General features: G+C 58.6%; 58 protein-coding genes (1 of these 58 cut by a window edge). 24 read left to right on the top strand and 34 right to left on the bottom strand.

Translation table 11 applies throughout. From position 1 onward, the window contains the following. Positions 1-234 precede the first annotated feature (234 nt). Both J5286_RS28830 and J5286_RS28835 read left to right on the top strand, forming a co-directional pair. On the top strand, positions 235-405 hold the full coding sequence (locus J5286_RS28830) for a hypothetical protein (RefSeq protein WP_209193413.1): 171 nt from the start codon (positions 235-237) through the stop codon (positions 403-405). Positions 406-699: 294 nt separating this feature from the next. After that, the gene (locus tag J5286_RS28835; protein ID WP_209193414.1) at positions 700-873 is read left to right on the top strand and encodes a hypothetical protein; all 174 of its coding nucleotides are present in this window, start codon (positions 700-702) and stop codon (positions 871-873) included. Positions 874-905: 32 nt separating this feature from the next. Here J5286_RS28835 and J5286_RS28840 read toward each other — a convergent pair whose 3' ends face one another. From J5286_RS28840 to traC, 7 genes are all read right to left on the bottom strand, one after another. Further along, on the bottom strand, positions 906-1,346 hold the full coding sequence (locus tag J5286_RS28840) for a thermonuclease family protein (RefSeq protein ID WP_209193415.1): 441 nt from the start codon (positions 1,344-1,346) through the stop codon (positions 906-908). Beyond that, positions 1,343-1,651 (bottom strand): WGR domain-containing protein, encoded by a 309-nt coding sequence (locus J5286_RS28845; protein ID WP_209193416.1) that lies wholly within the window; start codon positions 1,649-1,651, stop codon positions 1,343-1,345. The genes J5286_RS28840 and J5286_RS28845 overlap by 4 nt, the downstream gene beginning before the upstream one ends. A 284-nt stretch (positions 1,652-1,935) precedes the next feature. Beyond that, positions 1,936-2,352: a hypothetical protein gene (locus tag J5286_RS28850; protein WP_209193417.1), complete on the bottom strand. Its 417-nt coding sequence runs from the start codon at positions 2,350-2,352 to the stop codon at positions 1,936-1,938. Positions 2,353-2,486: 134 nt separating this feature from the next. Then, positions 2,487-2,684 (bottom strand): hypothetical protein, encoded by a 198-nt coding sequence (locus tag J5286_RS28855; protein WP_209193418.1) that lies wholly within the window; start codon positions 2,682-2,684, stop codon positions 2,487-2,489. 18 nt (positions 2,685-2,702) lie between these two features. Beyond that, entirely contained in the window at positions 2,703-4,655 is a 1,953-nt protein-coding gene (gene traG, locus J5286_RS28860; protein ID WP_209193419.1) for a Ti-type conjugative transfer system protein TraG, read from the bottom strand. Beyond that, positions 4,645-4,857 (bottom strand): conjugal transfer protein TraD, encoded by a 213-nt coding sequence (gene traD, locus J5286_RS28865; RefSeq protein WP_209193420.1) that lies wholly within the window; start codon positions 4,855-4,857, stop codon positions 4,645-4,647. Before traD ends, traG begins: the two co-directional genes overlap by 11 nt. Positions 4,858-4,861: 4 nt before the next feature. Next, positions 4,862-5,134, bottom strand: coding sequence for a conjugal transfer protein TraC (gene traC / locus J5286_RS28870; RefSeq protein WP_209193421.1), 273 nt, complete (start codon positions 5,132-5,134; stop codon positions 4,862-4,864). Between the two features lie 254 nt (positions 5,135-5,388). Here traC and traA point away from each other — a divergent pair, with 254 nt between their 5' ends. From traA to J5286_RS28890, 4 genes are read left to right on the top strand one after another with little or no spacing between them, the layout of a single operon-like run. Next, positions 5,389-8,970 carry a Ti-type conjugative transfer relaxase TraA gene (gene traA / locus J5286_RS28875; RefSeq protein ID WP_209193422.1) on the top strand — a complete coding sequence of 1,194 codons (3,582 nt, stop codon included), beginning with the start codon at positions 5,389-5,391 and terminating at the stop codon, positions 8,968-8,970. Further along, on the top strand, positions 8,967-9,533 hold the full coding sequence (gene traF, locus J5286_RS28880; protein ID WP_209193423.1) for a conjugative transfer signal peptidase TraF: 567 nt from the start codon (positions 8,967-8,969) through the stop codon (positions 9,531-9,533). The genes traA and traF overlap by 4 nt, the downstream gene beginning before the upstream one ends. Further along, positions 9,523-10,689 (top strand): conjugal transfer protein TraB, encoded by a 1,167-nt coding sequence (locus J5286_RS28885; protein ID WP_209193424.1) that lies wholly within the window; start codon positions 9,523-9,525, stop codon positions 10,687-10,689. Before traF ends, J5286_RS28885 begins: the two co-directional genes overlap by 11 nt. Before the next feature lie 13 nt (positions 10,690-10,702). Continuing rightward, the gene (locus J5286_RS28890) at positions 10,703-11,317 is read left to right on the top strand and encodes a TraH family protein (protein WP_209193477.1); all 615 of its coding nucleotides are present in this window, start codon (positions 10,703-10,705) and stop codon (positions 11,315-11,317) included. A gap of 23 nt (positions 11,318-11,340) precedes the next feature. Here J5286_RS28890 and J5286_RS28895 read toward each other — a convergent pair whose 3' ends face one another. The 4 genes from J5286_RS28895 to J5286_RS28910 form a co-directional block, all read right to left on the bottom strand. Next, positions 11,341-11,898: a hypothetical protein gene (locus J5286_RS28895; protein WP_245206642.1), complete on the bottom strand. Its 558-nt coding sequence runs from the start codon at positions 11,896-11,898 to the stop codon at positions 11,341-11,343. Between the two features lie 56 nt (positions 11,899-11,954). Continuing rightward, positions 11,955-12,134 carry a hypothetical protein gene (locus J5286_RS28900; protein WP_209193426.1) on the bottom strand — a complete coding sequence of 60 codons (180 nt, stop codon included), beginning with the start codon at positions 12,132-12,134 and terminating at the stop codon, positions 11,955-11,957. 145 nt (positions 12,135-12,279) lie between these two features. Continuing rightward, entirely contained in the window at positions 12,280-13,275 is a 996-nt protein-coding gene (locus J5286_RS28905; RefSeq protein WP_209193427.1) for an alpha/beta fold hydrolase, read from the bottom strand. Beyond that, the gene (locus J5286_RS28910; protein WP_209215399.1) at positions 13,265-14,878 is read right to left on the bottom strand and encodes an RcgA family putative transporter; all 1,614 of its coding nucleotides are present in this window, start codon (positions 14,876-14,878) and stop codon (positions 13,265-13,267) included. Before J5286_RS28910 ends, J5286_RS28905 begins: the two co-directional genes overlap by 11 nt. Positions 14,879-15,150: 272 nt before the next feature. Between J5286_RS28910 and J5286_RS28915 the strand changes: the two genes are divergently transcribed. After that, on the top strand, positions 15,151-15,852 hold the full coding sequence (locus J5286_RS28915) for an autoinducer binding domain-containing protein (protein WP_209193429.1): 702 nt from the start codon (positions 15,151-15,153) through the stop codon (positions 15,850-15,852). Here J5286_RS28915 and J5286_RS28920 read toward each other — a convergent pair whose 3' ends face one another. Then, a complete protein-coding gene (locus J5286_RS28920) occupies positions 15,853-16,152 on the bottom strand; it encodes a transcriptional repressor TraM (protein ID WP_209193430.1) in 300 nt (99 codons plus the stop codon). It abuts the gene before it with no gap. A gap of 216 nt (positions 16,153-16,368) precedes the next feature. Next, entirely contained in the window at positions 16,369-16,569 is a 201-nt protein-coding gene (locus J5286_RS28925; RefSeq protein WP_209193431.1) for a hypothetical protein, read from the bottom strand. A gap of 121 nt (positions 16,570-16,690) precedes the next feature. On the opposite strand from J5286_RS28925, the gene J5286_RS28930 reads away from it, so the two are divergent. After that, positions 16,691-16,972, top strand: coding sequence for a hypothetical protein (locus J5286_RS28930; protein WP_209193432.1), 282 nt, complete (start codon positions 16,691-16,693; stop codon positions 16,970-16,972). Here J5286_RS28930 and J5286_RS28935 read toward each other — a convergent pair. Genes J5286_RS28935 through trbB form a run of 12 tightly spaced genes read right to left on the bottom strand, consistent with a single transcriptional unit; the run spans position 16,969 to position 26,790 of the window. Next, complete coding sequence (locus J5286_RS28935; RefSeq protein ID WP_209193433.1) at positions 16,969-17,232, bottom strand: hypothetical protein; 264 nt, start codon at positions 17,230-17,232, stop codon at positions 16,969-16,971. The genes J5286_RS28930 and J5286_RS28935 overlap by 4 nt on opposite strands. Continuing rightward, complete coding sequence (gene trbI / locus J5286_RS28940) at positions 17,232-18,530, bottom strand: IncP-type conjugal transfer protein TrbI (RefSeq protein ID WP_209193434.1); 1,299 nt, start codon at positions 18,528-18,530, stop codon at positions 17,232-17,234. The genes J5286_RS28935 and trbI overlap by 1 nt, the downstream gene beginning before the upstream one ends. A gap of 15 nt (positions 18,531-18,545) precedes the next feature. Beyond that, complete coding sequence (trbH, locus tag J5286_RS28945) at positions 18,546-18,992, bottom strand: conjugal transfer protein TrbH (RefSeq protein ID WP_209193435.1); 447 nt, start codon at positions 18,990-18,992, stop codon at positions 18,546-18,548. 3 nt (positions 18,993-18,995) lie between these two features. Then, positions 18,996-19,826 carry a P-type conjugative transfer protein TrbG gene (gene trbG, locus J5286_RS28950; RefSeq protein WP_209193436.1) on the bottom strand — a complete coding sequence of 277 codons (831 nt, stop codon included), beginning with the start codon at positions 19,824-19,826 and terminating at the stop codon, positions 18,996-18,998. A gap of 14 nt (positions 19,827-19,840) precedes the next feature. Continuing rightward, entirely contained in the window at positions 19,841-20,503 is a 663-nt protein-coding gene (locus tag J5286_RS28955; RefSeq protein ID WP_112949656.1) for a conjugal transfer protein TrbF, read from the bottom strand. Positions 20,504-20,524: 21 nt separating this feature from the next. Next, positions 20,525-21,706: a P-type conjugative transfer protein TrbL gene (gene trbL / locus J5286_RS28960; RefSeq protein ID WP_209193437.1), complete on the bottom strand. Its 1,182-nt coding sequence runs from the start codon at positions 21,704-21,706 to the stop codon at positions 20,525-20,527. Continuing rightward, on the bottom strand, positions 21,700-21,903 hold the full coding sequence (trbK, locus tag J5286_RS28965; protein ID WP_209193438.1) for an entry exclusion protein TrbK: 204 nt from the start codon (positions 21,901-21,903) through the stop codon (positions 21,700-21,702). Before trbK ends, trbL begins: the two co-directional genes overlap by 7 nt. Continuing rightward, positions 21,900-22,709 carry a P-type conjugative transfer protein TrbJ gene (gene trbJ, locus J5286_RS28970; protein ID WP_209193439.1) on the bottom strand — a complete coding sequence of 270 codons (810 nt, stop codon included), beginning with the start codon at positions 22,707-22,709 and terminating at the stop codon, positions 21,900-21,902. Before trbJ ends, trbK begins: the two co-directional genes overlap by 4 nt. Further along, positions 22,702-25,137 carry a conjugal transfer protein TrbE gene (locus tag J5286_RS28975; RefSeq protein WP_209193440.1) on the bottom strand — a complete coding sequence of 812 codons (2,436 nt, stop codon included), beginning with the start codon at positions 25,135-25,137 and terminating at the stop codon, positions 22,702-22,704. Before J5286_RS28975 ends, trbJ begins: the two co-directional genes overlap by 8 nt. Before the next feature lie 10 nt (positions 25,138-25,147). Continuing rightward, positions 25,148-25,447, bottom strand: a complete 300-nt coding sequence (locus tag J5286_RS28980; RefSeq protein ID WP_209193441.1) for a conjugal transfer protein TrbD — start codon at positions 25,445-25,447, stop codon at positions 25,148-25,150. Next, entirely contained in the window at positions 25,440-25,835 is a 396-nt protein-coding gene (locus J5286_RS28985; protein ID WP_209193442.1) for a TrbC/VirB2 family protein, read from the bottom strand. The genes J5286_RS28980 and J5286_RS28985 overlap by 8 nt, the downstream gene beginning before the upstream one ends. Continuing rightward, positions 25,825-26,790: a P-type conjugative transfer ATPase TrbB gene (gene trbB, locus J5286_RS28990; RefSeq protein WP_209193443.1), complete on the bottom strand. Its 966-nt coding sequence runs from the start codon at positions 26,788-26,790 to the stop codon at positions 25,825-25,827. The genes J5286_RS28985 and trbB overlap by 11 nt, the downstream gene beginning before the upstream one ends. Positions 26,791-27,158: 368 nt before the next feature. On the opposite strand from trbB, the gene repA reads away from it, so the two are divergent. The 6 genes from repA to J5286_RS29020 all read left to right on the top strand — a co-directional run bounded on the left by repA (position 27,159) and on the right by J5286_RS29020 (position 32,994). Next, a complete protein-coding gene (gene repA / locus J5286_RS28995) occupies positions 27,159-28,355 on the top strand; it encodes a plasmid partitioning protein RepA (RefSeq protein WP_209193444.1) in 1,197 nt (398 codons plus the stop codon). Between the two features lie 120 nt (positions 28,356-28,475). Beyond that, the gene (gene repB / locus J5286_RS29000; protein WP_209193445.1) at positions 28,476-29,435 is read left to right on the top strand and encodes a plasmid partitioning protein RepB; all 960 of its coding nucleotides are present in this window, start codon (positions 28,476-28,478) and stop codon (positions 29,433-29,435) included. A gap of 174 nt (positions 29,436-29,609) precedes the next feature. Then, a complete protein-coding gene (repC, locus tag J5286_RS29005; RefSeq protein WP_209193446.1) occupies positions 29,610-30,827 on the top strand; it encodes a plasmid replication protein RepC in 1,218 nt (405 codons plus the stop codon). Between the two features lie 255 nt (positions 30,828-31,082). Beyond that, complete coding sequence (locus J5286_RS29010) at positions 31,083-31,589, top strand: hypothetical protein (RefSeq protein ID WP_209193447.1); 507 nt, start codon at positions 31,083-31,085, stop codon at positions 31,587-31,589. Then, on the top strand, positions 31,564-32,376 hold the full coding sequence (locus J5286_RS29015; RefSeq protein ID WP_209193448.1) for a hypothetical protein: 813 nt from the start codon (positions 31,564-31,566) through the stop codon (positions 32,374-32,376). Before J5286_RS29010 ends, J5286_RS29015 begins: the two co-directional genes overlap by 26 nt. An 81-nt stretch (positions 32,377-32,457) precedes the next feature. Further along, complete coding sequence (locus J5286_RS29020) at positions 32,458-32,994, top strand: hypothetical protein (protein WP_209193449.1); 537 nt, start codon at positions 32,458-32,460, stop codon at positions 32,992-32,994. Between the two features lie 21 nt (positions 32,995-33,015). Here the strand turns inward: J5286_RS29020 and J5286_RS29025 are convergent, their stop codons facing one another. The 3 genes from J5286_RS29025 to J5286_RS29035 all read right to left on the bottom strand — a co-directional run bounded on the left by J5286_RS29025 (position 33,016) and on the right by J5286_RS29035 (position 35,280). Next, a complete protein-coding gene (locus J5286_RS29025) occupies positions 33,016-34,170 on the bottom strand; it encodes a site-specific integrase (RefSeq protein WP_209193450.1) in 1,155 nt (384 codons plus the stop codon). Further along, the gene (locus tag J5286_RS29030) at positions 34,170-34,457 is read right to left on the bottom strand and encodes a DUF7673 family protein (protein WP_209193451.1); all 288 of its coding nucleotides are present in this window, start codon (positions 34,455-34,457) and stop codon (positions 34,170-34,172) included. The genes J5286_RS29025 and J5286_RS29030 overlap by 1 nt, the downstream gene beginning before the upstream one ends. A 208-nt stretch (positions 34,458-34,665) precedes the next feature. Next, a complete protein-coding gene (locus J5286_RS29035) occupies positions 34,666-35,280 on the bottom strand; it encodes a hypothetical protein (RefSeq protein ID WP_209193452.1) in 615 nt (204 codons plus the stop codon). Positions 35,281-35,489: 209 nt separating this feature from the next. Here J5286_RS29035 and J5286_RS29040 point away from each other — a divergent pair, with 209 nt between their 5' ends. Together J5286_RS29040 and J5286_RS29045 are read left to right on the top strand one after the other, a co-directional pair. Continuing rightward, entirely contained in the window at positions 35,490-36,413 is a 924-nt protein-coding gene (locus J5286_RS29040; RefSeq protein WP_247749731.1) for an aminotransferase, read from the top strand. Beyond that, positions 36,413-40,117, top strand: a complete 3,705-nt coding sequence (locus J5286_RS29045; RefSeq protein ID WP_209193454.1) for a DEAD/DEAH box helicase — start codon at positions 36,413-36,415, stop codon at positions 40,115-40,117. Before J5286_RS29040 ends, J5286_RS29045 begins: the two co-directional genes overlap by 1 nt. A 12-nt stretch (positions 40,118-40,129) precedes the next feature. On the opposite strand, the gene J5286_RS29050 is transcribed toward J5286_RS29045, so the two are convergent. From J5286_RS29050 to J5286_RS29060, 3 genes are all read right to left on the bottom strand, one after another. Further along, positions 40,130-41,014, bottom strand: a complete 885-nt coding sequence (locus tag J5286_RS29050; RefSeq protein ID WP_209193455.1) for a hypothetical protein — start codon at positions 41,012-41,014, stop codon at positions 40,130-40,132. 9 nt (positions 41,015-41,023) lie between these two features. Continuing rightward, a complete protein-coding gene (locus tag J5286_RS29055; RefSeq protein WP_209193456.1) occupies positions 41,024-41,920 on the bottom strand; it encodes a restriction endonuclease in 897 nt (298 codons plus the stop codon). Positions 41,921-42,033: 113 nt separating this feature from the next. Continuing rightward, complete coding sequence (locus tag J5286_RS29060) at positions 42,034-42,633, bottom strand: poly-gamma-glutamate hydrolase family protein (RefSeq protein ID WP_209193457.1); 600 nt, start codon at positions 42,631-42,633, stop codon at positions 42,034-42,036. Between the two features lie 96 nt (positions 42,634-42,729). Between J5286_RS29060 and J5286_RS29065 the strand changes: the two genes are divergently transcribed. From J5286_RS29065 to J5286_RS29080, 4 genes are read left to right on the top strand one after another with little or no spacing between them, the layout of a single operon-like run. After that, positions 42,730-43,308 (top strand): hypothetical protein, encoded by a 579-nt coding sequence (locus J5286_RS29065; protein WP_209193458.1) that lies wholly within the window; start codon positions 42,730-42,732, stop codon positions 43,306-43,308. Then, a complete protein-coding gene (locus J5286_RS29070) occupies positions 43,305-44,684 on the top strand; it encodes a 7-cyano-7-deazaguanine synthase (RefSeq protein ID WP_209193459.1) in 1,380 nt (459 codons plus the stop codon). Before J5286_RS29065 ends, J5286_RS29070 begins: the two co-directional genes overlap by 4 nt. 5 nt (positions 44,685-44,689) lie before the next feature. Next, entirely contained in the window at positions 44,690-45,874 is a 1,185-nt protein-coding gene (locus J5286_RS29075; RefSeq protein WP_209193460.1) for an ImmA/IrrE family metallo-endopeptidase, read from the top strand. Continuing rightward, complete coding sequence (locus J5286_RS29080; protein WP_209193461.1) at positions 45,849-46,472, top strand: PIN domain-containing protein; 624 nt, start codon at positions 45,849-45,851, stop codon at positions 46,470-46,472. Before J5286_RS29075 ends, J5286_RS29080 begins: the two co-directional genes overlap by 26 nt. A gap of 93 nt (positions 46,473-46,565) precedes the next feature. Here J5286_RS29080 and dinB read toward each other — a convergent pair whose 3' ends face one another. Next, a complete protein-coding gene (gene dinB / locus J5286_RS29085; RefSeq protein WP_209193462.1) occupies positions 46,566-47,660 on the bottom strand; it encodes a DNA polymerase IV in 1,095 nt (364 codons plus the stop codon). Between the two features lie 289 nt (positions 47,661-47,949). Between dinB and J5286_RS29090 the strand changes: the two genes are divergently transcribed. Then, positions 47,950-48,615, top strand: a complete 666-nt coding sequence (locus J5286_RS29090) for a hypothetical protein (RefSeq protein WP_245206645.1) — start codon at positions 47,950-47,952, stop codon at positions 48,613-48,615. Positions 48,616-48,650: 35 nt separating this feature from the next. On the opposite strand, the gene J5286_RS29095 is transcribed toward J5286_RS29090, so the two are convergent. Next, positions 48,651-49,409 carry an SOS response-associated peptidase gene (locus J5286_RS29095; RefSeq protein WP_209193463.1) on the bottom strand — a complete coding sequence of 253 codons (759 nt, stop codon included), beginning with the start codon at positions 49,407-49,409 and terminating at the stop codon, positions 48,651-48,653. 57 nt (positions 49,410-49,466) lie between these two features. Then, entirely contained in the window at positions 49,467-50,522 is a 1,056-nt protein-coding gene (gene ligD / locus J5286_RS29100) for a non-homologous end-joining DNA ligase (protein WP_209193464.1), read from the bottom strand. Between the two features lie 292 nt (positions 50,523-50,814). Between ligD and J5286_RS29105 the strand changes: the two genes are divergently transcribed. The 3 genes in view from J5286_RS29105 to J5286_RS29115 are tightly spaced (each overlapping or abutting the next) and all read left to right on the top strand, a layout consistent with a single transcriptional unit that may run on beyond the window. Further along, a complete protein-coding gene (locus J5286_RS29105) occupies positions 50,815-51,591 on the top strand; it encodes an ImuA family protein (RefSeq protein ID WP_209193465.1) in 777 nt (258 codons plus the stop codon). Continuing rightward, positions 51,512-53,023: a Y-family DNA polymerase gene (locus J5286_RS29110; protein WP_209193466.1), complete on the top strand. Its 1,512-nt coding sequence runs from the start codon at positions 51,512-51,514 to the stop codon at positions 53,021-53,023. The genes J5286_RS29105 and J5286_RS29110 overlap by 80 nt, the downstream gene beginning before the upstream one ends. After that, positions 53,020-55,930 carry the 5' portion of an error-prone DNA polymerase gene (locus J5286_RS29115; protein ID WP_209193467.1) on the top strand. It continues 347 nt past the right edge of the window, so only the first 2,911 of its 3,258 coding nucleotides appear in the window; its start codon is at positions 53,020-53,022; the stop codon falls past the right edge of the window. The genes J5286_RS29110 and J5286_RS29115 overlap by 4 nt, the downstream gene beginning before the upstream one ends.

A 55,930-nucleotide genomic window follows, 5' to 3' on the forward strand; every position in this document is an offset into this window, starting at 1 on the left:
TCTTCTCGAAAGTCATGACACGGTTCCTTCTCTGAGTTGCGCAGAATGATCTTAGCATCTCGCGCGACGGGTTCGGAGGGCCGTCCACATCATCAATTTTCTCCAGCCGCCTGCGGCGCCTTCCGAAAATCGGCTCCCCCACTCCCCGGCCCTGCCGGTCGCTGGCGCGATCCCTGACCCCGCCATCCGCTCCCGGCTGGTGGCGTCGTCTTTCACACACAAGGAGATCAGACGATGACCTACGACATTGAGATCCAGATCGAGGAACTGCGGGCCGAGCTCCGCAACGCATGCGACGCCGAAGAGCGTCGCCAGATCCAGACCGAGCTGGAGTTCGCCCAGGCAGAGCGTGCGGCGGCCGTCCACCTGCAGGTCGAGACCGTCGATCGGGAGCCTCCGTACTGAGGGACGACCGACACCGCCGTTCCATTTCCGGCTATCGCAGTTCTCCTGCGATCTCATTTCATCGACATCAGGGATGGTGCGGATCGATCGTCCTGCAGCAACCTGATGCCACCAGAATTTTCCCCGCCTGCGGCTTCCTCGCGAGTCAAAATTCGGTCGCCCTCAGGTCCTTCGCTGCGCTGCGGCCGTTCGCGCCTTCCCATTGCGCAAGCGCAATGGGGTCCCACGGTGCAGCACTCCTTCCCGATCCGCAATCTCATCCCCGCGATGAAACGCAATCACAGGAGATCCATCATGCAACAGCTCGCCAAGTTCCTCACTGCCACCGGCCGCCGTCTTCGCACTCTCGGCAAGATCGTTTGTCACTTCTTCCGCAAGGGAAAACTCGGCCTGAAGGTCGCGATCAAGATCCCCTTCTTCGTCGACATCGAAGTGAACTTCGAGACCGACTGGAACCGGCGCCCGTAAGGCGCCACCGGCCCGCTCAGGCGGGCCGATTTTTAGCACCAGGGCTCTCGCCGTCCCGACCAGGTGCGGGCCAGGCCTTCCGAGACAAGGCGGTCGCCGAGGCTCCTTCCGTCTCGGACCAGCACCCGCAGCTTGCGGCCGTAGCGATCCGTATCGCGTCCCGGCCACGCCTGAAGCTGGAATGGTCCCTCATTGACGAGCTCGATCAGGCGGCGTGTGGCGCGGTTTCCGAGCGCGAGTTCGGAGGAGCATTTCGGGGTGCTGATCTCAGGGGTGTCGATATCGGCAACCCTCACCTTTTCGCCATTGATCCAAAGAGTGTCACCGTCCACGACACAGTTTTTTCGGACGCCGTAGGAGCACTTTGCGAATGTCGTGGTGATGGTGAGCTGTGCTGCTTGGACCGGCGAAACAAGCGATATTGCATTGAGAATGATTGCGACAGAGGTCACGCCGCTCAGGGTTCGTTTCAACGGATTGTCTCAAGTTCGATTTTGGTTGAATGAGCCCTGCTATCAGATTCGTGGGCAGCTGATGATAGGGTTCGATAGCCGCGAGCGCGCTTCTGCCGGGTCAGTTCAAGGAAGAGAGAAACCGCGTCTTTCTCCCGTTCAAAGTGGTGGATCAATGTCTGCCCCTTGCTGCCAATCCGTCCCCATCGACGGGTAAGGCAGAGTTCACCGAACAGATTGGCATCGATCGACATCGCATAGTAGCGGGCCATGTTCTTGGCGCGGTCCGTGCGTTCGACATAGAGTTGGTAGGGTTGAGCGATCATGACTGAGAATCGCGCGTGCTGAGTCCTCGGTCCAACGACAAATGTGAATCGGTTCGGTGTGATCGATTCAATCTGGTGAAGCGTCCGAAACGTTGGGCCTTGGGCGATCCGCCTTCGGCGTACGGCTCTATTCGCCACGGCGAACGAAGCCCGCAAGCGGTCTCCGCCCATTCGGGCCACGATCCTCTCGCGGGCGCAATCGAACCGGAACTTCGACCGGGCGATAACGAACTAATCGATCTTGAACTCCTCGGTGCTAGCGCCTGCAACTCGCTAAGATCGAGCTAATTCGAACCCGTGGACACGGGTGACGTTTGGTTCGCTTTCACCTTGGACGTTCGTCGATCTACCGCCTTCCACTTCTTGCCGGTTGTCGATCGGATGCGATCAAGGACAGGAGGTAAAAACGGCGTGACCTCCCACGAAACTTCATTTTCGAAGAGCTCGTCGGAGTTTCGATTGCGCCAGTCTATTTCCTTCTTTGCGACGTAGGGCGGCGCAATGTCGAACAGGCCTGCCAGTGGGGCAAGGACGATTGTCATTGCGTAACATACCGACTGAACTGCAACCTGGACAACGTTGGGCAAAACGTCTGCATTGACGATGATAAGCATCACGAAGAAGGGCGTGAAAATGATGAAGATCACCCAAATCCAGATCGGCCCCATGATGGAGTACCAGTCTTTTCTCCAGTTCGTCATATTCCGACTCCTGTTGGGAATGCGATCAAAGGTGATGTGACCGGGATTTGCAAGTCGGGCATATCGACGGGTGGCGGCCAACTAAAACCCTCGTTCGCCAAGGTGCGATCTTTTGAACCAGGCAAAACCATGGCTTAGTAGCCGAGATAACCGAGGATATCCGCGCCATAGTATTCTCCCTCCTCGTCTGCATGAGCAATGATCTCTCCGGTGCCTACATCGACCAATGCCCTGTCATCGTCGCGGACCGCAGCCACCACATCGTGGATGCGGCACTCCTCGATCGCGTCTTCAGCCGGAACTTGCGCCTCACAGGCTTCCCAATATCGCATTGCCGGATCCTCTTGCGGTCAGATTGCTTCAGGCGAAACCGGAACATCCGCGCTCGTCTCTCGCTGCTGAAACCTGTTCTCTCTGACGCACTCCTTCATGTCCGATCGGCGGAACCAGATCGCGCGACCGCATCGCAAAGGCGCATTCCCCGCGGTAAACACGATCTGCTCGTCAGCACGCATGCGCAGCACTTCGTGCGGCTGGATCAACTGCCTGGAGGCAAGCTGCTTCGAGCGAGTTCGTGACGACCCGCGCGATTGAAAACTGCGACTGACCTGGTCGATCTCGACCGTGGTCGTTCCGCATCGGCGCGAGATATAGTCGGCGGTTTCCGGGTCGTTGATCGCGGCGAACGAGATCCAGCTGGCGCTCTCGAACCACTTGCTGGACGCGTCGCGCCCGCCATAGGTCTCCCGCAATTGTCCGATCGACTGGTAGATCATCGTTAGCGTGATGCCGTACTTCCGACCAGCATCGCGCGCCGTCTCCAGCACCCGCATGTAACCGAGCCTTGCGACTTCATCGAGGAGAAAGAGCGCGCGGCCTTTGATCGCTCCATCCCGATTGTAGATCGCGTTGAGGAAGGAGCCGATGATGACGCGCGCGAGGCCGGAATGGGTCTCCAACGTCTTGAGGTCGATATTGATGAAGACGTCGGTCTCGCCATCGGCCAGCGCCTCGGTGGAGAAGCTCGAGCCCGACACCAGCGCGCCGTAGTTCGCATAGCTCAGCCAGTGCGTTTCCTTGATCGCGTTGGCGTAGACACCGGAGAAGGTCTCCGGCGTCATGTTGACGAAGGCGGCGACATTCTCCTTGACGAAAGCCGACGCTGAATTGTCGTAGATCTCCTGCAGGCGTGCGCGAAGCTTTGGCTCTGGCTCCGACAGATTGGTACGAACCTGCCGCAATGTCTGGTGCTCCACATTCGTATGTCCGGACAGGCAGACATCAGCGATCATCGCGGTCAGTAGCTGTAGTCCGGATGAGCGGAAGAAGTCGTCGCGGACGCCGGTCGCGCGTCCGCTGTCGCTCATGATCCACGATGCGACGGCCGCGATATCCTCTTCCTTGGTGCTGCCGTGACGACCGATCCAGTCAAGCGCGTTAAAGCCAGAACCAGCATTCTTCGGGTCGAGGATGATGACGCGCCGGCCCGCTTTGCGCCGGTGCCCCATGACCATCGGTGCCACCTCGTTGGATGGGTCAAGCACGACAAGCGAGCCGCCCCATTTGAGCGCGGTTGGCACTGTGACAGACGTCGTCTTGAAACCACCCGAACCGGCGAAGACGATCCCATGCGATGAGCCGAACGAGCCGTCGAAACACAAGAGCGGCACGGAGCCACCCTTGCCCCAGGTCGTGGGTTCGCCCGGTCGAAACGATGTTGCTGCTGGATCGTCTCGGTCGACACGATAACGCTCGCCGATGACGATGCCACCCGCTTCCGCGAAAAGCTTCTCCGCCTCCTGCATCGTCATCCAGTCCGCTTCTCCGTGCAGGGCGCGTTTGCCGCGAATGCGTCGCGGCTCGCTTCGCGAAAAGGCCGCATTGCCCATCCTGGCGACGCGCAGGGCGAAGAATGTGGTGAGCAATGCAGCACCCGCTCCTGCCATGGTCGAAGGATCGGCATAGGACGCAAGCGTCCGTCCCGCGGGGACCTGGCCGGCAAACGTCAGCAGGCGCGATCCCTCCCTGATCGCCGCGACGACGATCACGCCGAGGCCGCCCGCGGCGACGCTCCAACCGGCGGCCTTGACGTTGATCGATCCCCTAGTTCCGAAGAGGAACAGGAGACCGCAGGCGCCGGCCAGCGCATAGGGCAATGCCAGTCCGATCCGCCCGAGCATCAGCTTTGCCTGGTCCGTCGTTCCGAACGCGGCGAGCCACCGTTCGATGCCGGGAAGGAACAGCGCAATTGCCAGCATTGCCAAGGCTGGAATGGCAGCGACGAAGATCCGCTTAGGTGTCATCGGCAAATGCCTTCGCGCCGAGTTCACTCAGACGGGTTCGTTCCGCCTCGTCAGATTTGATCCGTGTGCCGGCATCGATCAGAAGCCCGAGCAGCAGCGCCCGCTTCTCATAGCGCAGGCCGGCCTTGACGATCAGGCCGCCAAGCTCGATCTTCTCCCGCGCGTCCTTCTTGCGGGCCTCGGTCGCCGTCAATTTCTGCATTCGCTCAAGCCTCAGCAGATTGGCCCGCAATCTCGCCAGCGCCGTTCGGCGGCGTCGTCGTGGGTTTGCGGCTCGGTGCGGGTTTCGTTTCTCCGCGAAACCGGACGGCGACCTCTTCAAATGCCGACAGCAGATCAGCCTCTTCGATCTCGATCTCCCCGATCCCCGCACGTAGCGCGATGCGACCGATGCGCTCGGCGTCACGTGTTTCGGCCTGCTTGAGCTGCTCCTGCAAGCGAGCAATCTCTTCGCGGATTTTGGCGGTGGGCTTCTTCATGGGCTTCGCTTCCTCGTGGCTTCCATTCCTATGAAACCGAACCTTGCCCCGAATTTTCTCCCGCTGGAAAGGTGCAATGTTGCACCTCGCCAAAGCGCCAGCTTTCGGCGAATGATCCCGCCGTTCCGAAGGAGCGGATCCGAAGGGCGCAATTATACGTCGCTGACGCGACGCTTTGCTTTTAGCCCCTGGCGGGGCCTTCCGCTCCCGACGAACAGTTAGATTTCGTTCGATCTTAGGAGCTCGTACTCGTCGTGGCCGTCCCGCATTTCTCAGTCAACATCGTTGCCCGTGGCTCCGGCCGCAGCGCTGTGCTGTCGGCGGCCTACCGGCATTGCGCCAAGATGGAATTCGACCGGGAAGCCCGCACGATCGACTATTCCCGCAAGCAGGGGCTGCTGCATGAGGAGTTTGTCATCCCGGAAGACGCACCGGAATGGCTGCAGGAAATGATCGCTGATCGTTCCGTCTCCGGCGCCTCGGAAGCCTTCTGGAACAAGGTCGAGGCCTTCGAAAAACGCAGCGATGCGCAGCTCGCCAAGGATGTGACCATTGCCCTGCCGATCGAGCTGACCGCTGCTCAGAACATCGCCGTTGTGCGTGACTTCGTCGAGCGGCACATCACCGCCAAGGGCATGGTCGCCGACTGGGTGTTTCACGATGCTCCCGGCAATCCGCATATCCATCTGATGACCACTTTGCGGCCGCTGACCGAGGACGGGTTCGGCGCCAAGAAGGTCGCGGTCTTGGGAGCTGACGGCAATCCGGTTCGCAACGATGCCGGCAAGATCGTCTACGGGCTTTGGGCGGGTGGCGCCGACGATTTCAACGCTTTCCGCGATGGCTGGTTTGCGATCCAGAACCAGCATCTGGCGCTCGCCGGTCTCGATATCCGCATCGATGGCCGCTCCTTCGAGAAGCAAGGGATCGAGCTGACACCGACCATCCATCTCGGCGTCGGGACGAAGGCGATCGAACGGAAAGGCGACGCCGGGGAAGAGAAGGTCGCGCTCGAGCGGGTGGAGCTGCAGCAAGAGAGGCGCGCGGAGAACGCCCGTCGGATCCAGCGCAATCCTGAGATCGTGCTTGATCTGATCACCCGGGAGAAGAGCGTCTTCGAGGAACGCGATGTCGCCAAGATCCTCTATCGCTACATCGACGATGCGGCGCTCTTCCAGAACCTGATGGCACGGATCCTGCAGAGCCCGCAGACGCTGCGGCTCGACCGTGAGCGTATGGATCTTGTCACTGGCGTCAGGGCTGCGGCGAAGTACACGACACGTGATCTCATCACCGTTGAAGCGCGGATGGCCGATCAGGCGATCTGGTTGTCGCAGCGATCCTCTCATGCCGTCAAGACATCGGTCCTGAACGGCGTCTTCTCTAGCCATGACCGCCTGTCGGATGAGCAGAAAACCGCGATCGAACATGTCGCTGGTCCGGAGCGGATCACCGCCGTGATCGGGCGCGCCGGCGCCGGCAAGACGACGATGATGAAGGCGGCGCGCGAAGCCTGGGAAGCGGCGGGATATCGCGTCGTCGGTGGCGCGCTTGCGGGCAAGGCGGCCGAGGGTCTGGAAAAGGAAGCGGGCATTGCCTCCCGCACGCTTTCGGCCTGGGAGCTCCGATGGGATCAGCAGCGAGACCGGCTCGATGAAAAGTCCATCTTCGTTCTCGATGAGGCGGGCATGGTCTCGTCACGGCAGATGGCGGGCTTCGTAGATGCTGTCACGAAGACGGGGGCAAAACTCGTCCTGATCGGGGATCCTGAACAGCTTCAGCCAATCGAAGCCGGTGCCGCCTTCCGCGCCATCTCCGAGCGGATCGGCTATGCGGAACTCGGGACGATCTACCGCCAACGCGAACAATGGATGCGCGATGCTTCGCTCGATCTGGCGCGCGGAAACGTCTCGGCCGCGCTCGACGCCTATGGGCAGCGCGATATGGTGCGGACCGCCTGGACCAGGGAAGAGGCGATCACTTCCTTGATTGCAGACTGGAACCGCGAATACGATCCGGCCAAGGCGACCCTGATCCTCGCCCATCGCCGTGTCGACGTGCGTCTGCTGAACGAGATGGCGCGCGGCAAGCTGGTTGAGCGAGGCGTGATCGAGGCCGGCCATGGGTTCAAGACGGAAGACGGAACGAGGCATTTTGCGGCCGGCGATCAGATCGTATTCCTGAAAAATGAGGGATCGCTCGGCGTCAAGAACGGCATGTTGGCGCGTGTCGTCGAGGCCCAGCCAGGGCGCATCGTTGCTGAGATTGGCAGCGGCGAGGATAGACGCCAGGTCGTGGTCGAACAACGCTTCTACGCCAATGTCGATCACGGCTACGCCACCACGGTCCACAAGAGCCAGGGCGCCACCGTCGATCGCGTCAAGGTACTGGCGTCGAGCACACTGGATCGGCATCTCACCTATGTCGCCTTGACCCGCCATCGCGAAACGGCCGAACTCTATGTCGGCCTGGAAGAGTTGGCGCAACGGCGCGGCGGCGTACTGATCGCCCATGGTGAAGCACCTTACGAACACAAGCCGGGCAACCGGGACAGCTATTACGTGACGCTCGGTTATTCTGATGGTCAGGAGCGCACCGTCTGGGGTGTCGATCTCGCGCGGGCGATGGAGGAATCGAAAGCCGAGATCGGTGATCGCATCGGGCTCAAACACCTCGGATCGCAACGCGTCACGCTCCCTGATGGCAAAGAGGTTGACCGCAATTCCTGGAAGGTCGTGCCCGTCGAGGAGCTGGCGATGGCCCGCCTCCATGAGCGGCTCTCGCGTGCCGGATTGAAGGAAACGACGCTCGACTATCAAGATGCTTCGCACTATCGCGCTGCGCTGCGCTTTGCCGAGGCGCGTGGCCTCCATCTCATGAATGTCGCCCGCACCATCGCACATGACCGCCTTCAATGGACGGTCCGCCAATCATCGAAACTCACCGAGCTTGGCGCGCGTCTCGTCGCCGCAGCGGCAAAGCTCGGCCTGGGCAGTGCGAGAATGGCCGGATCGACACCGTCTGCAATCAAGGAGGTAAAACCCATGGTCTCAGGTACGACGACCTTCCCCCGATCCGTCGGTCAGGCGGTCGAAGACAGGCTCTCGGCAGACCCCGGCCTGAAGGACAGTTGGCAGGAGATCTCCGCCCGCTTCCATCACGTCTTTGCGGATCCGCAGGCCGCCTTCAAGGCCGTCAACGTCGACGCCATGCTGTCGAACCAGACAGTAGCAGCAACGACGATTGTGCGGATTGCAGAGCGCCCGGAAAGTTTCGGCGCGCTCAAGGGCAAGACCGGCCTGTTTGCAGGAAGCGCCGAGAAGCAGGCGCGCGATACCGCACTCGTCAACGCGCCGGCCCTTGCTCGCGATCTGCAGGGCTTCATCGCGAAACGGGCGGAGGCGGCCAGCCGCTACGAGGAGGAGGAGCGCGCGGTCCGCACCAAGCTCTCGCTCGATATCCCTGCCCTCTCCGCATCGGCAAAGCAGGTGCTTGAGCGCGTGCGCGATGCGATTGATCGAAATGATATCCCCGCCGGTCTTGAGTTTGCCTTGGCGGACAAGATGGTGAAGGCCGAGCTCGAAGGATTTGCCAAAGCCGTGTCGGCGCGCTTCGGCGAAAGAACCTTCCTACCGCTTGCTGCAAAGACCGCGGACGGGAAGGCCTTCGAGGCAGCATCCGCGGGCATGCAGCCGGCGCAGAGACAAGAGCTACGGTCCGCCTGGGACGCGATCCGCACCGTCCAGCAGTTGGCGGCGCATGAGCGAACAGCGGTGGCTCTTAAGCAGGCGGAAACCCTGCGGCAGACCCAGACAAAAGGGTTGTCCCTCAAATGATGTCTCACCTGACCCCTGCCTCGGCAGTTGTCCGCCAAAGGCGCCCGGCCATCGCTCTCCTCGCGGTTTCATGCAGCCTTGCGCTCGCAGTAACTATCGGCGGCGTCATTGGTGGCCTTCGGATCAATACCACGCCCAGCGAGCCGCTAGGCCTTTGGCGTGTCGCACCCCTCGATCGCCCGGTTCAGGTCGGCGACATGGTGTTCGTCTGCCCGCCAGAGACCGACGCCATCTTGGAAGGATTCGAGCGAGGTTACCTTCGCTCGGGCCTGTGCCCGGGCAGCTTTGGCCCTCTCATCAAAACGGTGGCTGCACTAGGCGGGCAGCGCATCGAGACCGCGGGCGCCGTCACGATCGATGGACGGCCGATTGCCAACTCGAACCTTGTGTCTCGTGACGGCCAAGGGCGACCGTTGCATCCATATGAAGGCGGGACGGTTCCGTCCGGTTTCGTCTTTCTGCATTCGCCATTCCCAGGATCCTGGGACTCTCGATACTTCGGGCCGGTCCCGGGCTCTGGCGTTCTCGGCTTTGCAATGCAGGTGCTTACCTATGCGCCCTGATTGGCTCCGATCGCTTTTCCTCGCCATGGCCTCTGCGGCGACTGGCTATATCGCCTGGAGCGGAAACGCATTGGCGATTCCCGCAGCAATCGCGTTTCCGGCGCTTTGGTCGGTGGCGCACAGTCGCCGGACCGCTGGTCTGGTTTCGGCGGGCTATTTTCTGGCGGCGTCGCGTGGTCTTCCGCAAGGCGTGGCATCCTTCTATCAATCGGATATTTGGCCGGGATTGCTCTTGTGGCTTGTCGCCTCGAGCGGCTTCGTTTTCGTGCATGCGGTGCTGTGGTCCCGCCATTCCGGCATCTGGAAAGCAGTGCGATATGCGATCGCGATGGTGCTCATGGCCATACCGCCCTTCGGGATTGTCGGATGGGCTCATCCGATCACCGCCGCAGGCATACTCTTTCCAGGATGGGGCTGGGCCGGACTTGCGGCAGTCACAGCCGGTCTCGCGATCATGACGACGCAATTTAGACCGGCTGCGGCCATGACCCTCGTAGGTTTCTGGCTCTGGTCCGCCGCATTCTGGACCGCTCCCGAGATAGGGCGGGACTGGCTGGGCGTCGACCTGCAGCTCGGAAATACTCTCGGTCGCGATACCAGTCTTGCTCGGCATAGTGACCTTGCTGCAACGCTGCGGTTACAGCGCCGGCCGGATGTCGCCACCATGCTCCTGCCTGAAAGTGTTCTCGGGTTCTGGACGCCATCGGTCGAACACCTTTGGCGGCAGCAGCTTGCCGGGACCGATATGAGCGTCATCGCCGGCGCGACCGTCGTCGATGCGGAAGGATATGACAACGTGCTTGTTCGCGTGTCGGCCACCGAAAGCGAGATCCTTTATCGGGAACGCATGCCCGTGCCGGGCTCGATGTGGCAACCCTGGTTGCCGGTGATCGGAAAGACCGGTGGAGCTAGAGCACACTTTGTCGCAAATCCCGTCGTGTTCGTCGGCGGCCAGCGCGTCGCTCCGCTCATCTGCTACGAGCAGCTGATAATCTGGCCCGTCTTGCAGTCCATGCTTCATGACCCTGATCTCGTCATTGCCGTCGGAAACGACTGGTGGACGAAGGGAACCTCTATCGCCGCCATTCAGCGCGCCACCACCGAAGCCTGGGCACGTCTGTTCGATAAACCTCTCGTTATGTCCTTCAACATCTGATCCTGGAGCCCACATCATGGACCCGGCCTTTATCAAGCAGTGCGCCGATCCGGTGCTCAAGCCAGCTATCATCGAGCAGTTTGTCGCCGCGGTCGGCTCCGACGACCCACTCGCCGTCACCGTCAAATCGGGTGGCCGCCTCATCCTCGTTCCCAAGCCGAAAACCCCCGACGAGACGATGGGTATCGTCCGGCAGTATGTCGGTCAGGCGGTGGTCCGTGTCGGGGTGACGCAATTCCCGGCCGGTGTGGGCGTGAAAGACAGCTCCGAGATCACGTCCGATCTGGTCGAGCCCTGCGAGAACCTGCGCAAGGGATCTGCGATGTTCGCCAAGATCCTTCGGATCGTCAGAAAATGGTATGGCAACCCCACGAGCGCAGCGGTGTTTCCGCAGATCTTCGACGATGCGGTCTACGCCTGGAACACGGGCCAGTTCGACGGCCAAGGCGTGTTTCAAGCCGCGGATCCGGGGGGCGCAGTTCCCGAGGTGGACAGCAAGGCGAAGGGCGTGGAGGAAGAGCCTGCTGACCCCGCTCCGGCAGGAAGTGAGTCCGAACCGCCAAACACAAGCGATATCGATGGGGCAAGTATCAGGATCGATCTGTCGAGGATTGGCGGTCAGAAATAACGAGCGTTGCCAATGAATGAGCGTTAGGGCGACGCCGGGAAAGTCAGTGCTGGCGCTTCGCCCCGCGGAAGGAAGAACCCCTTAATGCAGGCATCATTGCGAACAGCGATCTGCGTATGGGTACGCTCGTGAAAGCGAGCGCCATCGTAGATTTCATCACCTTCGGGGAATAGCCCTCGAACCGTGTCGAATGCCGGAAGGGTGGCTTCCTTGGCGATCTCGTGGACATAGTTGATAACGGCGCAATCCAGCTTCCGAACCAGTTTGTCGGAATTCTTGTCGCCTCTGGCATCGGAATTCACGGGCATTTTCCCGCCAGTCGCCTCGATCTGGCTCCTCAGCATGCGATAGCTGGTCTGGATGAGAGGGACGTACTTGCGGGTAATGAGATCGAGGCAATTGCCAAGATCGATAATTGCCCCGAGCACGAAAGGCTCTTCGTAGGCGCCAGATTCAGCTTTTTGCGTCGCCCATTCAAGCGCACGCTCAGGATCGTTTTCCCAAAAATAGATACCGGATCCGAGCCAGTCATACGCCTTTTCACTTGGGAGAAGGGGTGATGCACCGGTAAGCGCGGCCATGCCGACGCCCCTGTCACAGCCGTGATAGCCCAGTACGTATGCTGGATAATTGGAACTCAAGCGGCGGCCGCTTCCTCAGCGTCGTCGTCGGGCGCATATTCTGGTGCGAGCGTGCCATCGGCAGCCACAATGCCAGCATCCATGAGATGACGGCGTGCATCGTCCGGAGACTTGGTGGCGTCCTCAGCCCGCTTTTCCATAAGCGCAATAAGAGCCTCCAGCTGAATGTCTGTCATCGTCGAGGCCCTCCTGAGCTAACTTCCGAAGTTTATTACATGGATTCCCGCAAGAGCGCAAACCAAGCCGGCTTGGCGAAGAGACGAGATGGTAACGCCGACACGCTGCAAACGTTCATTTTTCGTCCGCCAGGAATTAGTTCACTCAAGACAGAAACCGTTTCAAGCTCAAGCCAGCATACAAGATATATGGCAGCCTACCGAGGGAATAGTGGCCACAGTTAAGCGTTTGAATTTTCGGTCGGCCGCCGGCGTTCGTCAAACTACGTGACAGGCTCTCCGACAGCTCCGGCATCACAACCGTGTCTCTTCTGGCCAGCACCATCTGGATATCGAGATCCTGTCGCGCCAATCGATGCGCGTAGTTTTCGAGATTGAGCAGACCCCATGCTTGCCTGAGATCAGCCAACTCGATTTCCGGCTCAAGGCTACTTCTGATAGATCGTGTCGCTCGACCCATCCAAACCATATCCGCGAGGCTTCCGCCCGTTAGAAAGAGCGAAGCTTTCGAGACGTTCGCATCATGCGCTGCAATCAACCCAGCGACCCAAGAACCGAGGCTCATTCCGAGGACCGAGATTTCTCGATAGCCCTCGCCTTTCAGCCAGCCGATGAGCTTTCTTCCGTCAAACACGGCCTGTCTCATGGCTTGGATCGTTCGACCAAGGTTTGCGCTCAGCATGTAATCTGCGTGCAAAGAACCGGGACGACTGCGCTCGAAGTGATAGGGCATCGCGATCTCGACAACCGTGATGCCGCGCCGTGAGAAAAAGCCGGCAATCTGCGCGTTTCGAGTGCGAGCATTCCAATGGTGAAAGATCACCAGTGCCTTGTCGAAAGAGCCGCTTTTGGTGATTTTCGCCCAGACGATATTGTTTTCTGCAACATCGGTGACGGTCCCCGATGGAAATCTGGCCCAACCATCGCTGACCTCGAAAGCATGATCGGCGCGCTCATGCTCCTCAAAAAACGTCGGATCGGCGGAGGCTTGCTCTGCACGGGCACAAAATTCACGGATGTTGCCGATGCGCTCACCTGGAAAGGCCAGCTCTGCACCCAGAGCGAAACTCTCTATTGCCTTGCCGTCTTCGCCACGTTTCGCGCGCTGTTCATCCCACCGATCAAGCCAGCTAAGGTACACGTTGTTCGCTTCCCATTTCTATCACCCGCTCCTGCCCCGGATCAATGAGGCCATAAACCGCGGCCAGCACCCCAATGATCAAAATGACGGAGAAACCGACGAACGCATCTATCAGGAGGTAACTTGCAAACAGCAATGCCACGACGGTGACCATCTTCCAGAGAGATATGCGAAATCGCCTACCGATGCCTCGAAGGGAGATCGAGCCATACACAAAGACGAGCAGCGCCGAAACCGCGACGAGCAGGCTGCTGTAGTGGGTAGGCATCCGATAATGGAATCCGTTGCTGGCTCCATCACGTCCTGCCAACACGGACGACATGTCTCCGATCAACCAGTCGATGATATTCTTTGCATTTGACGTCAAATAAGAGCTCTGAGCTTTCATGCACAACGCGACCAGAAGGCCTACGATTGTGCAACGAAATATCCCGCGGATTAGTCTGAAACAGAGCTCGTAAACCCCGTCATGCGACACAGCTCGCTGCAGCGCCTTCTCTTCCGCATCAAATTTCCTGAGATCATGGACCATCGTGTGGAGCAGGATGAGGCCCGCAAAAAACAGGTAGAAGCAAAGGCTCATGTAGAGGTAAGCGAGGGCCGTAAATCCGATCGACACCGGGACCGAAATAACGTCTGGGCGCACAGTTGCCAGGGTACCCCAACTTGTCGCGTAGTCCGCGCTGCCTTCCAAAAGCGGGATCAGGCACACGCCAATCCACTGGAAAACACCGGCGAACAATACGCAGATCAAGAACACCGCCCAATAGGAAGAGGAGGATGCCTCCACACTCCGTGCCCAACCCTCATCGTCGGCGGTTTTGTCGGCGGCCGCCAAGAGCACGACGCGTCCTTCCTTCGTCCAGAAGGCGAGCAACTCGGTTACCAGCGCGAAAAACAGCGGCAGGAGCACCATGAACAGGAAGGTCCAGTTCGGCGCCCAAAGAAATCCAACCTCTTTCGCCACGTTATCTGCGCGCAGGTACACCGCGCTGTGGATCCCAACAATGTAGGAGAGAAATCCGAGAGCGGAGGCGCCTGCAAACACAGATGCCGGCAAGTTCAGAGGCGACCCACCGCTAAATAGGGCCTCAGATAGTCGCGCTAGGCTGAAACGCGGTTTCTGCCGACCTGGTTCGGCACCGACGCCGAGATGCGCATCGACCGATAACAACTCCTCGTCGTTGGCCGCAAGGCCCGGCGGCTCATCTGCACGGTCCGGTGCACGGCCGTCCGCCTTTTTCGCCTGCCGTCTTTTGGCTTGCAGGCGCGCCTGGGCCGCACTTAGCTCAAGCTGGCACGCCGCCGTGGCTTCCGGATCATCGCATCCAAAAACCCTCGCAAGCCAACGAATGTTTGCCGCGCTTATGCCCCTGTCGTTATCCTGAAACCAAAGCTGAACCGTCCTCAGATCAACCCCAACGCGGTTCGAATCGATGTGTGAGATTGCTTCGGCAAGCAGCTCTGGCGTCCATGGGCCAGCTGGAAACCCGTCTTCACCGAGTGCTCTGCCTGCGCCCGCTGCGGCCAGTTTCTTGAACAATTCCTTCCAGTCACTGCCATCATTCGGCGGCGGTAGAAATAATTTCCCGTTCTGAAACAATCGATTACCAGTTCTGATTTCGTTTCGTTTCGCGCCACTTCATATTACATCGTGCCAAATCACTCAATAACCCACTATCAAATTCAGGTTGGATAAATTTTGCATAAACGCATAGCGAGTGATCGACATGCGCGAGTAAATGAATCAACCTCAGGCTGAGTTGGCGTTAGAGCTTTAACATCGGCAACGAGGTCAGGCAGGTGCGTTCAGGTCCTGGGGTGTCGCGATGAGGCGCGCTACCCGAGGACCAGCACTGAATGGAGGGGACTAAGATGAACCAACTCGTCGCGAGGCTTTTAGAGATCGGCGCTGTTGTACACGATGAGGCAACGTTAAAGACCGCCCTGGCAGACTTGGCAGAACGGTTCGAATTTTCCGGCTACGACTACGCCAAACTTCTGCCCGGTGATTTTTACGTGATATCAAACCTGTCTCCGGATTGGCTGAAACGAAGCCGAAAGTTGGATCAGGAGCAGCGCCATCCGATCATCAAGCGAGCCCAGCAGTCTCGTCGCGCCTTTATCTGGTCGGGAGCGCAGCAAGACGGAGCTATGCCTGAGGATCACACCTTTTATGAGACAGCATCGCAGTTTGGGATCCGATCAGGCGTCACCATTCCGATTGCGATTTCCAATGGAGGAATTTCAGTGCTCAACTTCGTCTCGCCGAAAAAGGTTCTGAGAGGTTGGGAGGAAATCGATCCGATCGCCGCGTCGTCCGCGGTTGGGCAGCTACATGCTCGCATCGAGCAGCTGAAGGTGACGCCTTCAATTCGAGAGTCGTTCTATCTCTCTCCGAAGGAGGCGACCTACACGCGCTGGCTTTCGCTTGGGAAAACGGTCGAAGACACCGCCAAAATTGAGGACGTCAAATACAATACTGTACGCATCGCGCTCGCCGAGGCCAAACGTCGCTATGACATTTGCAACAATACGCAGCTCGTGGCGCAGGCAATTCGACGTGGCCTCATTTGATCAAACCTCCGGTGTCCGGCCCAGGATGTTGAGAAGTGTTGTGAGCGCAGACATCTGCGCGTGCATTTCGATCGTCGCCTCCAAATAGGCAACATGAGCCTCACTGTGCTCTTTATCTCCGCCTCGGTCATCTGTGTGCGCTATTTCGAACAATCGTTCGGCACGATCGACCAGCGTCCGGTGCTTCTTGATCGCATCGACCGTCAGGATTTCGATAACGTGCTCGGGCTCCTTCGAGAGCAGTCCGACAATGGGCCGCAAGTCGATGTCCGAGGTTATCTCATTGCTCTCGTGATCCATAATTTCTCCCAACGCCCTCATGCACTGCCTGCGGTATCCGCTAACAACTTTGCTCGCTCGAGAATCGAGGAGCAGGTCGCCTACTGTCTTGCGGATTATTTTACCTATTGCCTGATGACAGTTCCACTGCAGTTTTGCAGGGTGGACTGGGCTCTTACTTTGCGTGACCATGGCACCAGCCCCGCGATCGCGGCACCCGGAGGCCCAAAACGCGGATCACTTTGCGAATTCTATCGTGATCGCCTGCTCTTGTTGTTCAAGAGTGAGATGAATGTCGTTGACCTCGGTATCAGGCCCGACAACCTCAAAGTTGGTGGGCGTCCGGTCTTCGAACATCCGGTAGGCGTTCATCGCAGCCTCTGCGGGATTGTCTGCTTCGATTAGCAAGGTGTGAGAGGTCACTCTGTAAAACGGCATGTCCTTCTCCCCCGACTCGGCTCTCAGACGTCTAGCATCCCAGAGCACCACAAGGAACGGACATCACCTTGAACGCGTTCAGTCCGGCACCTACGTGATCATTGCAGGAAAACGGATCGGCATGATGAAAGCTGACGCCACATCCATCACGAAAACCTCGTTGGAGGCTCTGACTGCGATAGCGAAGTTCAGACGCCAAAGACGCGTAGGCCGCGCTTGGCTTATCGGGGACCGTCGCGTCGCGACTAAGACGATCGAAGCGCTGGAGCAAAAGGACCTTGTTAGAGAGGTCGCTTTTAACGGGACACCGGCATTGGTTTTGACTGACGAAGCCAAAAATTTCTTAGCTGTAGGCAATGGCGCGGCGCACACGGGTCTGCCGGTTGTTGCTCAACGGGACTAAGTCCTTGTAATCGCCCTGCCAAAAAAGCGGTCTCGCTCCTCCATGACGTCGCGCCCGGCAGCGTACAGGTGCGCAATCGCCTCTCTAATTTCCGAGAATGCCTTCATCGTCCGCTGTGATATGTAATCGCCGCCAGCATCAATGTTTGACTGTAAGGCATTCGCGCAGTCGGTGGAAAGGCGATCAATCTCAGGCGCGATAGCGTAGAGCTGTTCCACCACACGGTCGAGATCGCCCTTGGCACGCTCGGGGGCGGACATTAACCCCTGTAGTTGCCCGGGAAAATGATGTCCTGATCAACCAGCACATTGAACCTGTAACCTGGCCTGATTTTGATGGTTGGCTGGACGTTGAGGTTTTTCGAGATTGTCTGCTCGGCGACACGTCCAAACGTTTCGGCAAAATTTCGACGTGCCGCGTCCGAGGCCGTGTCCTGCGTTGCAAGTGTTGAACTCTCAGGCATCGACATGTCGATTCCTGTCCCTATGAGCGCGACAAGCGCGGCCGAACCGAACGTCCTGAGGTAGTGGTTATCGACCTTGTCGTTGAAACCGCTGTAGCCTTCCGCGTCGGTCCCAGCCATGCCTCCGATCTGAAGGGTTGAACCATTCGGGAAGATGATGTCGGTCCAGACGACGAGGACCCGGTTCTGGCCGAATGACACCTTGCTGTCGTAACGGCCAAGAAGCTTCGTGCCTTGCGGAACGAGCGTGTAGTGGCCGGTTGCGCTGTCGTAGACGTTCTGGCTGATCTGAGCCGTGATGCGGCCTGGCAGGTCGGAATTGATGCCTGTGATCAGGGTCGCGGGGATTACGGATCCACGCTTAAGTTCGAAGCGTGACTGCGGAGGCACGACCTGATTGGGCAGGTAGCCGAAATCCTTGATGTCTGCATTGAAGAAATCTTCTTTGGACGCCTGCGCGTTCTGATCGAACTGACCTGCAGCGCCGGCTTTCAATGCAGCGGCATAAAGATCCTGCGCGCCGCCTGGCACGGTGTTCAATTGACGCGCCGCAGCCGACGCGGCGCCCGGCGCTTGTGCCGAGACATCTGATATGTCGACCTTCAGCGGCGAGTCGAGAGCCGCCCCCCTCGCCTGCAGGCTTGCCATGCGCTGACGTTGCTGCTCGCGGAAGATCTGTTCTCGCTGTTCGCGAAGCATCCTTGCGTTCCACTCTTCGTCCGATTCCATGCGAGACCTGCGCGGCTCCCGTGGTTCGATTTTTGGTTCCGCCTCAATCGGACGTGCGGCTTCCTGCTGCTGAGGGACGGGAGTTGGCTGAAACACCGGCTGCTGTTCCTCTCGATCTCCAATAATCCCGTCTTTGACACCCCGCTTCAACTGGTCGGCGAAGGTTGAGGCCGGAGTGCCAGATCCGCTATCGTTCGGGTCGTGCTGACCAAACCTCAATCCACGTGAGGAGAGGCCGTAAACGAGAACGGCGAGGAATAGAACCAGGATCGCAATGCCGACGAAGAGCGGCACGCGATTGAGGCGCTTCATCCCCTTCTCGTCAGCAGACTGATTTGATATTCCCAGTTGCAGCGATTGGGCCATGATCGTCTCCGCCTGTTAGTTTCGCTTCATGAGGGAAAGGGGGCTTGCTGGCGTCGCCACGCCATTGCTGACCGAGTAGGCTCGGCCGAGGTCCATCGTGTCAGTCGAAAGCCGCGCCAGCACCTGTCCATCGACGGCGGCGAGCGAATAGGCCAACGTGACGGGTTTGGGCGCATCCTTCGCGCTCGCGCTCTTGTCATCGGCGAGGACCGCAAATCCCCAACCCTTCAATGCAGCTTCGAGTGCAACGGAGAATTCAGACGCATCCTTTTGCAGTTTAATCGGCGTGGACGTCGATCCGGCTTGCTCGGCGAACCGACCTGCCATGTCGCCGGCAATAGCGCCTGCGGCTGGCCCTGTGACGTCACCGGGCGCGACGCTGGTGGTGAGCCCGTCGGTTGCCGTCTGGCATCCGGCCAGGCCGAGGGCGAGGACAATCGGAATGAGGCGATGGAGCTGCATGTTTCACCCTCCCCGCCGGATCGTGATCTTCTGCTGTTTCCAGCCGACCCCGGATATCAGGATCGCCTTGTCGATGTTGTAGTCGACGATCATCATGTCGTTCTTCATCCGGTAATTGACTATGCGGTTCTGGCCGCCTGAGACGACGAAAAGGACCGGCGCGTCCTGGCCAGAGATTGCGCGAGGAAACTGAATGTAGGTCTTCTGCCCATCGGAGTAGACCCGCTTGGGGCGCCATGGAGCGCTTCCGCTCAGGCCATAGGAGAAGGCTAGCTGTTCGGGAGCGACACCGCCCTCCGGCCCAGTCATGGCCTGGATGCGGGCATTGATGTCGGAGAGCTTTGTGGCTGTATCCTCGGGATACTCGAACCCGACACGGGCCATGTATTGCGTGGGATGAGACTTCAGCTGGATGTGATAGGTTCGGCGCGAGGTGGTCACCACCATGGACGTGATAAGCCCCGGCTCTGCAGGTTTGACGATCAAGTGGATGGCTTGGCCGCCGGCGGCACCCGATGTGGCGGGCTCGACCTTCCAGCGCACAGTGTCGCCGACCAGTACGTCGCGGACGATTTCGCCGCCCTGCAGCTCAATATCGCAGACTTGCAAGGGTGAGCACACGACAGACGGCTGCGTCTCACCGAAGAGAAAAATCACCTTGCCGTCTGGTCCACGTGTCACCAGCCCGGCCTGCCCCCGCCATTTGCCGGAGAGGTTCGTCCCCTTTGCCTCGTTGCTCGACAGGCTTTGCGCGATCGCAGTGGAAGAGACCGCGGTCGATACGGCAAACGCCAGCATGCAAAGAAGCGCGACGCGTTTGTGTTTGATCCTCATTTCAGATCCTGCCCTCAAAGTTGCGCGGTCCAATCGAAATCGGTCACATAGACGCCGATCGGATTGAGCCGGATTGTTGCTTCGTCTTGTGGTGACGTGATCGACACCGTCGCGATCCCTCGGAAGCGTCGGGTTGCGACCTCCTTGCCTTTCCGATCACGCTCGTATTCGGTCCAGTCGATCTGGTAGGTCTGGTTCGAGAGCGCGACGATGTTGTTCACCTCAATCGCCACTGTCGCGTTGACCGCTTTTTCGAACGGCGAGTTGCCGCGAAACCAGGCATTGACCTTTTGCGTCGACGCATCGCTCGTTCTAAGCAGTGCATAGGTGCGATCGATATATTGCTTCTGGACCACCGCATCCGGCGTGATCGATCGGAAGCTGGTCACAAAATTCCCAAGGGTCGCACGTACGACCCGCGTATCCGCATATTCGATCTGCTGCGGGAAGCCGCCGGAAACCGTGTTGCCGAGTTTGTCGACCTCGACGATGTAGGGAACGAGCTTGACCTGGGTGCTGAGATAAAGCGCGTAGCCAAAGCCGATAACGGCCATTCCCAGGCTCAAGATGCCCACGGCCCGCCAGGCGGAGGCCGCCTTGACGTAGGAGCCGTAACGTTCTGACCATTCCTGCCTTGCGGCAAGATACGGGTTCTCAGGTGCGGGGTGCCCTGCCATGTGTGTGATCCTGTCCGTGGATTATGATTTGTCCGGTCTTTCCGGAGGAGGTGGCGGAGCTGAAGGGTTGCCCCTTGCCTGATCGAGCTTCGCGTTGGCCAAGCCGAGAAGCGAGCCGGCATAGGCACCGGGCGACCCAATCGCCTTCTCCTTGGCAGCGGATCCGGCAGCCATGGCGCCAGAGCTGAAACTCGCGCCCATGCCTTTGAGCACCGAGCCAGCGGCCGAGGATCCGCCGGCCCGGGCTGCCTGCGCGGCGGCAAAACCAGCGCCGACCGCACCGGCGCCGAGAAGCGCGCCACCCGCTGCGAACGAGGCCGTCTGTCCACCGTGGCGGATTGTCTCCATTCCGCCGGAGACCGAAGCTCCCTGTACGACGCCCTGGATGATGTTCGGGACATACATCGCGATGATGAAGACGACGACGGAGATGCCGGCGATTGCGAGCGTGGTGATGAATTGGTCGCTTTCGGCAGTAGGCGCCTGGGCGAGGCCAAGCAAGACGTTGGATCCGATCTTGGCGATCATGACCAAGGCCATCAGCTTCATCCCCACTCCAAAAGCGTAGACGAGATAGCGGACCGCAAAGTCCTTGGTGAAGGATGAGCCGCCTAGCCCGAGCATGATCATGCCGGCCAGTAGGCCGACATACATCTCGACCATGACCGAGACGAAGATTGCCGCAACGAGCGAGAAGCAGATGACGACGATGCCCATGGCAAGCACCGCGGCGATCGCCAGGGCATTGTCCTCGAACACGCCAAACTTGGCCTGTTCGGATATCTGAGACGCAACGCGAATGCCGGCGTCGAAGACTTCGGCAGGAGACGCAGAGCCGCCACCGGCGCCGATTTGGAATAGGCTGTCGACGACGGCCTTTGCGAAGGTCGGACCTTGCGTGAGTGTAAAGGCAAAGAAGCCGATGAACATGATGCGCCGAACGAGCTCGGCAAACCAACTGTCCAGAGATGCTGCCTGGATCGCGAGCCACACGGCGGCAATGCCAACCTCGATGCCCGCAAGGATCCAGAACAGCGATTTCGCGGCATCCATGACCGTGGTTTCCCACCCCTTCGCAGCTGTCGAGACCTGATTTTCCAACTCCGTCAGAACTTGGCCTTGCTGGGCGAGAGCCGGCACCGCCAAAGCGAGGAAGGCGATACCGGCAACCAGGATGGTGCTTGTGCGACCGCGCTTCACCATTTCGGGCGCATCTCCTGGCCCTTTTCGATCGGCGGGAGGGGCTTGCCTGAGCCAAAGAACTTTTCGCGTGTTTCTCGCTGTTCTTCACTCATCTGCGGCGTAGAGGCGCTCTCTCGACGCATTAGAACGACGGTGGTGATCGCAGCAATTCCTGCCATCACGATGCAAACAGAGGCGATTAATGCGGGGCGGGTCACCAGCGGGGCTCCATTTTCTGTCCGGAGGGAACGGATTGGACGTCTGCATTGAAGAACTTTTCCCGACGCGCCTGTGCAAGGTCCTTGTCCGTCTGTTCGCTCTGCAGCCAGGTCCCCATCATCGTCGTCTGCTGGGAGACAACGCCGCGGAGCTTCTGCATCTGCGCGACCTGCTGAGCGGCGATCTGGTGGCCGACCTGCAGTGCCTTCATCTGGCCGTCCGCCGATTGCGACATAGATCGCAGCTGACCCATCGTATCCTCCTCACTGTCGAACTGATCGGCGGTGAGGCTCGCAGCCTTAAGCGTGCTGGAAATCGTGTCGCGGTTCGTATTCGACCACGTCTGATAGGTAGACGAAAAGCTCTCGGCGTTCGGCAGGTTGGTCTTGAGATCGGAATAGCTTTTAAACCGTTGCTTCAGAAGATCGTCGGCATTGCCCATGGAGAAGGCGATGCCCTGACCCTGATTGACGACATCACGCAGCTGGTTCAGATCGCCTTCGACCTGGCCCCAAATGTGGTTCGGAAGCTGGGCCGTATTCTGCAGCATGTTCTGGTAGATGTTGAGCTGGTTCTGGATCTGCTCGGCAAGCTGCGTGATTTGCTTGATCTGGTTATTGATCTGCTCTGTCGACTGGCCGACAAGATGGATGAGCTCACCATTGTTGAGCATCTGCGTCATTTCGGTCGCACCGGTAACCGCCCCTCCCGCGTAGGAAACATTGGGCGTCGCGGCCAGCCCGGCGGCAACCAACCCGGCCACCAACGATCTGCCGAACTTCAAATACTGGACTGGTTCACTCATAGCGGTTGATCCCCCTTTCGATGAGCCACTGACCCGGCCATTCCTGGCCATGGGTCGAAGAGAGCGTGCGGATGCGGGCTAGATCGGCCTTCCCGGAGGCGCCGACAAAGGAAAGCGTGACTGGGCCAAGCGCCATATCGAAAAGCCTGCGGCCGTCGGGCGAGGTCACGTAGTACTCGCGTTTGGAAATGGCATTTGCGACAATCTCGATCTGGCGTTCGTTGAAGCCGATCCGCTCGTAGAATTCGCGGGTGCCGGTTTCCCGGGCGGCGCCATTCGGAAGGCAGATCTTGGTCGGGCAGGATTCCTTCAGCACGTCGATAATGCCAGAGCGCTCAGCGTCGGAGATGGACTGCGTGGCGAGGATGACGGCGCAGTTCGCTTTGCGCAGCACCTTGAGCCACTCCCGGATCTTGTCGCGAAACACGGGATGGCCGAGCATTAGCCATGCCTCATCCAGAACGATGAGACTTGGCGAGCCATCGAGCCGCCTCTCGATCCGTCGAAAGAGATAGGTCAGGACAGGCACCAGATTGCGCTCACCCATGTTCATCAGCTGCTCGATCTCGAAGCATTGGAAGCGCCCGAGCGTCAGGCCATCTTCTTCTGCATCGAGGAGCTGACCCATCGGACCATCGACCGTGTAATGATGGAGAGCATCCTTGATCTCGCGCATCTGGACGCCACTGACGAAATCCGACAGCGAGCGGCCAGGCGCCGAGGCCATCAATCCAATCTGTCGCGAAATCGCGTTTCGATGGTCTGGCGCGACCGTCACACCTTGAAGCGAAACGAGGGTCTCGATCCACTCGGAAGCCCAGGCTCGATCAGCGTCGGTCGAAAGCTCTGACAATGGGCAGAAGGAAAGACTGGCCCCCTCCCCGCTTTCGCCACCGATCTCGTAGTGGTCTCCGCCAACGCCGAGCGTCAGCGGCAGCATCGAGTTGCCCTTGTCGAAGGCAAAAATTTGCGCCTTCTCGTATCGGCAGAATTGCGCGGCGATCAGCGCGAGAAGGGTCGATTTGCCGGACCCGGTTGGCCCGAAGATCAAGGTGTGACCAACATCGTCGACATGCAGGTTCAGTCGGAAGGGCGTCGACCCGGATGCCACCTGCATGAGCGGTGGCGCATCGGGCGGATAGAACGGGCACGGCGCGGACGGCTGTCCTGACCAGACAGAGTTCAGCGGAACGAGATCTGCCAGATTGCGCGTATTGATCAGCGGTTCGCGGATATTGCAGTACCAATTGCCTGGCAGGCTGCCTAGAAAAGCATCGGTCGCATTCAGCGTCTCGATGCGAGCTCCGAAGCCTTCCGCCTGGATGAGGCGACGAACCGCCTCCGCCTTCTCCTGCAGTGCCGAGCGGCTCTCGTCGAAGAGAATGATGACAGGGGTGAAGTAGCCGTAAGCCACCAACTGAGAGGAAGCTTCAGCAATCGCATCCTCTGTCTCGGCGACCATAGCCATCGCATCCTGATCAATCGATCGGGATTGCGTCTGGAACAGTTGGTCGAAGAACGGCCGCACCTTCTGCTGCCACTTCTTGCGAGTCCTCTCCAGCCGCTGCTTGGCTTCCTCCGCATCAAGGAAGATGAAGCGCGACGACCAACGATATGTCAGCGGCATGAGGTTTAGGCTGTTCAAAATGCCCGGCCAACTCTCGGCCGGCAACCCGTCAATCGCGATCACGCCGAGAAAGCGGCCTTCGACGCGCGGCGTCAGTCCGTGTTCGAGCTCTGCCGTCGCCAACCAGTCCAGGTACATGGGAATTTCTGGCAAACGGACGGGATGGTTCTCGCCAGTGATGGCAAACCGAATGAACTGGAAGAGCTCGTCGTAGCGCGCAACGCGAGCACCATCCCGTTCGGGGACTTCTCGGGTCTGCATGCGCTGCACCGAGAGAACATTGCTGAGATATTGCTCAATCTCACGGATTGAGCGCCGAAACGCATCGAGAGCGGTATCGGCATATTTTGCTGAGCGACTTTCGGTATCCGAGTAGATGTATCGGGTCAGGCCGGATCGGCGTCGCTCTGGCGGCCGATACGTTAGAATGAGCGCGTGCCGGCTTTCGAAATGCCCGCGTTCCTGCCCAAAATGCCGCCGACGCTCGTCATCGATCAGCGACGTGACAGTATCGGGGAAATAGCTGCGCTCAGCAGACGGGTACTCAGTTGTCAGTACCCGCACGGCCTCGACCTGGATCATCCAGCCCGTACCGAGGCGCGAGAGGATCGCGTTGATCTGACGGGAGAGCTCGTTGCGCTCGAAGTCAGTCGCGCTTTCAGAATCCGGACCGGCAAAATACCACCCGGCCATCAGACTGCCGTCCTTCAGCAAAAGAATTCCATTGTCGACAAGGCCGGCATACGGGACGAGATCCGCGAATGATGGACCTGTCGATCGAAATGTACATAACGCGACCATCGCGAGGTCCTCAGTATCGGCGCCAGGGCGCGGAGGTCGGAAGGTAATGCGCCCGATAGCGCATATGGCGGGCATAGACTTTGCGCATCATGGGATCGGATTTCGCCATCATGCGGAGCGCGCCGACGACCACGATCCAGATCGCGACGCCGAAAAGCGCCGAATAGACGGTCAGCACAACGAAGATCAGGATGATGGCCGCGAGCCCGGTCAGCAGCACGAGCTCTCGATCCGCCCCCATCAAGAGATTCGGCCGCGACAAAGCGCGGTGGATTCGGTTGCGATGGAGTCTGGCGCCCGCTTCAGCCATGACGCCCCTCCCCTCCCCCGACCCGTTTTGTATTTGGGACCGCGGTTTGGCTGGCAACAAACGAGCCGCCGATAGAAGCCCCGGTGGAGCCGAAGAGGCCGACGATCGTCGTCGCGCCAAGCAGGATCCCTGCGACCAGCACCACATAAACCAATCGCCGCGCGAAATCGTTGAGTTCGCCGCCGAAGATCAGCATACCGCCGGCAATCGCGACCGCAGCGAGCGCGATATAGCCAGCGACCGGTCCGGTGATGGATTGCTGGATCTGCTCGAGTGGGCCCTCCCACGGCAGGCTTCCGCCGCCTGAACCTGCAAGAGCTGGTCCGGCAAGTGAGACGCAAAACAATGCGCCGATAATTCCCAAACGGAGAGAGCGATTATGCTGCATGACTGTCCTCGTCGATCTGCGGATAGTGTTCGGTCTGGTAGCGCGAGCCGTTGAAGCCCTCGACATGAAGGACCTCCCTCACCCGGCGGCCTCGACCGGCGCGTTCGATCGAGATTACGAGGTCGACCGCTTCGCCAATCACGGCCTGCATTGGCTGCTGGCTCGCCTCCGATGTCAGTTGCTCGAGGCGGCGAAGCGCCGACATGGCCGAGTTCGAATGGATGGTCGTGACGCCCCCCGGATGTCCTGTGTTCCAGGCCTTCAAGAGGGTCAGTGCGGCGCCGTCACGCACCTCGCCAACAATGATCCGGTCGGGACGCAGGCGCATCGTGCTCTTGAGGAGACGCGCCATGTCGGCCGCATCACTGGTGTGGAGGGACACGGCATTTTCCGCCGCGCACTGGATTTCGGACGTGTCCTCGAGGATCACCATTCTGTCTTCCGGTGCGGCCGAAACGATCTCGGCGATCACAGCGTTTGCGAGCGTCGTTTTGCCTGAGCCCGTCCCGCCGGCGATGACGATGTTCAATCGTTCAGCAATGGCGCTGCGGATGATCGACGCCTGCGCTTCCGTCATGATCTTCGCGGTCACATAATCGTCGAGCGGAATGAGCCGCGATGCGCGCCGGCGGATCGTGAAGGTCGGCGAATTGACGACGGGAGGCAAAAGACCTTCGAAGCGATGGCCGCCAATCGGTAGCTCACCAGAGATGATTGGTCGTTCGCCATCGGCCTCGGACTGCAGAGCGTGCGCAACCGAGCCGATGACAGTCTCGGCCGCGGTCGCCTGCATTTCGCCGGCTGGCGCGACGCCATGGCCGAGGCGCTCGATGAAAAGCTTGCCATCTGGGTTGAGCATAATCTCGACGACCGTCGGATCTTCAAGGGCAAGGCAAAGGTGTTCGCCGAGGGCGTCCTGGAGTTTGCGGACAAGGCGAGAGTGCGACTGAAGCATTGGTGGGCTCGTCTCCTCGTTTGAGTACGGGAGGAGACAGACCTCGGTCGCCACGCAAAGTCCACGTGCAATATTGCACCTCGCGAGTCGCGCCCGATTCCGTCAGGTTCACTTCGATTCGGTGCTTTGCCGGCGAGTTCCGCTATCGATGCGGATTATGAGTCACAGGAAAAATTAACAGGGAGATCGAACCGTGTGATCGATAAATTGCTGGAATCTAAGCGTTAGTGGCGTGTGCATCCGAAATGGCCGTTTTGCGTTAAGACTTTGTTAACTTTAAAAATCTTGCAAAACGCGTTGGAATAGGTTGTCTTATCCACGGCAAAAAGATGTATTTACGAAATTTACCGTGTGTACGAGAGGACGTCGTGGAGAATCCCGCTCAGCTTCAGAAAGCTATTCATAAACTGATTGCGGCCCACGCGCGAGATCTCTCGGGCGCGCTTCACGAGCATCGTGTGAAACTTTATCCGCCTGAGGCTCGAAAGACCCTTCGGTCATTTTCATCGATCGAGGCTGCGAAGCTCATCGGCGTGAACGATGGTTATCTTCGCCATCTTTCGATCGAGGGTAAGGGGCCGCAGCCTGAAATCGGGAATAATAATCGCCGATCATATTCGGTAGAGACTATTCAGGCGCTCCGCGAGTATCTCGACGAGAATGGTAAAGGAGACCGCCGGTACTCACCACGCCGCAGTGGTGGCGAGCATCTGCAGGTGATCACCGCAGTGAACTTCAAGGGCGGCAGCGGCAAGACTACCACGGCTGCCCATCTTGCTCAGTATCTCGCGCTGAATGGATACAGGGTACTTGCTATCGATCTTGATCCGCAAGCCAGTATGTCTGCCTTGCACGGATTCCAGCCAGAATTTGACGTTGGCGACAACGAGACGCTCTACGGCGCCGTTCGTTACGATGACGAGCGACGTCCCCTGAAGGACATCATCAAGAAGACCTACTTTGCGAACCTTGATCTTGTGCCGGGCAACCTGGAGCTTATGGAGTTCGAGCACGATACCGCCAAAGTGCTCGGCTCTAACGATCGCAAGAACATATTTTTCACGCGTATGGACGACGCGATTGCATCCGTCGCGGACGACTATGACGTTGTCGTTGTCGACTGCCCTCCCCAGCTGGGCTTTCTGACTATTTCGGCACTATGCGCTGCGACTGCGGTTCTCGTTACTGTTCATCCTCAGATGCTTGATGTCATGTCGATGTGCCAGTTTCTGTTGATGACGTCTGAGCTTCTCAGTGTCGTCGCAGACGCCGGTGGCAGCATGAACTACGATTGGATGCGCTATCTCGTAACGCGCTACGAGCCAGGAGACGGACCGCAGAATCAGATGGTGTCGTTTATGCGCACAATGTTCGGCGACCATGTCCTGAACCACCCAATGCTCAAGAGCACGGCCATTTCTGACGCCGGTATCACCAAGCAGACACTTTACGAGGTGAGCCGCGACCAGTTCACGCGAGCAACATACGACCGGGCCATGGAATCGCTCGACAACGTGAACAGCGAGATCGAGCAGCTCATTCAATCCTCGTGGGGTCGCAAATGACGGTCGCAAAAACACGCGGAAACAAGAGGTTGACCGAGAAGTTGCCAGCCGGAAACTTTTCAAACCTCGCGCCTGTGTCGCGGTATTCAATCGATCACGGGCACTTCAGGGGAAAGCAAGATGGCTAGAAAACATCTCCTTTCAGATTTAAAGGCACCTACTTCATCAACTACGGAGTTCGGTGAGACTAGAGCTGCAGACGCCCCTACCCCACAATATGCGCCTCGAGGTGCGATCGGTGCAGTTTCGCGCTCGATTGAAGCTTTGAAGTCGCAGGGACTGAGCGAACTCGACCCCGAACTGATAGATGCGCCGTCTGTTACTGATCGCCTCGATGAGGATGGAGCCCAGTTCGAGGAGTTCGCGCGCAACATTCGCGAGAATGGGCAGCAGGTTCCAATTCTTGTTCGCCCACATCCGACCGTCGAGGGACGGTATCAGATTGCTTACGGCCGGAGACGATTGAGAGCGGTTAAGGCCGCCGGCGTCAAGGTCAAAGCCGCAATCAGAAATCTGTCTGATGACGAACTGGTTTTGGCTCAAGGTCAGGAAAACAGCGCGCGTCAAGATTTGTCGTTTATCGAGCGTGCGCTCTATGCGGCTCAGCTCGAAGCAAGTGGCTATCAGCGTCCCGTCATTATGGCAGCGCTTGCTGTGGACAAGAGTAACCTTTCGCGGTTGATCCAGGCTGCGACTCAGTTGCCAGACGACATCATTCGCTTGATCGGTGCTGCACCAAAGACCGGTCGTGATCGCTGGTACGAGCTGTCGTCGCGGCTGGCTTCAGACGACGCTGTCGAGAAGGCGCGAGCTCTCCTCTCGAGTGGCGAGCTCAGCTCCCTGGGGTCTGATGAGCGATTTGTCTGCGTATTCGACGCGGTTGCACCAAAAAAATCCAAGAGGGAAAAAGCTCGACCGAATGTCTGGCAAGCCGAAGATGGGGTCAAAGCTGCGAGTTTCCGCCAGGACAAACGAACACTGACATTGATGATCGACAAGACGGCGGCGCCGGAATTCGGCGAGTACCTGATGTCGGCTCTTCCCGAGATCTACGCTTCGTTCAAAAAGTCGAAGCAGTAGATGATTTGTAACGAAGAAAGGTGCCGATAGCGCAAAGAAAAAGCCCTCCGAAACAGTGTTCCAGAAGGCCTCTCTCAGTTTGGTCGCTTAGAGAATCGCACTTCCCGGAATCACAGTCAAGAGTCAACGCCACACCGGCGTAGCCTTTTCTTTGCCTTGCGAAAGGTGAAGGACATGGAAACAGGTTACATCACGACGCCTTTTGGGCGACGGCCGATGACGCTTGCCTTGGTGAAGCGTCAGGTCAAGACTGAGCAAGCTGCAGCAGAAGGATCGATTGATAAGTGGCGAGTGTTTCGCGACGTCAGCGACGCACGCTCGCGACTTGGCCTCCAAGATCGAGCGCTCGCTGTCTTGAATGCGCTCCTGACATTTTCCCCAGGGCCCGAACTCAGCGATCAGGGAAACTTGGTCGTCTTCCCATCGAACGCACAGCTATCAGCGCGCACAAATGGCATTGCTGGCACAACGCTGCGCAAGTGCCTCGGTTTGCTTGTGGAGGCTGGGGTGATTATTCGCAAAGACAGTCCCAACGGGAAACGCTACGCTCGGAAAAGCGGTGAAGGCAACATCGAGGATGCCTATGGCTTCAGTCTCGCGCCTCTTCTCGCGCGCGCCGGCGAGTTTGCTGCACTCGCCCAAGAGGTAGCGGCTGAACAGCGTCGCTTCCGCATCATGAAGGACCGCCTCACGATCGTCCGGCGAGACGTCCGCAAGCTAATCACCGTTGGTATGGAAGAGAGCCTAGCCGGCGATTGGGGAGCTGCGGAAGCATGTTTCGTCGAGATTGTCGGAAAGTTCGCGCGACGACCAACTATACAGGATTTGACTGCCAGCCTCGACGAGATGACCCTGTTGCACGAAGAAGTCTCTAGGATGTTGAAAACTCAGGAAGAAACCACGAAAGACGATGGCAATGCCATCGCATACGGATGCCACATACAGAATTCAAATACCGAATCCAGCTATGAACTTGAACCTAGCTTCGAAAGGAAGCAGGGCGAAAAGTCCGAGAGAAACAGCCGGACAAAGCGGATGGGAGAACCGGAGACATTTGCGTTGCCGATGGTGCTGCGTGCGTGCCCCGAAATATTGCCCTTCGGTCCAAGAGGATCAATCAGTAGCTGGCGCGATATGATGTCGGCCGCCGTGACTGTTCGCTCCATGCTCGGCGTCAGCCCGTCAGCGTATGAGGAGGCCTGCGAAGTGATGGGCCAGGCGGGTGCGGCGATAGCGATAGCTTGCATCTACGAACGGGGCGGGCACATCAACTCGGCAGGGGGATATCTTCGAGATCTGACGGGGAAGGCGCGGCGCGGCGAGTTTTCTCTTGCACCGATGTTGTTTGCCGCCTTGCGCGCCAATGCCCTCCCGGCCAAGGTTTCCGCCTAGCGGTGCTGATTTTTCGAGCTTGGCCAAGATAAACGATTGAATAAAAAGGAGTTTTTGCCAGAAAGGGCCAAAGTTTCCGGCTGACAACTCGATAAAGCCCGGTGGCCTATTCAATAGATGCGGGAGGTCACTCGACAGAGACGACGCTCCGCGAGCGACTTGGTGAGTCCAAATTTGCCCTGCGGCGATTAAGAATTCGTGGAGAAACAAGATCTATAGCGGAGCTACGCCAGCTTCATTACTCGAGAACTGTTCATGCGTTTCGACCCGGACCCCTTTGTTGGCTCGCTTATTATGACGTTGCTGAGGGCAGGTTTCGTCAATACGGCAGGTGAAATTACACGGAGTATCGCGAGCGGGAACGGCGGTGAGGCATACCCTGCCGCTGAGCAGGAAGCGATTTTCGCTGATATCATTCAGCACAACATCATCCGCCCCCATGAGATGTGGAGGAAAATCGTGAACATGCGGACCAGCGAGGAGAAGAGGACCAACGAAGAGGAGTTCTTGATGGTGGCTGATGCCGTTGGTCGCGAGGTTCCTCTAGGAAGCCACGATTACGAGGTCTTCGTCCTAGTTTTGCAAAAGGTGGTTGCGGACCTTCGGCGCCCGCCGGGACCGCGAGATCCGACTCCAGGCAAGGGGGGAGGAGGGCCGCCGTCACCTTCTCCCAGCTACGGGCCGACCACGACTCCGTCTTTGACACCTTCTAGCAACAGAACCGATGGAGAGAGGCATGAGCCCCCAGGCAATCGCCGCTGAACAGTCTCAACGGTCAGATAATGAGAAGAAAAAGCTGAACGATAGCCTTCGTACCGCCCTGAATGGTCTGTCAGCGGCGATCCGAAAGAAGGCCAGAGGATCCACGGTGCTCCTGGAGCAATATGACGGTCAGGGCAAACTTTTCGAGGCACTCATCCTCTTTGCCGTCAGAAACGAATTGAAAGATAGAAACGTTAAGGTCGGCGTGCGGCCTCAACAGAAAGATAAGCCGGAGCGATTTCTGCTTCGAGGAGCCCCTGGCCGGCTTAAGCCTAAGCGTGCTCCAACGGAGCCATCATATTTTACGCTAGCGGCCGAGAGCGGCAAAACCTTTGAAATGCACAGTTCAGTAGAATGGCCGGATCATCATGTCGGCGCATCTCTCGGCCACGAACTCGACATATCGATAGCAGCCGAGCGCGACATAGACATGCTCCGAGAATGGACAGCGAAATCGCAAAAATTGCCGCGCCCGGTGTTTGCTCTTGAGGCGAAGTTTCGGAGCCGCGGGCCCGATAAATCTTTGGGCAGGGAGCTTACTGGCCTTGCGTATGGCCTACACGCCGGTCGTCTCCTTCTCGTGTCTAGCAAAGAACCAGACGATTCCGTAAAAGCTCAGGTCAGCAAGATAGTCGACCTTGGGAACAAAGTGCGGACGCAAGCGTCATGTCTCACCTTTTTCCATGGCGAGAACTACCCCGACGACGGCATATTCAGGGATATTGCGAAGATCATTGCCGACGACCTCAATACGAAGGTAAGTTTTGTGGAACGCATCTTAGGATGACAATATTGTTGTGTTTCGGCGCCTTTCTGATCGAGAGCCGTCCGTCCGCCAGCTCATCAAATGATCAATTTGAGGAAAACAATGGCGATGCTTGACCGAGCCAAACACGAGTTTGGCCACTATGTCGTGAGCCGAGTGGTGGGGTTCAAACCGGGCGCCGTTTCCGCCGAAATCAACGGCAATACCGGTGGTACGGCGGAAATCGACACATTTCGACCAATTGGGTCGATTGTGGATATGGAGAAGTTCTGCGAGGACCGTGTGAAGGTCCTATACGCTGGCGTCCTTGCTGAATCGCTCGAAGATGGGAAAGTGAACAATAACAAGGCGCTCAGCCTGGCTGCAGACACCGGAAAAGGAGACCACATGATGGTTCAGCAGCTTTGCAACATCTTGAGGAACATCCGCTATTCCAGCGACAAGGACTTTGGCGAAGCCAAAATGAAGGATGATGAAAGAAGGCTCTGGCAGGAAGCGGCAGAGATGGTCGAAGCGCGCGCCGATTTGATAAATTCCCTTGCCCAAGAGCTTTACGAGCGGCGTGCCCTTCACGGAAAACTCGCAGTTTTTACGGCCGCCGAACTGCTCGCCCACCCGGCTCTGCAAGGCGCGACCTAATCAACATATAAGACGCGATGTCTATAGGATCCGCGCCGCCTTGCCACTTCGTCGCGTAGCGTTGTTGTAATAGCTAGAGGCCTGTTGCACAGATCGATGGCGCGACTGCTCCATTGCCTCGGGGAGGGGAATACCACGGTTTGCCGCTTCAGTTAGATAGCCTGACCGAAGCCCGTGCGCCGAAAACTCCCCAGGCTCCAACCCGGCCATTTCAGCCCGCTGCTTGACGATCAGATTGATCGACTGCGGATCGAGTTCGCGACTCGAGACGGTGCCCCAGCGCCCGATTCTTCGAAACACGCTCCCGCTCGCGATCTTGGCTGCAGCGATCCATGCATTCAGTGCCTCGACCGGCCGACCGGTCAGATAGACGACATCGTCCTGCTCGCCGGTGGTCGTTTTTGTCCGGCCGAGATGAATCGCGAGAGAGGGGAGGGGAGGGCCGTCCGGCACCTCGATCGGTGTTTCCGCCGTCAGCTGCTCGACCCGTAGGCCTGCGATCTCGCTGCGCCGGCGGCCGCCAGAGGCAAACGCGACCATCAGGATGGCGCGGTCGCGCAGATCCCGCAGGTTATCGGTGGCGCAGGTCGCCAGCAGTTTTGCCAAAACGTCGCCCGTGACCGCCTTGGCGCTCTTCCGGCTTCGCTTCCGCGGAACGGCACGCACGGCCAGCCGGATCGCCGACTTGAGGGGAGGGGAGGCGAAGGCGCCATCGAGTCCGCGCCATTTTGTCAGCGTCGACCAGTTCGCCAGGCGCCGGCGTACTGTCGACGGGGCGTGCGGCCCTGTCGATTTCAGAAACCCCTCGCTGCGCAAATTCTTCTCGACATCGGCCGGCATGCCATGGTCGGGATCGCTGGCGCGCTTTTGCGGATCCCACAAATGCTGCGCGACGAATTTCAGCAGTAATGCCTCGGGCGCCGGCCAGATTAGCGACTGTTCTGTCGCGGCCAGAGCCCAGGCTTCGATATAGGCGAGGTCGGAGGTGATGGCGCGCAGCGTGTTGGCGCCCATGCCCTCGTTGACGAGATGCCGGAGCGTTTCGATGTCCTGATCGGTCAGCAACTCGGCGAGTTCGTCACGGCGTTCGATCGGAAGGACAGAGGCGATGGTGTCGAGTTCGACGGCCCGGCGCTCGACACCGGTGAGGCTCGCGGCTTTTCTGGCGGCAGCCATCAGGCCGTTTCAGCCTTCGGCCGCCAACGTGCAATAATCTGCTCGATCTCGCTGCGATAGTCGTATGGGTATTCGACATCTTCCTCGCGCGCCAGCCAAGTGAAGACGGTCGCCATGTCCTCGGAGACCTCGCGATCGACATTGGCCAGATCGGTGAGGTCGAAGCCGCCATGCACCTCGGCATTCCACCAGGCGAGCAGAAAATTGGCGACGCGGCGTCCCTGGCCGGTATCCTGATGGGCGATGTTGAGCAGCTTTTCGAGGGCGAAACGAACGCGATCTTCCATGGAAAATGCCTTTGTCGAGCGTGATTTGGCCCAATTTAGATGGATTTGCGACTCCTGTCGATCTACTATCGATAAGGGAGAGTTATCGATAATAGAAATGCGAGGAGTTGACTGTCGGCAGTAACGAACCTTAACTTCGATATAGGTTCCTTTAGAGACTCTGTTAACCATGATATCAGATACTTAGGACGAGTTGTCCTTTGCAAGTTCACCTGCTCCAAGGTACCGCATCGTAAAGAACAGATGTCATCGAAGCGAAGCTTGATCCAGGTGGCGCGCCGGCCAGATAGGCATCTCTTAGCGCCGGATCGCGGCTCCGTTGGAGCATCGCTTCATGTTCTATTTCCTTGCGGCGGCCGACATGCGCGGTCGAGGGGTCCCTCAGCATCTTCTCGACAACCGCCAAGGATGCAGCGGGACGGGCCAGATGATAGCTGTAGTTCACCGTGCCAGGTAGCAATTGTTGATCGAGGATGAGGACCGCACCGGGGTGAACGACGTCGGGGCGCTCGACAACATGCAGGCCAAGATCAACTTTCATAGTTTCAAATTCCAACCATGCGTGGGAGATCATGATATGGTCCGTTCCGTCGTTGACATAGCCGACGACGGTTTTGCTCGTGATTGCGTGAGCCTCTGCGAGGTGCTTCTCGAGCGTCATTGTGACCTGATAGCACGCCCCAGTGAAGCGCTTAGGCAGGATGAACCGATCGAAGAGATTGATGGCTGCTTCAGCGACGACGCGGTGCTGGCCCTCAAAGCGATCCAGGATACGCTGCCTTGCGGCACCGTAGGCTTGCTTTCGCTTGTTCGCCTCCCCCATCATTCCCTCCAATCTCATCGCTATACAGCGCCGGCTCGGATTTTCCACCCGAGCACATATCTCTGCTCTTCCCAACACTTTCAAAGTTTAGTTTGACTATTTCGGAGCACGAATACAATAAGTTGCAATGTCGATTATGTCGACGCGTTGGACGAGGGGTGTCCAACCGGAGGTGCGTTTCAGAAATGATGCATAATTGCGGTCCTCCGATGGAGGCATTGGGTCAATGGTTGGTGGGAGCGACCAGGGAAAACGGCAACTACGGTCATATACTTTTTGAGCAGCGAACACCACCGGACGATGCTCTTGTAGAGGCCCTTCGGCCATACTTCGAGTCGGCGCATCTCGACGCGAGAGACGTGTTTCACCAGACTGCTCGTATCGACCTTCACCCCGATGCAGATGGTCCGGGTGGTAATGCTCGTTATCCGAATTGCCTCCCTCCGACCGCCAAGAAAGGTCTTTTCGGCGAGGTCATGGCGGGAATGCTCGTGCAAGCATACCAATTCATCGGTCGACACCACTGGTCGATTCCGATTTTTCTCTTTCGGTACCATGCGGAAGTCGAAGCCTATATCTTTGATCTCGCCCGCGACCCGGCTCGCGTTCGCGAGGTTTCTGGGAGGCACGGAAATGACTTTATTGGCCTCGGGATTGATCCAGCTACGAAAGAGGTTGTTCGTTTCATTGCGGGCGAGGCGAAATGGCGAGCGTCGCTCACCCCTGCTGTCATGAACGAGTTGATGTTGGGTGAGTGGGATGGACCTGCTGCGGATGGCGTTCGGACAGGGGATGGCATCTGGAACGAGATGAACACTGGCCTTCCTGCGCCGCAGGGGCTTGAGCAGATAAATCGGCTTCTTCAGGAGAAGGCGCGGGACGAGTACGCTGAAGCAATCGTGTCGCTCGACCGCGCCCTTCTTCTGGGAGCCGCGCCGCTTGCGCGCACAGACTATGTGTTTATCGCCGGCAATAGAGCGGCGAGGCGAGCTGCTGGGCAGGCCTACCTCCCGACCGACGCTGCTCCTCCTGAGTACACCGCCGGTCGGCCTATTCAGATCGTGGACTTGGTCATTTCGGATGGTGTGGCGTTGATCGAACAACTCTATGACAGACTGTGGAGTCCTCGATAGTGGCCAGATTGGACGATCAACGCCGCGCACTTGCCGCTACCGTTCGCCTAAATCGTGCGGCGGAGAATGAGCTGACTGCAGCACAAGCACGGTTGTTCGTCCGAAGTCTGCAGAATTCATGGCAAGTACCAACCATTGCCTGGGGCGAGCAGGAATCGCACGACCAATTTGGGGATGCTCGACGCCTCCTACATGCCGCCGGCATCTTTGCTGAAATCGATGGGCGAGCTTCAACAGACGCGAGCGGTTGCTATAGACGCGCTGGCGAGCTGTTAGAGTGGCTCGCGCGATCGGCTGATCCGGTTACTCGCGACGTGCCGGTGGCGTTGCTTTCGGCCGCGGCCTACCAGATGGCCGGGTTGCCGGCGATGGCGACAAGCATTCTCCGGAAGGGAGACTTTGGAGGCGACGCGGCTGCGGTATTTGCGGCATTTCTCGCCGCGGATTTCGAGGGTGTTATCGCGGCGGTCACCAAGTTCTGGGAAGCCCACACGCACCTTACCGGCCGCAATGGATCTGAGCAGCTGCTGGAAGAGGTGGTCGCCGATTATGAAACCGACGCGCCCGCCGACGAGGCATTAGACGACCGCCAGGAAGCTGGTAGGGCCGCGCGACGCTCACACAGCCGAATGGGCGAATACATTGTCGCCGAAACGATCCGCGCGATCGGACTGTTCGCTAACGCCATCCGTCGGGGGAATGGCAATCGGGTCGAGCTCGCGGCAAGCAAATTGAGGGGATTGATTGGGACGGTGTCACGCTTCTCGAGCGATGAACTCTGGATACTGCTGACGTTGATGGAGGCGACAGCAATTAGATTTGCCACCGACAGCATCCATGTAAAGGTGGCCCGTCTTTCTGAACGACTCCCGGCGCAACAACAGCGTATGTGGAGATTTGCCAGGGAGCAGTTTGCGCGCGGACGCGGTATATTATGGCCGTCGCAGGTCCAGGGGCTCGAACGTCTCATAGAACGAGACAGTTTTGCACTTTGCACACCAACCGGTTCTGGCAAAACTCTCGTGGCCAATCTCGCCCTGGTTAAGGAGCTTCTGCTTGTCGAAGGGCAGGAACATGCGCCTTTGGCCCTTTACATCGTACCTTCAAGAGCCCTCGCCAGCGAGGTTGAGACGAAGCTGACCGCAGAGCTCGGTGGAGACATTATCGTTACCGGCCTTTATGGCGGGGCTGACTGGGGAATTACCGACTATTGGTTGACCGCGGAAAGACCTGCCGTTTTGATCGCTACGGTCGAGAAGGCCGAGGCGCTGATCCGGTACATTGGTCACCTGCTCGTGCGGCGGCTGCGCCTGATGATCATTGACGAGGCTCATCAGATCGTCGGTGAGGCGGACGCAAAGGCCATGAGAGAATTGGCCGCGCACAACAGCAGGCCAATGCGGCTAGAGTCTATGATCTCGCGTCTCTTTGCGTTGAAGCCTGACATGCCGAGGATTGCGTTGACGGCGGTGGCCGGTGGTGCGGCTGGACCGGTGTCGCGTTGGATTGAGAACTCTGCGCTCGCCGAACCTGTGGGTCTCGGCTATCGCAGTAGCAGGCAAGTTATTGGCTCCCTACAATGTGACCCCTTCCGCGCGCCGCAAGCGACTATTGAGTTCATGAACGGGCAGCCTTTGTATGTCCGCGGTCGAGACGCTCCCGTCTATCTGCCACTACGAATTCCGGTCATGCCTCAGCCGGCGGCACCGATTAGAAACAGCCTTCCGCACTTTACAGAGATCTACACCCTCTGGACCGCTCTCCATCTTCTTGAAGGGGGGCGTAGAGTTCTTGTGTCGATCGCGCAATCACCAGAGCGCGTGATGCGGCGATTTGCCGAGGCATTTGATCTTCCCGGTTGGGCGAACGTTTACCGATTTGCCGTTCCCGCCGCCGACGGCGATCGGGGCCTGTTCCTTGAAGCTCGAGCTGCTTGCATCGACTATTGCGGTCTGGAATCGTTCGAGCTGCGCCTGCTCGATCGAGGTATAGCAACCAGCCACGGACAAATGCCGCAGCGCTTGCGTCGTCTCATGAACGCGTTGATCGAGCGGCGCATATGTCCGATCACGGTCGCGACAGCGACCTTGACCGAGGGCGTGAATCTTCCGTTCGATATCATTTTTTTGACGAGCTTGCTGAGGCGGAGTTTTGATACGGTAGCCGGTGAGGCTGACGTTCAGCCAATGTCAGCCGCCGAATTTCGTAACCTTGCCGGTCGAGCTGGCCGGCCGGGTGCGGCCGAAGCAATCGAGGGTATGACTCTTGTGGTGCTTCCTCAGTCGCCTTCGACGACGTCTCAAAGCTTTGCCAGGGGATCAACTCGGCAAACGCAGCTCCAGCAAATGCGCCAAGCTGAGGCAGATTTCAACAATCTGATCCAACGGTTGGCAGCTGACGAGAGGGCCGAGGGGGCCGTCAACAGTCCTTTGGTCACCCTTCTCACGTCCATTATCACAAAATGCGTTCAGAATCTCGGCCTCCAAACAGAGCAACAGGTCTTGGATTGGCTCGAAGTGACGCTACCCGACCATGTCGGAGGCAATTTAGCGACGGAGTCGCGCCTGCCACTCGACCAGTTAGGTGACTCTCTGGACGAGCTGGACGGATTTGTCCTTGCAGCGACGCAAGAGCTGGCATTGATCACTGAGGGGCGCGTCGATGGAGCTGCCGCCGAAGTGTATCTGCGGCGCCTTTGGCAACGGACATTTGCTCATATCGCTGCTGTCCAGGAGGACCTTCTCGAGCGCGTATTCATTCAGCGGGGGAGGGCTTTTGTTGATCGGCTATATTCTGACGCCGATCAGAGAAAGCGACTTTATCACTTCGGCTTCACTCCATATATCGGCCGAAGGTTTGAAGCGATTTCTCCCAACATCATCTCAGATATAATCAATGCGGCCGAATATGGCGTCTGGAGCGACGAGCAACGGTTTCAGCTCTTTTTCGGGTTGGGAGAGCGCGTCAGATCTGAACCTGGATTTGGATACCGTGTCCGGAACACGGCGACCGATGCCGCAATTTTGGCGAGTTGGGGAGATGTGCTCGGCTGGTGGATGAAGAGACCAGCGGCAGGAGAGCCGGCGCCAGAGGCGCTTCGCACATGGCAGAGATTTGTCGCTGACAATCTCGAATTTCGCCTGGGCGTGGCGGTTGGAGCATCGGTGGCGCAGGTGTGGTCTGCAAATGCCGGTGAACTCGAGTCGCCGACGCTTGAGACGTGGCGCGCAACGACCGGACTTCCTTGGATTGGTTTCTGGTTTCGAGAGCTGCTCCGATGGGGCACTTTGGATCCATTCGTCGCATTCATTCTTGGTCAAGGCATCGCAGGCACGCGCGAAGATGCGCAGGCTCTCCGACCGGAATTCGAAGCCTGGATGGATGCCAATGCGATCGCCAAAGCTGCTGAGGGACTCATCGATCCGCAAAACTTCAGGGCGTGGCAGCTAAGCCGGGAACGTGTCGCTCCAGCCGAAGAGGCTGCCGTTCGCAATATTTTAGGCCAGCTTACGGGCGTGGACGGTCGGCGGCAGAGCTATGACGTGATTCCGATCGCCGCCGGCGACACTATCGAATGGATTGATCCTGCGGGATTCGCCGTCGCAAGGTCTGCCCGTGCGAACGCAATGGTGACCGACAAGCCCGCCTATCACGATTTCAGTGTCACGGCTGCTTTCGACGTGCAAATATCCAGGATATTTTAGCGGATATACCCATCACTTATGGCGTTGGGCTATGATTGTCCGCCCGCGTACGACATCGATAAAAGCTTGTTGCCAGGCTGAATCTAATTCGCTCTGCAGGCAGTGAACACGCTCGTACCCTTTGCGTTTGCCCGCCAGAAGTTCAAGAATTCGCTGTTCCATGGCATAAGCCGCGTCGCGGCTAGCCATGCGTTGACGGAGCATAACTTTCCATTGCTCCAGCCCGAGCTCGATCGGAATATGTAGATTGATGTCACGGCATCGATCATCGACATCCGTAGACCAGCCAATTTTCCAGACATTTCGGTTCCCGAAGCGCATGCCGTAGGTCCATGCCGTGTCTTCAACCGGTTGATCGACGACGTAGCCCGCATCGCGCGGCTTGGGACCCGTGGAGTTGCGTAGCGCGTCATTCATCCGGCGCATTGCGTCCAAGCCGGGCAATGCCGGCAGAACAATTTCGACCGTCGGGAGTGAGAGGATCGCAGCGATGTCAGATGGCTCTTCAATTTCCTGCACTCCCGACGTTGCCACCATCGTCAGCTGTCTTGCGAGCGTCTCAACTACTTTGGGCGCAGGGTCGAACCGCCAAGCGCGAGTGAGAGCCACGGCATGAGGGAATTTGAAATTTCCAGCAGGGTCGAAGTCACGCGCATCAAGATCTGCCCGCCCGACAAGATCAAGTGTCCGCAAAGGCTCAAAACCGATCTCGGCCATGCCAAGGAGCCGACCCCTGTTAACCTCGTCGGTTCTCTCTGTCTGAGTCCCGACGAAAAGCACGCGATCTCCCCGACCGGCAAGTCGAAGCAGCCGATCGACATGGCCTTTCATTCCGAAGGTTGCGATAGGCACACGTTCGAAGCCCATTCCCCAGACCCGGGTTGCAAACAACTTCATTGACGATCCTCAGGCAGGGAAAAGATCGGTCACGCGAGCAAACGGCTGACGTCGCTCAGAATGGTGACGGACTTTTTTTCGCACGACTTCTCCAAGATCAATCCGGCGGTTCAGCGCGTGATAAATGTCAGCACCATCCATCATGATCAAACGGCGGGCGGTAAATGCACCGAAGCTTTCGCCAGAGAAGCCGCCATATGAGACGTAAAGTCCCCTGGTCCAATCCGGACGTTCGAGCAGCTTGCCTTGGAAACTGTGAAGCATGGCCGCGTCCGTCGGCCGTGAATGCCACTTGGCTTCGACCAGATAGGTGTTTCCCTCGTGTTGGAACGAACCATCGATCTGTTCGCCGAGTGTGCGAAATGATGCGTGGGCGTCAAGACCCCAAGCGTCAAACCAGCGTTTCAGGAAGCGCTCAAACGCAAAACCCCGGTGCTGCGGCGCTTCGTTCATTACCGTTAGCGCCAGGAATTCTTGCTCCAATGATGCAAGATCGCTTTGGCTCGGTCCCTTGGTCTCAGGGGCCACCTTCGTTTTGGCACTCTCGGCGTCGGCATCGACCGGAAGTGCCTTTCCACCGATCTTGTTCAAAACAGCGCTGAGGCGTTGTCGAGCATGTGGGATGGTCTCCTCTTCTCCACGGTCAAGCCTGCCAGCTTCACGGTATTCCCACAAGGCAGTGAGCGCGCGAACGACATCGGCGTCCGGAGATACCTCTAGAAACGCGCGAAAATGCTTGCCCTTGGAGGGACCATGCAGTGCGTATCGTTCGTGATAAATATCGATTTTGAGATCGCGGTTGAAGAAGGCAGCGAAACGATCGTTACTGAAGTCCAGAACGTAGCCGCCGTACATCCCAAAGATCTTGTCGATCAACGCCATGTCGGTCGTAGTTAACTGTGCCATATATTGGTCCACTCATTGCTAATTAAGCGGTCATTTGACGCAACACACAAATTGTTCGCAATGCCGGAAACCGCAAACGTCATCTGAATCGGCCGCTTGGGAAGCACAAGTGCTTAGAACGGCAACCCCAAATCTGAGGATCCTTCCCTGATCGCGTTGACAAAGTCATTTATCGTAGGCGACTCCAACTGGCGAGTTTTGTCCGCAAGGCGAATGCGAAGAGCCAAAGTAATCTCAAATTGCACACCCATTGCTAGTGCACCGCGGTTGCAGATATTGGACCGGTCGACGCCTTGCAGTTCGGGATTTTTATGCGTTCCCACGGAGAAGCCGCGTTTCGAGAGGGCCGCGGAGATGCTTGCAGCCAGTGCCGCATGTCTCCCGCCGAGGTAGACAACTTCGTCATCTCCTTCACAGCCATGCATAGCCAAAACGATATCACTGCCTGTGACGAGCCCTAGCGCTTGCGGTTCATTGAAGTTTGACGATGTCACATGAAGGTCGCGGTTGCCCGTGGGCTTCAAGCCTTCGAACAAGTAGTAGCTCAATTCGGTGCCTGCGACTGCCTGGGCAAGCTCGGACGTTCCTCGCTCAATTTTTCCGCCGTGCGGGGCAATCACGCAAATGCTCGATCGACGGTTGACCGCTTCGATCCGAAAAGCGCTCCCGTTCTCGTGCCGGTCAAGTTCTTCAAAATTCCTGTAGCGATCCAAACCCAGCGCTCCCATCCAAGCGTATCGAGCATTCCATTCTTGAATGTTGACATGTCAGATAAAAAATATCAAGCTATCTGACATTAGGAGATTCGAATGAGCGACGGTCCGCATAAAAGCTTGCCTCTGCGCCATGGATACCAGCGGGTTGCCGCCTGGGCCTACAAACCTGCCTTCACCGTGAACCAGATTGGTGAGGCGGCAGAATCTGCGCTGTTGCGCGATGTCGCCATCGAAGTTGCACCTACAATCAAATCCATCGTCGCCATTGTTGACGGCCAAGACCTTCTGAGTTTGACGTCTACGACGCATGACCAACTGGATCGTCTGCGGGTGGATCCGGCAGTCGACACGTTGGCCGCCAATGCTCTCGAGGGGACTCAGATGGCACTCAGGGAAGGATACAGCGGGCTTGTCGCTTTCGAAAAAGGATTGGCTTCTGCCTTGGCGGAACGCCTTGCCGCTGGCGGCCGAGCTATGGAGGAGCACTATCTCGTGAAGGCAGGGCCGGGGGCATGTCAGCAGATGCGCCGGCGGATGAACGAGACGATCGTGCACATGACGAATAGCGGTACTTTTGATCGCGTGGCGAAATCTATCCTGGGCGATCGCTCCGTGAGTGTTGCGCGAGCGCCGACTGTTCATGACGGCGTCGATCAGGGGGTCCCGTTTTGAGCGCGATTCCGGTTGGGATTCCTGCTGTTCGGGTCGCCGTAATTGAGCCCGGGCGTAAGCCAGACGATGGCTGGCACGCGGCCGAAATCGGCAAGGCTATCGTCTTCGACACGGAGGATCTGGACGATTATCGGACGAAGAACTGGGACAGTCGGGTCTACGATGCTATGCTTCTGATCGCCGCTGTCGAGTATTGTGACAAGGTGCTGAAGCGCTCAGGCCTCCGCTGGACCCGGCGATTTGAGCTTCGCTTGCCGGTGCATGATCTGGCGCACTGGCAGAAACCGGATGTGGCCGGCACGATCGTTGGTGCGTTGAAATTCTTGACTGGCGATGATTGGAACATCATGTTCACTGTTGCGTCGGTCGACGTCGAGCGCGACTTTTCGCAGCAGAGCCTGTTCGAATGGGGCGATCCGGGTCGCACGATAACGCCTTTCAGTGACGGGCTCGACTCGCGAGCGGTATCGGCCATGCTTGCCGCCAAGGGGCGGGCTGACAGGTTGATAAGGGTCAGGGTCGGCTCCAAGGCGGATGACCGGCCGCTTCGTGACCGCAGAAAAGTGCCGTTCCTGAATATCCCATTTTCTGTTAAGATGCGGCAGGGTGGCGGCATTAAAGAATCGTCAGTCAGGAGCCGAGGGTTCAAGTTTACCCTGCTGAGCGCGCTCGCGGCCTATCTGGTTGGGACGCACGATATCGCAATGCCGGAGAGCGGGCAGGGGGCTTTGGGTCCGGCTCTTGTGCCGACTAGCCACGGCTATGAAGACTATCGCAACCATCCGCGATTCCTTCGCAAAATGGAGGACGTCGTGCAGGCGATCTTCCAATATCCCGTTTACTTCCGGCTACCGCAGCTTTGGAGCACCAAAGGGCAGACGCTTGCGGCATTTGCTGCGATCGAAACCGATCCCGATGAGTGGAACCGAACGCGATCGTGCTGGCAGCAGAGTCGGAATTCATCTTTCGATGGCGGGCGCCGGCACTGTGGGATTTGTGCCGCATGTATGCTGCGCAGGCTGAGCTTCCATTCTTCCGGTGTCAGTGAGCCAAAGGAAAACTATATCTGGGAGGACCTCGGCGCCCGTGAATTTGCCGATGGCGCCGTCGTCGGGTTCACGAAGGTGACGCGAGCGATGCAGCGTTACAGCATTGCCGGTGCACTGCATCTTGATCATCTGGCAGAAATGCGCTCTTCCCCCCTGCGCCAGCCGCGCGTGAAGCGAAGCGCGTGGCAGCTTGCAGAGCATCTGCAAATATCGACGGGCGAAGCCGAAGAGCGTCTCTTCGGCTTGCTCGAACAGCATGAAAAAGAATGGAAGGCTTTCATGAAGGATCTCGGACCAAAATCGTTCGTCGCCCAGTGGCTGGCGTGACCGCTATGAATGAACGGCATGAACAACTTGATCCAGAGCAACTGGGCGACCGGCTTCGTATAGCTCGAGAGGGTGCAGCGAAGACGCAGGCAGACGCTGCTGCCTCGATCGGCGTGGCGCGCACCACGCTCGTCGCTATGGAGAAAGGCGCGCGGCGGGTTAAAATAGGCGAGCTCCAGCAGCTCGCCGGCTTCTACGGCACCAGCGCCAATGCGATTTTGCGCAAAGAAGCGGTGCATGTGGAACTCACCCCGAAATTCCGCAAGCTGGCTGACCACGAGGAAGCCTTCGTTACGAAGGCCGCAGACCTCATGGCTGATCTTGTTCGAGCCGATGTCGAGCTGGAAACGCTTCTTGGCATTCCCCATGTTCGCAATCTGCCCCCTGAGCGTGCTATCCTTGCCGGCGATGTTCGCCAACAGGCCGAGCAACACGCTTTGGAACTCCGTCATTGGTTAGGACTGGGACTTGCCCCCGTTTCCGATATCGGCGCAGTCCTGGAGCTGCAGATGGGCGTGCGTCTTTACGTGCGTCGCCTCCCGGCGAAAATCTCGGGGCTCTTCGCCTTCGAAGCCTCGGTGGGCGCCTGCATTCTCCTGAATTCAAGCCACCCTCTTGACCGGCGCACTCAGACGGCAGCTCATGAGCTCGGTCATCTGGTTGCAACGCGGGCCCAACCCGAGGTCAACGAGATCGACGAGCTCGAAAGCTCGCGGGAAGAAAAATATGCGAACGCGTTCGCGCGGGGATTCCTTACGCCGGCCCAGGCGGTTCGCCAGAAATTTGAGGAAGTCACGGCTGGTGCATCGAGCCTGACGCGTCGCCACGTCATCGTTCTTGCTCATTTCTTCCATGTTTCTCGAGAGGCGATGGTCCGGCGGCTGGAGGAGCTGCAGCTAACCAAACGCGGTACCTGGGACTGGTTTCAGGCGAATGGTCACATAACGGATGATCATGTGAGGCAGGTCCTCGGTGACGCTGCCCAAAGCGATCGCATGAAAGACGAGGCCGCTTTGCCAGTTCCGCTTAAGACCGGGCTCATGGCCTATCAAGCAGCGAAGCGCGGTCTGCTGAGCGAGGGCCAGATCGCCCGAATGCTGCATTTGGATCGTGTCAAAGTACGCGACATTCTTACCGATATCGATACGGAAGAAAGCGGGGCCAATGCGGCAACCTCTATTCTCCGGTAGTGTCTCTGCTCATCTCGTGGTCGATACGAGTGTGATCATAAATCTCAACGCAACCGGACAAGCGGGTGACGTCGTGCGTGCATTCGGTGTGAAGCTTCGCGCCTCCACAGTTGTCCGCGACGAACTCGTCGCCGACCGGTTCAGTGGAAGAAATGACGCAGAATCGGCCGCAGCACTCGTCGACGAAGAATTGCTCGATTTTGTCGCGCTCGATGAACAGGGCGAAGATATCTTCGCGAGCCTGATCAGTGGCCGCGCCGCCGACACGTTGGACGACGGCGAGGCGGCAACCCTCGCGGTCGGAGCCGTATCGGGGCATACGGTTGTCATAGACGAGCGCAAGGCTCAGAGAATTGCGGCCGAACGGTTTGCTCTTATGCAGGTTATCGCAACCGCGGATATCCTCTGCTCGGAGCGCGTGGTCTCAGGCTTGGGAGCGAGGCAGGTTGGCGACCTGATCTTCAACAGCTTAGCTGGCGCGAGGATGTTCGTTCCGGAAAGACACCATGCCCGGGTCCTCGATCTACTCGGCGCCCGCGCCACCGAATGCCACAGCCTCCCGTCAGCACTTCGACAAGCGGCCAGTTCTCTGAGGTGACTTCGCGCAGCGTGAGTGCGATGGCTACCGCATAACATTATGATTAGGCAGCGTGACCGGCGGCAGACGTGGCGCCGATGCTTCGGCAAGACGCTATAAGTTCAAGTCGAACTGCGATCGCTCGCCGCCGGCTTCGCTACAGGTCGCTTTCGTCAGCGTAGACAAAGTGACGCCGAGTAGCCGCACAGAAAGCTTAAAAGGGTATACGGTCGCCAGCAGGTCGGTCGCTATGCGGAGAACGTCACGGCGATCTGCGAAGGGGAGTGCGTCTGTTTTGCTTCTGGTTGCTTGACTGAAATCCGAATATTTCACCTTCACGGTGACCGTTTTGGCGTCAATACCCGACGACTCGCAATAGTCCCAAACCTTGTCGGCAAGCGGCTTGAGCTCGCCTCTGGCGAGCTCAAGATCGTTGATATCTTCAATGAAGGTATCTTCGGCGCCGACTGATTTTCTCACCCGATCCGATCGAACCTGTCGCTCATCGACGCCGCGGGCGATACCGTAGAAAAAGCCACCCGACTTCCCGAAGTGCTGTGACAGGAATTGCAGCGATTTCGTTTTCAAGTCCGCGCCGGTTTCGATACCAAGCCGATGCATCTTTTCCGCCGTGGCGGGCCCGACACCATGAAATTTCTTGACTGCCAGTCCTTCGACGAAGGCTGGTCCGTTCCTTGGGGTGATGACCGCCTGTCCGTCGGGTTTGTTGAGATCGGAAGCCATCTTCGCAAGAAATTTATTGTACGAAATTCCTGCAGACGCATTCAAACCTGTAACCGCTTTGATCTTCGCGCGGATCTCCAACGCGATCTCCGTCGCAATCGGCATTTCCTTCAGATTTTCTGTCACATCAAGGTAGGCCTCATCGAGTGACAAGGGTTCGATCAAAGGCGTGTACTCAGCGAAAATTTCACGGATTTGCTGGGAGACCTCTCGGTAGACTTCGAAACGCGGTTTCACGAAAATCAGGTCAGGGCATTTACGAGCAGCGGTTACCGATGGCATCGCTGAATGAATACCGAAGACGCGTGCCTCGTAGCTGGCTGTCGTCAACACACCGCGGGCGCCCGCGCCACCAACAGCAATCGGCTTCCCCCGAAGATTAGGATTGTCGCGCTGCTCTACCGATGCATAGAAGGCATCCATGTCGACATGGATGATCTTTCTAACGCGGGAGGTGTTATCCATATCAGTATCCATCGGCGAGTTGAACTATCAAGAACAAAATAGGAACATACTCCAGTTTATGGAAACTTCAACTCTTTGGAAATGTCCGGGTAGACGGCGTGTTAGCTGCTTGCAATTCGTAGAACTTCCGTTATCTTTTTCTAACGGAGCCGAGCGCCAGGGCTGCAAGCGACCCAAAAGGCGGCAATATCCAAGGTACTTTCCTGAACGGCAACCATTCAGCCGGCGCAGGGTGTTCACAAAGCGCTTGCGATCACCCCTCACGACGCCGGAGTGAAATGGATTTGTCATGTCTATCCAGAAAGATTGCGCAGATCATCTGCGCGCAGCCTATCGGAATATGACCGGAGAGAAGCTTCGCTCAGGTCATGCCCATGAGTTTGTTGCAGCTTATTTCGGCTACGGTACCGCCGCAGCTCTGCAAGGTGATGTCACATTCCCCCTTTCCTCATTGGACGAGGCGGAAATCCTTATTCCGGATATCGACGGTATCAATCGTCGGCGTACTGAGCTTTTGAATGTCCCAGCCGCGCTTCCTGATGGTCGGGCCTTATCAAAGATCATCTCGGAGTCTCTTGAGGTCGCTGGGCACTTCAAGGGTGAGATATGGGATTCGACCTATCTCAGTGATGACATCAACGACTACATTCAACGCGACACGATGGTAATTGAAAGCGAACTCGCTGGTGAGATCGCAATGACCAACGCCTATTTTGATGAGCTTTATATCGAGGAGACTAGCGTGGAGTCTCATGATGATAGTTTGATCGCAACGCTATCGGGGTCGCTCAACGGTGAGCAGGATCAGGACCGGGCGTTCCACGGGGACAAGATCAAATTCACGAGCATCATGACGATGCGCCGTGCTGCCAGCCGTATCGGGTATTTCGAGCCGGAATTCGAAACTGGCGGGACCGTCGACGATTCGATGTATTATGAGCTCGATGATCAATAGCTGAGGAAAGGCCGCCGCCGCGTGCGGCGGCCACACTAGCCTATGGGCTCACCCGATTTTGAGACTATTGACGATCCGTAAGGCTCTCTCGAGGATATGATCAGCGCGTCGTCGGGTAGCGGTCTTGCCAGATGCATCGCCTCTTCCCACGGCGCCCGCATCCAGACGTCGGTCTCTTCCGGCGTGAGCAGCAGCACTGGCATTGCCTTCTCGTGGATAGGCTTCACCAGATCGTTTGGGTCCGTCGTCAGGAAACCATAGAGGTCATCCGAAGTCAGCCCGTCCTTCACTTTCCTGACGCTCTTCCACTGAGGCACGTGAATACCGGCGAAGAACATTAGCGACTTCGCCTCGTCGCGGGCAAACCAGGCATTCGGCACCTTGCCGCCTTCCTCCTGGCTGGCGGGATCCGGTTCCGCGAAACTAGTGACCGGTACGAGGCAGCGGTGTTCAACACCGAACCAGCGCTTCCAATGAGGCAGGTTGAACTTGCGCACATTGGTGACGCCGCGGTCTGGCTCCATGCGGATAAGCTCGTCCATGTCAACGGTCTGGCCCTTGGCCCTGAGTTTATCGGCCCGGGCTTCCGCTGCCTTCTTCTGCACGAAAATCGGGGAGGGAAGACCCCAGCGGGCATGGACAAGCTGCTTGCGGCCGTCGGCGGTGTTGCGGAGGATCGGCCCCGTCTGGTCGGGGTTCATCTGGTAGGCCGGCATGATGTTAATCAGGCTCTCGGCATCCTGCGCCCACTTGCTGACCCAGTCCTTGTCTTCCATGCGATAAAGATTGCACATCCGCGCCCGTTCCTCCCGATAGAACCGGAGCTAACTTAGCGCATGTCGCGCCATCCGCTAGTCGAGGCGGAAGACGTCGGCGTTGTCCTGGCGCTCTCGCAATCCCTTATAGGAGGCGTGTCGAAGCTTGCCGTCCATCGTCCAGGCGCGGAACTCGATCTCGGCAATCAAGGTCGGCTGAACCCAGACGACCTTGCCGCCAGCGTCACCTGGATCCGCCGGTGGCTGCTTCCGCTTCCAAGGCAGCCTGTCAAGCATCTTCCTGAGTTTCAGGGTCTCGGCTTCCTTGAAGCCTGTTCCAACGTTTCCGACGTACACGAGCTCATCGCCGCGATAGGCCGCAAGCACCAGCGAGGCGAAACCGCCCGTCAGCGCTGTCGAAGGCTCGTAGCCAACGATGAAAAAGGCCTCGCTCCCAATGCATTTGATTTTCACCCAGTCGCCTGTCCGGCCGGAGCGATAGGGTTGATCCCGGTCTTTGCCGACGATGCCTTCCAGACCGAAACGACGAGCGTGCTCCAGCAGGACATCAGGATCGGCATCCAGCTCTTCCGAGATTTGGATCGCGCCCTCCTGGCCGTTCAGGAGATCCTCGAGCAGACGGCGGCGAGACCCATACTCGACCCCACGGAGATCGTGGCCATCGAGATAGAGCAGATCGAAGGCATAAAGCATTGCGTCGGAGGCCCGGTTTCCGGCCTTGGTGCCTGAGGCGCCGAGCGACTTCTGCAGCAATCCAAAATCCGACCGACCCTCTGCATCGAGAACGACGGCCTCCCCATCGATGATCATCGTCGCCGGCCCGAGCGCGCGGGCGGCTTCGGCGATAGCAGGAAACCGATGCGTCCAGTCATGGCCGCCGCGTGTCAGGATCCTGACGCCTTGCGGTTCGACATGCACGGCCAGCCGATATCCGTCCCACTTGATCTCCCAGCCCCATTGATCGCCGCGCGGCGGCCTCTGCTTGACCTTGGCGAGCGCCGGCTCAACGCGGTCAGGCATCGGATCGAACAGAAGCTGCGGCTGGGCAGGGTTGCGCTTCCGCTGCGGCTTCGAGCGGATCGGCGCGTCGGTATCACGAAGGAGCGGCTTTGATCTCGGTGGCTTCGTCATGGCGGCAGTTCAGCAGGGAAAGCTTAATAACAATGTGACGATCTCAGCTTTATCCCCGTTATCCAAGCGGATTGTGATTTGAGCGGGTGGCAGCGGAAAAAAATCTCAACGCGGCTAGCTGTCTGATTCCGATAGCTATTCGCTGAATTTTCATTTCTCAGGATAATATTCCCATCCTCTCGGTTGCTTGACTCTCTGCTGCAACGGGAACAGAAACGGAACATCCGCATTTTGTCCAGCATGATGCTGGCCCAACAAAACCGACACACGACCTTGAAGGGAGCCGTGAACGATGACTGCTGCCCGTGCCCCGGGGCGATCAGACGTGATATTGGATGTGATCGCAGATTTGCGTGAGCGGATCACGACGATGGAAGGCGTATCGGCGAGAAAGGTCGGCTGTCTTGCCTTCGGCGTTCCCGAGATCGATGCGATCCTGCCCGGCGGTGGGCTGGCCTACGGCGCATTGCATGAGTTCGCAGGCGGCGGGGCAGGGACCGTCGATGGTGCAGCCGCAGCCTTGTGTGCCGCCGGCATTGCCGCGCGCACCAAGGGCCCGATCGTCTGGTGCCTGACCCGGCCCGACCTGTTCTTCCCCGCCCTGGCGCAGGTTGGCCTTCATCCAGACCGGGTGATCTTCGTCGAGTCCGACAAGGAAGAGGACGTGCTCGCCAATATGGAGGAGGGCTTGGCCTTCGGTGGTCTCGGCGCCGTGGTCGGCGAGCTCGTTCGGTTGCCGATTGTCAGTTCCAGGCGGCTGCAGCTTGCCGCGGAACGCACGGGCACCATGGCGCTTGCGGTGCGGCGATGGCGACGGCAGACGGAGGCTAACGATTTTGGTCAGCCGACGGCCTCAACGACGCGGTGGCGTGTCAGTGTCATGCCGTCCGAGGACCTTCCGGTGCCTGGTGTTGGCCGGGCGCAGTGGTTTTTGGAATTGATGCGCGTGAAAGCGGGTGAGTGTGCTGAGTTTCTCGTAAGGGCATGTGATGACAAGGGTCGTATCGATCTATCTCCCGGATCTGCCGACCGATCGGATCAGACGCGACGATCCGTCCATTCCGGCTGAGCAGGCAATCGCGGTGATCGCCAGGAGCGGCTCGAAACGTTGGGTGTCGGCTGTTGATGCGGCTGCACGCAAAGCCGGCCTGCGCGTTGGCATGCCGGCGGCCAAGGCCCAGGCGCTGTTTCGCGGACTGATGCTTGTTGATGCCGAGCCGGATGTCGACGCGGCGGCGCTCGAGCGGATAACGCTATGGGCGCTCACCCAATACTCGCCGATCGTTGCCGTCGACGGCACGGATGGGATCGTGCTCGACACGGAAGGCGCCGATCATCTGCAGGGTGGTGAACTGCCCATGGCCACGAAGATCTCCAACCAGTTCCTGGCGCGCAAGCTGACGGCGCGCGTTGCGATCGCCGACACCTTGGGTGCGGCCCATGCCTGCGCGCGGGCCATCAGCCGCGAGACTGTCATCGTACCTGTTGGCAAGACCGTTGCTGCCGTTGAAAAGCTGCCGATCACGCTGTTGCGCCTGCCGGAGAAGATCGTCGGAGATCTCCGCACGCTCGGTTTCCAGACTGTCGGCGAATTGGCCAATACCCCACGCGCGCCGCTGACGCTGCGTTTCGGACCGGAAATCGCCCGGCGCCTCGACCAGATGTTCGGCCGCGTCGCAGAGCCGATCGATCCGATCCGAACGCCAGAGCTGGTCGAGGTCGCAAGAGCCTTCGCAGAGCCAATCGGGGCTGCCGAGACCATCGACAAATATGTCGGCCGCCTGGTCGTGCAGCTGATCGGCGAGCTGCAGAAACGCGGTCTCGGCGTGCGCCGCGCCGACCTGATCGTCGAGAAGGTCGACGGCAGCAGGCAGGCGATCCGTGCCGGAACGGCCAAGCCCGCCCGTGATGCCGCCTGGCTCACCAAGTTGTTTCGTGACCGCACGGAAAAGATCGAGCCCGGCTTCGGGATCGAAAAATTGACGCTGGTTGCCGTCATGGCTGAACCGCTTGAGGAACTGCAAAGGATCTCGTCCCTGGTCGAGGACGAAGTGAGGGACGTCACTCCTCTGATCGACATTTACGGCAATCGCGGACAACGGGTCTATCGTGTGGCGCCGGTTGCATCAGACGTGCCCGAACGCTCGGTTCAACGCATTGCCGCCGCATCAGATCCGCTCGAAGTCGCATGGGTCGGTCATTGGCGCCGGCCAGTCCGCCTTCTGCCGCGACCAGAGCTGATCACGGCAATCGCCCTCATGCCGGATCACCCGCCGGCCTCGATTGTGTGGCGCGGCCGGCGGCGAAAGGTCAAGCGGGCCGACGGTCCGGAGCGCATCTTCGGCGAGTGGTGGCAGCGCGACGCCGAGATGGAGGCGGTCAGGGACTACTTCGTCATCGAAGATGAAGCCGGCGAACGGCTCTGGGTGTTTCGAGCAGGTGATGGTGTGGATCCCGAGACCGGTGACCATCGCTGGTTCATGCACGGGATATTCGCATGAGCTACGCCGAGCTCCAGGTCACGACGCATTTCTCGTTTCTGCGCGGCGCATCGTCTGCCAACGAGCTCTTCACCCGCGCTAGGGACCTGGGCATCGAAGCGATCGGTGTGGTCGATCGCAACAGCCTGGCTGGTATCGTTCGTGCGCTTGAAGCGTCTCGCGCCACCGGCCTGCGACTGGTCGTCGGCTGCCGGCTGGATCTGGCTGATGGCATGTCGGTGCTGGTCTATCCGACCGATCGCGCCGCCTATTCCCGGCTGACGCGCCTGATCACCCTTGGAAAGAGCCGGGGCGGAAAGAACAACTGTATTCTTCATTGGGACGACGTAGTTGCCTATTGCGACGGAATGATCGGCATTCTGGTGCCTGATCTCGCTGACGAGACCTGCGCCGTGCAGCTGCGCAAGCTGGCCGAGATCTTTGGCGATCGTGCCTATGTGTCGCTCTGTCTGCGCCGGCGGCCGAACGACCAGCTGCGCCTGCACGAGATCTCCAACATGGCCGTGCGGTTCAAGGTCAAAACCGTGGTCACCAATGACGTGCTCTTTCATGAACCGGGCCGGCGGCAGCTGCAGGATATCGTCACCTGCATCCGTCACAAGACCACGATCGATGACGTCGGCTTCGAGCGCGAGCGCCACGCCGATCGCTATCTGAAACCACCGGAGGAAATGCAACGGCTGTTCCCGCGTTACCGGCAAGCGCTGGCGCGGACGATGGAGATCGTGCGGCGTTGCACGTTCTCGCTGGAGGAGTTGACCTATCAGTACCCGGAGGAAGCGATCGTTCCAGGCAAGGATGCCCAGTCCTCGCTCGAGCACTATGTCTGGGAATGCGTGCCCGATCGTTACCCGGAAGGCCTGCCGCCGGATGTCCTGAAGATCGTGCGCCACGAGCTCGACCTCATCCGCACCATGAAATACGCGCCCTACTTCCTGACCGTTTTTTCGATCGTCCGTTACGCCCGCAGTCAGGGGATCTTGTGCCAGGGCCGCGGTTCGGCAGCCAACAGCGCCGTCTGCTATATTCTCGGCATCACCTCAATCGACCCCTCGACCAACGACCTGCTGTTCGAGCGCTTTGTCAGCCAGGAGCGCGACGAGCCGCCTGACATCGATGTTGATTTCGAGCACGAGCGGCGCGAAGAGGTCATTCAATGGATCTACCGGACCTACGGGCGGGAGAAGGCGGCGCTTTGCGCCACCGTCACGCGCTATCGCGCCCGCGGCGCCATCCGCGATGTCGGCAAGGCGCTCGGACTGCCTGAAGACGTGATCAAGGCACTTTCGTCAGGCATGTGGTCCTGGTCGGAAGAGGTCTGCGATCGCAATGTCCGCGAACTCAATCTCAATCCGGAGGATCGGCGTCTCGTCCTGACCCTGAAACTGGCACAGCAACTGATGGGGGCGCCGCGCCATCTCGGCCAGCATCCGGGTGGCTTTGTCCTGACCCATGACCGGCTCGATGATCTCGTTCCAATTGAGCCGGCGACGATGAAGGATCGACAGATCATCGAGTGGGACAAGGATGATGTCGAGGCGTTGAAGTTCATGAAGGTCGACATCCTGGCACTCGGGATGCTGACTTGCATGGCCAAGGCGTTCGCCCTGATCCGAGAGCACAACGATCAGGACATCGATCTCGCAACCATCCCGCAGGAGGACGCGGCGACCTATGCGATGATCCGCAAGGCGGATACGCTGGGTACCTTCCAGATCGAAAGCCGCGCCCAGATGGCAATGCTGCCGCGGCTGAAGCCGCGCACCTTCTATGATCTCGTCGTGCAGGTCGCGATCGTTCGCCCCGGACCTATCCAGGGTGACATGGTCCATCCCTATCTGCGTCGACGCGAGGGCAAGGAGGCAGTCGAGTACCCGACGCCGGAGCTTGAGGCGGTGCTAGGCAAGACGCTTGGTGTGCCGCTGTTTCAGGAAAGTGCGATGCGGGTCGCGATGGTCTGCGCCGGCTTCACCGGCGGCGAGGCAGACCAGCTGCGCAAATCCATGGCGACCTTCAAGTTCACCGGTGGTGTGTCGCGGTTCAAGGACAAGCTCGTGTCCGGCATGGTGAAGAACGGCTACACCCCTGCGTTCGCCGAGAAGACATTCTCGCAGCTGGAAGGCTTCGGATCATACGGCTTTCCGGAAAGCCACGCGGCATCCTTCGCCCTGATTGCCTATGCCTCGAACTATATCAAGCGTCATTTCCCCGAGGCGTTCTGCGCGGCGCTGATCAACAGTCAGCCCATGGGGTTTTACGCACCGGCCCAGATCGTCGGCGACGCGCGAGCCCATGGCGTCGAGGTGCGTCCCGTCTGCATCAACCGGTCCCGGTGGGATTGCACCCTGGAGAGAATAGGTAACGGCGATCGGCATGCCGTCCGGCTGGGTTTCCGGCGGGTCAAGGGCTTGGCGGTCGCGGATGCGGCCCGGATTGTCGCGGGCCGCATGAACCGCGACTTCCAGTCTGTCGATGACACCTGGCGCCGGTCCGGTGTACCAGCTGAAGCCCTCGTTCAGCTTGCCCAGGCCGATGCCTTCCTGCCGTCGTTAAAGCTCGAGCGCCGTGATGCACTCTGGGCGGTCAAGGCATTGCGCGACGAACCCCTGCCGCTGTTTGCCGCGGCCGCTGAGCGCGAGATGCAAACCATCGCCGAACAGCAGGAGCCAGAAGTGGAGCTTCGGCAGATGACCGATGGCCACAACGTTATCCAGGACTACAGCCATACCGGTCTGACATTGCGCCAGCATCCGATCGCCTTTCTCCGCAAGGATCTGCAGGAGCGCAACATCATCACCTGCAGCGAGGCGATGAATGCGCGCGATGGACGATGGGTCTATACGGCTGGCCTCGTCCTCGTGCGCCAGAAACCAGGGTCGGCCAAGGGTGTGATGTTCATCACCATCG

Origin of the sequence: Rhizobium sp. 16-488-2b (assembly GCF_017741815.1) — a bacterium.
GTDB lineage: Bacteria > Pseudomonadota > Alphaproteobacteria > Rhizobiales > Rhizobiaceae > Rhizobium.

What these genes read in the sequence shown, in the direction of transcription:
- J5286_RS28830 (WP_209193413.1), top strand. Translation starts at nt 235, where the DNA reads ATGACCTACGACATTGAGATCCAGATCGAGGAACTGCGGGCCGAGCTC.
- J5286_RS28835 (WP_209193414.1), top strand. Translation starts at nt 700, where the DNA reads ATGCAACAGCTCGCCAAGTTCCTCACTGCCACCGGCCGCCGTCTTCGC.
- J5286_RS28845 (WP_209193416.1), bottom strand. Translation starts at nt 1,651, where the DNA reads ATGATCGCTCAACCCTACCAACTCTATGTCGAACGCACGGACCGCGCC.
- J5286_RS28850 (WP_209193417.1), bottom strand. Translation starts at nt 2,352, where the DNA reads ATGACGAACTGGAGAAAAGACTGGTACTCCATCATGGGGCCGATCTGG.
- J5286_RS28855 (WP_209193418.1), bottom strand. Translation starts at nt 2,684, where the DNA reads ATGCGATATTGGGAAGCCTGTGAGGCGCAAGTTCCGGCTGAAGACGCG.
- traG (WP_209193419.1), bottom strand. Translation starts at nt 4,655, where the DNA reads ATGACACCTAAGCGGATCTTCGTCGCTGCCATTCCAGCCTTGGCAATG.
- traD (WP_209193420.1), bottom strand. Translation starts at nt 4,857, where the DNA reads ATGCAGAAATTGACGGCGACCGAGGCCCGCAAGAAGGACGCGCGGGAG.
- traC (WP_209193421.1), bottom strand. Translation starts at nt 5,134, where the DNA reads ATGAAGAAGCCCACCGCCAAAATCCGCGAAGAGATTGCTCGCTTGCAG.
- traF (WP_209193423.1), top strand. Translation starts at nt 8,967, where the DNA reads ATGATGTCTCACCTGACCCCTGCCTCGGCAGTTGTCCGCCAAAGGCGC.
- J5286_RS28885 (WP_209193424.1), top strand. Translation starts at nt 9,523, where the DNA reads ATGCGCCCTGATTGGCTCCGATCGCTTTTCCTCGCCATGGCCTCTGCG.
- J5286_RS28895 (WP_245206642.1), bottom strand. Translation starts at nt 11,898, where the DNA reads ATGGCCGCGCTTACCGGTGCATCACCCCTTCTCCCAAGTGAAAAGGCG.
- J5286_RS28900 (WP_209193426.1), bottom strand. Translation starts at nt 12,134, where the DNA reads ATGACAGACATTCAGCTGGAGGCTCTTATTGCGCTTATGGAAAAGCGG.
- J5286_RS28915 (WP_209193429.1), top strand. Translation starts at nt 15,151, where the DNA reads ATGAACCAACTCGTCGCGAGGCTTTTAGAGATCGGCGCTGTTGTACAC.
- J5286_RS28920 (WP_209193430.1), bottom strand. Translation starts at nt 16,152, where the DNA reads ATGGATCACGAGAGCAATGAGATAACCTCGGACATCGACTTGCGGCCC.
- J5286_RS28925 (WP_209193431.1), bottom strand. Translation starts at nt 16,569, where the DNA reads ATGCCGTTTTACAGAGTGACCTCTCACACCTTGCTAATCGAAGCAGAC.
- J5286_RS28930 (WP_209193432.1), top strand. Translation starts at nt 16,691, where the DNA reads ATGATGAAAGCTGACGCCACATCCATCACGAAAACCTCGTTGGAGGCT.
- J5286_RS28935 (WP_209193433.1), bottom strand. Translation starts at nt 17,232, where the DNA reads ATGTCCGCCCCCGAGCGTGCCAAGGGCGATCTCGACCGTGTGGTGGAA.
- trbI (WP_209193434.1), bottom strand. Translation starts at nt 18,530, where the DNA reads ATGGCCCAATCGCTGCAACTGGGAATATCAAATCAGTCTGCTGACGAG.
- trbH (WP_209193435.1), bottom strand. Translation starts at nt 18,992, where the DNA reads ATGCAGCTCCATCGCCTCATTCCGATTGTCCTCGCCCTCGGCCTGGCC.
- trbG (WP_209193436.1), bottom strand. Translation starts at nt 19,826, where the DNA reads ATGAGGATCAAACACAAACGCGTCGCGCTTCTTTGCATGCTGGCGTTT.
- J5286_RS28955 (WP_112949656.1), bottom strand. Translation starts at nt 20,503, where the DNA reads ATGGCAGGGCACCCCGCACCTGAGAACCCGTATCTTGCCGCAAGGCAG.
- trbL (WP_209193437.1), bottom strand. Translation starts at nt 21,706, where the DNA reads ATGGTGAAGCGCGGTCGCACAAGCACCATCCTGGTTGCCGGTATCGCC.
- trbJ (WP_209193439.1), bottom strand. Translation starts at nt 22,709, where the DNA reads ATGAGTGAACCAGTCCAGTATTTGAAGTTCGGCAGATCGTTGGTGGCC.
- J5286_RS28975 (WP_209193440.1), bottom strand. Translation starts at nt 25,137, where the DNA reads ATGGTCGCGTTATGTACATTTCGATCGACAGGTCCATCATTCGCGGAT.
- J5286_RS28980 (WP_209193441.1), bottom strand. Translation starts at nt 25,447, where the DNA reads ATGGCTGAAGCGGGCGCCAGACTCCATCGCAACCGAATCCACCGCGCT.
- J5286_RS28985 (WP_209193442.1), bottom strand. Translation starts at nt 25,835, where the DNA reads ATGCAGCATAATCGCTCTCTCCGTTTGGGAATTATCGGCGCATTGTTT.
- trbB (WP_209193443.1), bottom strand. Translation starts at nt 26,790, where the DNA reads ATGCTTCAGTCGCACTCTCGCCTTGTCCGCAAACTCCAGGACGCCCTC.
- repB (WP_209193445.1), top strand. Translation starts at nt 28,476, where the DNA reads ATGGCTAGAAAACATCTCCTTTCAGATTTAAAGGCACCTACTTCATCA.
- repC (WP_209193446.1), top strand. Translation starts at nt 29,610, where the DNA reads ATGGAAACAGGTTACATCACGACGCCTTTTGGGCGACGGCCGATGACG.
- J5286_RS29010 (WP_209193447.1), top strand. Translation starts at nt 31,083, where the DNA reads ATGCGTTTCGACCCGGACCCCTTTGTTGGCTCGCTTATTATGACGTTG.
- J5286_RS29015 (WP_209193448.1), top strand. Translation starts at nt 31,564, where the DNA reads ATGAGCCCCCAGGCAATCGCCGCTGAACAGTCTCAACGGTCAGATAAT.
- J5286_RS29020 (WP_209193449.1), top strand. Translation starts at nt 32,458, where the DNA reads ATGGCGATGCTTGACCGAGCCAAACACGAGTTTGGCCACTATGTCGTG.
- J5286_RS29025 (WP_209193450.1), bottom strand. Translation starts at nt 34,170, where the DNA reads ATGGCTGCCGCCAGAAAAGCCGCGAGCCTCACCGGTGTCGAGCGCCGG.
- J5286_RS29030 (WP_209193451.1), bottom strand. Translation starts at nt 34,457, where the DNA reads ATGGAAGATCGCGTTCGTTTCGCCCTCGAAAAGCTGCTCAACATCGCC.
- J5286_RS29035 (WP_209193452.1), bottom strand. Translation starts at nt 35,280, where the DNA reads ATGGGGGAGGCGAACAAGCGAAAGCAAGCCTACGGTGCCGCAAGGCAG.
- J5286_RS29040 (WP_247749731.1), top strand. Translation starts at nt 35,490, where the DNA reads ATGGAGGCATTGGGTCAATGGTTGGTGGGAGCGACCAGGGAAAACGGC.
- J5286_RS29050 (WP_209193455.1), bottom strand. Translation starts at nt 41,014, where the DNA reads ATGAAGTTGTTTGCAACCCGGGTCTGGGGAATGGGCTTCGAACGTGTG.
- J5286_RS29055 (WP_209193456.1), bottom strand. Translation starts at nt 41,920, where the DNA reads ATGGCACAGTTAACTACGACCGACATGGCGTTGATCGACAAGATCTTT.
- J5286_RS29065 (WP_209193458.1), top strand. Translation starts at nt 42,730, where the DNA reads ATGAGCGACGGTCCGCATAAAAGCTTGCCTCTGCGCCATGGATACCAG.
- J5286_RS29075 (WP_209193460.1), top strand. Translation starts at nt 44,690, where the DNA reads ATGAATGAACGGCATGAACAACTTGATCCAGAGCAACTGGGCGACCGG.
- J5286_RS29080 (WP_209193461.1), top strand. Translation starts at nt 45,849, where the DNA reads ATGCGGCAACCTCTATTCTCCGGTAGTGTCTCTGCTCATCTCGTGGTC.
- dinB (WP_209193462.1), bottom strand. Translation starts at nt 47,660, where the DNA reads ATGGATAACACCTCCCGCGTTAGAAAGATCATCCATGTCGACATGGAT.
- J5286_RS29090 (WP_245206645.1), top strand. Translation starts at nt 47,950, where the DNA reads ATGTCTATCCAGAAAGATTGCGCAGATCATCTGCGCGCAGCCTATCGG.
- J5286_RS29095 (WP_209193463.1), bottom strand. Translation starts at nt 49,409, where the DNA reads ATGTGCAATCTTTATCGCATGGAAGACAAGGACTGGGTCAGCAAGTGG.
- ligD (WP_209193464.1), bottom strand. Translation starts at nt 50,522, where the DNA reads ATGACGAAGCCACCGAGATCAAAGCCGCTCCTTCGTGATACCGACGCG.
- J5286_RS29105 (WP_209193465.1), top strand. Translation starts at nt 50,815, where the DNA reads ATGACTGCTGCCCGTGCCCCGGGGCGATCAGACGTGATATTGGATGTG.
- J5286_RS29110 (WP_209193466.1), top strand. Translation starts at nt 51,512, where the DNA reads ATGACAAGGGTCGTATCGATCTATCTCCCGGATCTGCCGACCGATCGG.